Annotated in this window: 51 protein-coding genes, 3 tRNA genes and 1 pseudogene (2 of these 55 cut by a window edge); 24 read left to right on the forward strand and 31 right to left on the reverse strand. The window is 68.0% G+C overall.

From position 1 onward, the window contains the following. Both ACFFJD_RS14615 and ACFFJD_RS14620 read right to left on the reverse strand, forming a co-directional pair. On the reverse strand, positions 1–373 hold the 5' portion of the coding sequence (locus ACFFJD_RS14615) for a DedA family protein (protein WP_382365427.1). The gene continues 290 nt to the left of window position 1, outside the view; 373 of the gene's 663 nt are visible here — the first part of the coding sequence; its start codon is at positions 371–373; its stop codon lies beyond the left edge, outside the window. Positions 374–395: 22 nt separating this feature from the next. Continuing rightward, positions 396–983, reverse strand: a complete 588-nt coding sequence (locus tag ACFFJD_RS14620; RefSeq protein ID WP_382365429.1) for a YqgE/AlgH family protein — start codon at positions 981–983, stop codon at positions 396–398. Positions 984–1,056: 73 nt separating this feature from the next. On the opposite strand from ACFFJD_RS14620, the gene ACFFJD_RS14625 reads away from it, so the two are divergent. Then, entirely contained in the window at positions 1,057–2,355 is a 1,299-nt protein-coding gene (locus ACFFJD_RS14625) for an MFS transporter (protein ID WP_382365431.1), read from the forward strand. A 120-nt stretch (positions 2,356–2,475) separates the two neighbouring features. On the opposite strand, the gene ACFFJD_RS14630 is transcribed toward ACFFJD_RS14625, so the two are convergent. From ACFFJD_RS14630 to ACFFJD_RS14640, 3 genes are all read right to left on the reverse strand, one after another. After that, positions 2,476–2,844: a hypothetical protein gene (locus ACFFJD_RS14630; protein WP_382365433.1), complete on the reverse strand. Its 369-nt coding sequence runs from the start codon at positions 2,842–2,844 to the stop codon at positions 2,476–2,478. 64 nt (positions 2,845–2,908) lie between these two features. Beyond that, positions 2,909–4,000, reverse strand: coding sequence for an aminotransferase class V-fold PLP-dependent enzyme (locus ACFFJD_RS14635; RefSeq protein ID WP_382365435.1), 1,092 nt, complete (start codon positions 3,998–4,000; stop codon positions 2,909–2,911). Positions 4,001–4,009: 9 nt separating this feature from the next. Next, complete coding sequence (locus ACFFJD_RS14640; protein WP_382365437.1) at positions 4,010–5,479, reverse strand: CCA tRNA nucleotidyltransferase; 1,470 nt, start codon at positions 5,477–5,479, stop codon at positions 4,010–4,012. Between the two features lie 71 nt (positions 5,480–5,550). On the opposite strand from ACFFJD_RS14640, the gene ACFFJD_RS14645 reads away from it, so the two are divergent. The 3 genes from ACFFJD_RS14645 to murJ are packed head-to-tail and all read left to right on the forward strand — an operon-like array spanning position 5,551 to position 12,627. Then, the gene (locus ACFFJD_RS14645; RefSeq protein WP_382365439.1) at positions 5,551–6,558 is read left to right on the forward strand and encodes an NUDIX hydrolase; all 1,008 of its coding nucleotides are present in this window, start codon (positions 5,551–5,553) and stop codon (positions 6,556–6,558) included. Further along, entirely contained in the window at positions 6,548–9,019 is a 2,472-nt protein-coding gene (locus tag ACFFJD_RS14650; protein ID WP_382365441.1) for a DUF6049 family protein, read from the forward strand. Before ACFFJD_RS14645 ends, ACFFJD_RS14650 begins: the two co-directional genes overlap by 11 nt. Next, positions 9,016–12,627, forward strand: coding sequence for a murein biosynthesis integral membrane protein MurJ (gene murJ / locus ACFFJD_RS14655; protein ID WP_382365443.1), 3,612 nt, complete (start codon positions 9,016–9,018; stop codon positions 12,625–12,627). Before ACFFJD_RS14650 ends, murJ begins: the two co-directional genes overlap by 4 nt. Here murJ and ACFFJD_RS14660 read toward each other — a convergent pair. Further along, positions 12,614–13,498, reverse strand: a complete 885-nt coding sequence (locus ACFFJD_RS14660) for a sterol desaturase family protein (protein ID WP_382365445.1) — start codon at positions 13,496–13,498, stop codon at positions 12,614–12,616. The two genes, murJ and ACFFJD_RS14660, sit on opposite strands and share 14 nt — an antisense overlap. Positions 13,499–13,603: 105 nt before the next feature. Here ACFFJD_RS14660 and ACFFJD_RS14665 point away from each other — a divergent pair, with 105 nt between their 5' ends. Further along, positions 13,604–14,332 (forward strand): TetR/AcrR family transcriptional regulator, encoded by a 729-nt coding sequence (locus ACFFJD_RS14665; protein ID WP_382365447.1) that lies wholly within the window; start codon positions 13,604–13,606, stop codon positions 14,330–14,332. A 67-nt stretch (positions 14,333–14,399) separates the two neighbouring features. Here the strand turns inward: ACFFJD_RS14665 and ACFFJD_RS14670 are convergent, their stop codons facing one another. After that, positions 14,400–14,720, reverse strand: coding sequence for a hypothetical protein (locus tag ACFFJD_RS14670; RefSeq protein WP_382365449.1), 321 nt, complete (start codon positions 14,718–14,720; stop codon positions 14,400–14,402). Positions 14,721–14,834: 114 nt separating this feature from the next. On the opposite strand from ACFFJD_RS14670, the gene trxB reads away from it, so the two are divergent. The 3 genes from trxB (at position 14,835) to ACFFJD_RS14685 (ending at position 17,381) form a co-directional block, all read left to right on the forward strand. Continuing rightward, the gene (gene trxB / locus ACFFJD_RS14675; protein ID WP_382365451.1) at positions 14,835–15,776 is read left to right on the forward strand and encodes a thioredoxin-disulfide reductase; all 942 of its coding nucleotides are present in this window, start codon (positions 14,835–14,837) and stop codon (positions 15,774–15,776) included. Positions 15,777–15,803: 27 nt separating this feature from the next. Continuing rightward, positions 15,804–16,139, forward strand: coding sequence for a thioredoxin (trxA, locus tag ACFFJD_RS14680; protein WP_382365453.1), 336 nt, complete (start codon positions 15,804–15,806; stop codon positions 16,137–16,139). Between the two features lie 126 nt (positions 16,140–16,265). After that, a complete protein-coding gene (locus ACFFJD_RS14685) occupies positions 16,266–17,381 on the forward strand; it encodes an N-acetylmuramoyl-L-alanine amidase (protein ID WP_382365455.1) in 1,116 nt (371 codons plus the stop codon). A 27-nt stretch (positions 17,382–17,408) separates the two neighbouring features. Here the strand turns inward: ACFFJD_RS14685 and ACFFJD_RS14690 are convergent, their stop codons facing one another. The 9 genes and pseudogenes from ACFFJD_RS14690 to rpmH form a co-directional block, all read right to left on the reverse strand. Beyond that, the gene (locus ACFFJD_RS14690; protein WP_382365457.1) at positions 17,409–18,107 is read right to left on the reverse strand and encodes a hypothetical protein; all 699 of its coding nucleotides are present in this window, start codon (positions 18,105–18,107) and stop codon (positions 17,409–17,411) included. Positions 18,108–18,212: 105 nt separating this feature from the next. After that, positions 18,213–19,337 (reverse strand): ParB/RepB/Spo0J family partition protein, encoded by a 1,125-nt coding sequence (locus tag ACFFJD_RS14695; RefSeq protein ID WP_382365459.1) that lies wholly within the window; start codon positions 19,335–19,337, stop codon positions 18,213–18,215. Further along, a complete protein-coding gene (locus ACFFJD_RS14700) occupies positions 19,334–20,236 on the reverse strand; it encodes a ParA family protein (RefSeq protein ID WP_382365461.1) in 903 nt (300 codons plus the stop codon). The genes ACFFJD_RS14695 and ACFFJD_RS14700 overlap by 4 nt, the downstream gene beginning before the upstream one ends. A 114-nt stretch (positions 20,237–20,350) precedes the next feature. Beyond that, complete coding sequence (gene rsmG, locus ACFFJD_RS14705) at positions 20,351–21,058, reverse strand: 16S rRNA (guanine(527)-N(7))-methyltransferase RsmG (RefSeq protein WP_382365463.1); 708 nt, start codon at positions 21,056–21,058, stop codon at positions 20,351–20,353. Positions 21,059–21,591: 533 nt separating this feature from the next. Beyond that, the gene (locus ACFFJD_RS14710; protein WP_382365465.1) at positions 21,592–22,137 is read right to left on the reverse strand and encodes a Jag family protein; all 546 of its coding nucleotides are present in this window, start codon (positions 22,135–22,137) and stop codon (positions 21,592–21,594) included. Between the two features lie 1,100 nt (positions 22,138–23,237). Next, a pseudogene (gene yidC / locus ACFFJD_RS14715) lies at positions 23,238–24,152 on the reverse strand (membrane protein insertase YidC); the annotation flags it as partial. 3 nt (positions 24,153–24,155) lie between these two features. Then, entirely contained in the window at positions 24,156–24,494 is a 339-nt protein-coding gene (gene yidD / locus ACFFJD_RS14720) for a membrane protein insertion efficiency factor YidD (protein ID WP_382365467.1), read from the reverse strand. Then, on the reverse strand, positions 24,491–24,907 hold the full coding sequence (rnpA, locus tag ACFFJD_RS14725) for a ribonuclease P protein component (RefSeq protein WP_382365469.1): 417 nt from the start codon (positions 24,905–24,907) through the stop codon (positions 24,491–24,493). Before rnpA ends, yidD begins: the two co-directional genes overlap by 4 nt. A 28-nt stretch (positions 24,908–24,935) precedes the next feature. Continuing rightward, the gene (gene rpmH / locus ACFFJD_RS14730) at positions 24,936–25,079 is read right to left on the reverse strand and encodes a 50S ribosomal protein L34 (RefSeq protein WP_246993135.1); all 144 of its coding nucleotides are present in this window, start codon (positions 25,077–25,079) and stop codon (positions 24,936–24,938) included. A gap of 388 nt (positions 25,080–25,467) precedes the next feature. Here rpmH and dnaA point away from each other — a divergent pair, with 388 nt between their 5' ends. From dnaA to ACFFJD_RS14775, 9 genes are all read left to right on the forward strand, one after another. After that, the gene (gene dnaA / locus ACFFJD_RS14735) at positions 25,468–26,955 is read left to right on the forward strand and encodes a chromosomal replication initiator protein DnaA (protein WP_382365472.1); all 1,488 of its coding nucleotides are present in this window, start codon (positions 25,468–25,470) and stop codon (positions 26,953–26,955) included. Between the two features lie 514 nt (positions 26,956–27,469). Continuing rightward, entirely contained in the window at positions 27,470–28,672 is a 1,203-nt protein-coding gene (gene dnaN, locus ACFFJD_RS14740) for a DNA polymerase III subunit beta (RefSeq protein ID WP_382365474.1), read from the forward strand. A gap of 10 nt (positions 28,673–28,682) precedes the next feature. Next, complete coding sequence (recF, locus tag ACFFJD_RS14745; RefSeq protein WP_382365476.1) at positions 28,683–29,879, forward strand: DNA replication/repair protein RecF; 1,197 nt, start codon at positions 28,683–28,685, stop codon at positions 29,877–29,879. Continuing rightward, complete coding sequence (locus ACFFJD_RS14750) at positions 29,876–30,418, forward strand: DUF721 family protein (protein ID WP_382365478.1); 543 nt, start codon at positions 29,876–29,878, stop codon at positions 30,416–30,418. Before recF ends, ACFFJD_RS14750 begins: the two co-directional genes overlap by 4 nt. Positions 30,419–30,592: 174 nt before the next feature. After that, positions 30,593–32,629 carry a DNA topoisomerase (ATP-hydrolyzing) subunit B gene (gyrB, locus tag ACFFJD_RS14755; protein WP_382365480.1) on the forward strand — a complete coding sequence of 679 codons (2,037 nt, stop codon included), beginning with the start codon at positions 30,593–30,595 and terminating at the stop codon, positions 32,627–32,629. A 102-nt stretch (positions 32,630–32,731) separates the two neighbouring features. Then, the gene (gyrA, locus tag ACFFJD_RS14760) at positions 32,732–35,236 is read left to right on the forward strand and encodes a DNA gyrase subunit A (RefSeq protein WP_382365482.1); all 2,505 of its coding nucleotides are present in this window, start codon (positions 32,732–32,734) and stop codon (positions 35,234–35,236) included. A gap of 51 nt (positions 35,237–35,287) precedes the next feature. Beyond that, positions 35,288–36,205, forward strand: coding sequence for a DUF3566 domain-containing protein (locus tag ACFFJD_RS14765; protein ID WP_382365484.1), 918 nt, complete (start codon positions 35,288–35,290; stop codon positions 36,203–36,205). 84 nt (positions 36,206–36,289) lie between these two features. Next, a tRNA-Ile gene (locus ACFFJD_RS14770) sits at positions 36,290–36,366 on the forward strand. A 26-nt stretch (positions 36,367–36,392) separates the two neighbouring features. Further along, positions 36,393–36,465 (forward strand) — tRNA-Ala (locus ACFFJD_RS14775). A 144-nt stretch (positions 36,466–36,609) separates the two neighbouring features. On the opposite strand, the gene ACFFJD_RS14780 is transcribed toward ACFFJD_RS14775, so the two are convergent. Beyond that, positions 36,610–38,382: an amidohydrolase gene (locus tag ACFFJD_RS14780; protein WP_382365486.1), complete on the reverse strand. Its 1,773-nt coding sequence runs from the start codon at positions 38,380–38,382 to the stop codon at positions 36,610–36,612. A gap of 149 nt (positions 38,383–38,531) precedes the next feature. Between ACFFJD_RS14780 and ACFFJD_RS14785 the strand changes: the two genes are divergently transcribed. Beyond that, positions 38,532–39,575 carry a response regulator transcription factor gene (locus ACFFJD_RS14785; protein ID WP_382365488.1) on the forward strand — a complete coding sequence of 348 codons (1,044 nt, stop codon included), beginning with the start codon at positions 38,532–38,534 and terminating at the stop codon, positions 39,573–39,575. Positions 39,576–39,588: 13 nt separating this feature from the next. Here ACFFJD_RS14785 and ACFFJD_RS14790 read toward each other — a convergent pair whose 3' ends face one another. From ACFFJD_RS14790 to ACFFJD_RS14800, 3 genes are all read right to left on the reverse strand, one after another. After that, positions 39,589–40,734: an alpha/beta hydrolase gene (locus ACFFJD_RS14790; protein WP_382365490.1), complete on the reverse strand. Its 1,146-nt coding sequence runs from the start codon at positions 40,732–40,734 to the stop codon at positions 39,589–39,591. A gap of 70 nt (positions 40,735–40,804) precedes the next feature. Beyond that, a complete protein-coding gene (locus ACFFJD_RS14795; protein ID WP_382365492.1) occupies positions 40,805–41,521 on the reverse strand; it encodes a cutinase family protein in 717 nt (238 codons plus the stop codon). Between the two features lie 54 nt (positions 41,522–41,575). Continuing rightward, entirely contained in the window at positions 41,576–41,788 is a 213-nt protein-coding gene (locus ACFFJD_RS14800) for a DUF4190 domain-containing protein (RefSeq protein WP_382365494.1), read from the reverse strand. Between the two features lie 31 nt (positions 41,789–41,819). Between ACFFJD_RS14800 and ACFFJD_RS14805 the strand changes: the two genes are divergently transcribed. Then, entirely contained in the window at positions 41,820–41,963 is a 144-nt protein-coding gene (locus tag ACFFJD_RS14805) for a hypothetical protein (RefSeq protein WP_382365496.1), read from the forward strand. 580 nt (positions 41,964–42,543) lie between these two features. On the opposite strand, the gene ACFFJD_RS14810 is transcribed toward ACFFJD_RS14805, so the two are convergent. Continuing rightward, positions 42,544–42,681, reverse strand: a complete 138-nt coding sequence (locus tag ACFFJD_RS14810) for a hypothetical protein (protein ID WP_382365498.1) — start codon at positions 42,679–42,681, stop codon at positions 42,544–42,546. 49 nt (positions 42,682–42,730) lie between these two features. On the opposite strand from ACFFJD_RS14810, the gene ACFFJD_RS14815 reads away from it, so the two are divergent. Together ACFFJD_RS14815 and ACFFJD_RS14820 are read left to right on the forward strand one after the other, a co-directional pair. Then, positions 42,731–43,261: a peptidylprolyl isomerase gene (locus ACFFJD_RS14815; protein ID WP_382365500.1), complete on the forward strand. Its 531-nt coding sequence runs from the start codon at positions 42,731–42,733 to the stop codon at positions 43,259–43,261. A 101-nt stretch (positions 43,262–43,362) separates the two neighbouring features. After that, positions 43,363–44,130, forward strand: a complete 768-nt coding sequence (locus ACFFJD_RS14820) for a rhomboid family intramembrane serine protease (RefSeq protein ID WP_382365502.1) — start codon at positions 43,363–43,365, stop codon at positions 44,128–44,130. Between the two features lie 5 nt (positions 44,131–44,135). Here ACFFJD_RS14820 and ACFFJD_RS14825 read toward each other — a convergent pair whose 3' ends face one another. Further along, entirely contained in the window at positions 44,136–44,594 is a 459-nt protein-coding gene (locus ACFFJD_RS14825; RefSeq protein WP_382365504.1) for a PH domain-containing protein, read from the reverse strand. Between the two features lie 114 nt (positions 44,595–44,708). Further along, positions 44,709–45,005, reverse strand: a complete 297-nt coding sequence (gene crgA / locus ACFFJD_RS14830) for a cell division protein CrgA (protein WP_382365506.1) — start codon at positions 45,003–45,005, stop codon at positions 44,709–44,711. A 54-nt stretch (positions 45,006–45,059) separates the two neighbouring features. On the opposite strand from crgA, the gene ACFFJD_RS14835 reads away from it, so the two are divergent. Next, positions 45,060–45,704, forward strand: coding sequence for an aminodeoxychorismate/anthranilate synthase component II (locus ACFFJD_RS14835; RefSeq protein WP_382365508.1), 645 nt, complete (start codon positions 45,060–45,062; stop codon positions 45,702–45,704). Between the two features lie 40 nt (positions 45,705–45,744). Here the strand turns inward: ACFFJD_RS14835 and pknB are convergent, their stop codons facing one another. The 7 genes from pknB to ACFFJD_RS14870 form a co-directional block, all read right to left on the reverse strand. Then, positions 45,745–47,655 (reverse strand): Stk1 family PASTA domain-containing Ser/Thr kinase, encoded by a 1,911-nt coding sequence (pknB, locus tag ACFFJD_RS14840; protein ID WP_382365510.1) that lies wholly within the window; start codon positions 47,653–47,655, stop codon positions 45,745–45,747. Next, positions 47,656–48,978: a protein kinase domain-containing protein gene (locus tag ACFFJD_RS14845; RefSeq protein ID WP_382365512.1), complete on the reverse strand. Its 1,323-nt coding sequence runs from the start codon at positions 48,976–48,978 to the stop codon at positions 47,656–47,658. Next, positions 48,978–50,465, reverse strand: a complete 1,488-nt coding sequence (locus ACFFJD_RS14850) for a peptidoglycan D,D-transpeptidase FtsI family protein (protein ID WP_382365514.1) — start codon at positions 50,463–50,465, stop codon at positions 48,978–48,980. The genes ACFFJD_RS14845 and ACFFJD_RS14850 overlap by 1 nt, the downstream gene beginning before the upstream one ends. Beyond that, positions 50,462–51,883: an FtsW/RodA/SpoVE family cell cycle protein gene (locus tag ACFFJD_RS14855; RefSeq protein WP_382365516.1), complete on the reverse strand. Its 1,422-nt coding sequence runs from the start codon at positions 51,881–51,883 to the stop codon at positions 50,462–50,464. The genes ACFFJD_RS14850 and ACFFJD_RS14855 overlap by 4 nt, the downstream gene beginning before the upstream one ends. Positions 51,884–51,887: 4 nt before the next feature. Next, positions 51,888–53,369, reverse strand: a complete 1,482-nt coding sequence (locus tag ACFFJD_RS14860) for a PP2C family protein-serine/threonine phosphatase (RefSeq protein ID WP_382365518.1) — start codon at positions 53,367–53,369, stop codon at positions 51,888–51,890. After that, entirely contained in the window at positions 53,366–53,824 is a 459-nt protein-coding gene (locus tag ACFFJD_RS14865) for an FHA domain-containing protein FhaB/FipA (protein WP_382365520.1), read from the reverse strand. Before ACFFJD_RS14865 ends, ACFFJD_RS14860 begins: the two co-directional genes overlap by 4 nt. Before the next feature lie 122 nt (positions 53,825–53,946). Then, the gene (locus ACFFJD_RS14870) at positions 53,947–55,371 is read right to left on the reverse strand and encodes an FHA domain-containing protein (protein WP_382365522.1); all 1,425 of its coding nucleotides are present in this window, start codon (positions 55,369–55,371) and stop codon (positions 53,947–53,949) included. Between the two features lie 257 nt (positions 55,372–55,628). On the opposite strand from ACFFJD_RS14870, the gene ACFFJD_RS14875 reads away from it, so the two are divergent. Continuing rightward, positions 55,629–55,711, forward strand: a tRNA-Leu gene (locus ACFFJD_RS14875). Between the two features lie 222 nt (positions 55,712–55,933). After that, positions 55,934–57,175: a GNAT family N-acetyltransferase gene (locus tag ACFFJD_RS14880; protein ID WP_382365524.1), complete on the forward strand. Its 1,242-nt coding sequence runs from the start codon at positions 55,934–55,936 to the stop codon at positions 57,173–57,175. Here the strand turns inward: ACFFJD_RS14880 and ACFFJD_RS14885 are convergent. After that, positions 57,172–57,671 carry the 3' end of a cutinase family protein gene (locus ACFFJD_RS14885; RefSeq protein ID WP_382365526.1) on the reverse strand. 526 nt of this gene lie beyond the right edge of the window, so the window shows 500 of its 1,026 coding nt (coding positions 527–1,026); its start codon lies off the right edge, out of view — the gene reads right to left on this strand; its stop codon occupies positions 57,172–57,174. The genes ACFFJD_RS14880 and ACFFJD_RS14885 overlap by 4 nt on opposite strands.

Here is a 57,671-nt window from a genome sequence, read left to right on the forward strand (position 1 = left end):
CCAGGGTGCGCACGTAACCGATCCAGCGACCCACCGGCACCGTGACGTAACTGTTGTTGCGCACCCGTTCCTCGGCGCGTTCCCATTGCGCGTCGCCGAACTTGCGGCCGGCCCACGAATGCTGGATCCGCGGCCCGGAGAAATGGCCCAGGGCATAGCCGGTCATGTCGCCGCACAACGCGGCCAAACACGCGCAGGCGATCACGATGTAGATGTTGGGCTGGCCGATCGCGGCGGCGACGCCCGCGGCGATCAGCACCGCTTCACTGGGCAGGATCAGCCCGAGGATCAGGACCGAGGTCTCCAGGTACACCACGCAGAGGACGACGAGGTAGACCGCCCACGGGGGAGCCATGTCGACGACAGAGGTCAACCATTCGGAAATTTCGTGCATATCAGTTGGTCAGCGGATCCGCCGGGTACGTGGCCAACAGGGGCAGTGGCCAGTCCTGACGCCGCAGCACCGCCTGCCAGACGTCGACGTCGGCCGGTGCCAGCAGATCCGACGGCAGGCCGGGTGCGATCCACCAACTGCCTTCGGCGAGCTCGTCGTCCAACTGGCCCGCATCCCAGCCGGCGTAACCGGCGAAGATCCGCAGGCCGGTCAGCACCGGTTGCAGGTCGTCGGGGTCGGCGTCGAGATCGACCATGCAGACCGGGCCGCGCACCTGGTGCAGCTTCGGCTGGGTGGCCAAGTCGATTCCGGTCTTGACCACGGCCAGGCACACCGCGGACTCGGCCTGCACCGGTCCGCCGATGAACACCGCACGCGGCGAGGCCGCCAGTTCCGACCAGTCGGGGAGGACGTTGTAGACCGCGGCCTGGCTCATGCGATTGAGCACCACGCCGAGCGTGCCGTGCTCGTCGTGCTCGATGACATAGATCACCGTCCGCGCAAAAGTGGGACCGGTCAGGGACGTCGACGCGATCAATACCGAACCCGGTCCGACCTGCGCCGGGTCACGGAAGTCGTCGGCAGTCACCCGTCAATCATGGCACAGCCGCCGCACGTCGTCTCCGCCGTCGGTGCGACCCCGAGATCGGTAGGCTCGATCAGTGGGCTTCCTCCGATCGCTTGGGCATTCACCCGGACTGTGGCGACTGCTGCTGGTCCGGCTGACCAGCCAGCTCAGCGACGGGGCGTTCCAGGCCGCATTGGCCTTCTCGATCCTGTTCAACCCGGATCGGCACACCGACCCGATGGCCGTCGCGCTGGGCTTCGCGGTGCTCTTGCTGCCGTATTCGCTGATCGGACCGTTCGCCGGCGCGCTGCTGGATCACTGGGACCGGCGTCGGGTTCTCGTCTGGGTCAATGTGCTGCGGGCCGTCGCCGTCGCCCTGGTGGCGGTGGTGATGGCCACCAGTGCGCCCGATGCGGTGGTGCTGATCTCCGCGCTCCTGGTGACCGGCTGCAGCCGGTTCGTCGCCGCCGGACTCTCCGCCTCGCTGCCCCATGTGGCATCCCGCGACGTGTTGATCGAGATGAACGCCTTCTTCACCACCCTGGGTGCCGGCCTGCTGGCCGCGGGCACCCTGGTCTCGGTGGGCCTGCGGGCCATCTTCGGCGCCGACAACGCCGGATCGGCGGCCACCCTGCTGGCCGGCGCCGGGATCGTGCTGATCTCCGCGGCCCTGGCCGCGGGTTTCTCCCACCGCTTCCTCGGGCCCGACGTCCCCGACGACGCCGGACGCAGTGCCGTCTACGCGATGGCCCACGGGCTGGGGCACGGCCTGCGCGCGGCCGCGACCACGCGGACCGTGGCCGTGGTGCTGTCGGCCATCGGTGTGCACCGGTTCGTGTTCGGCATCAACACCCTGATGCTCCTGCTCATCGTGCGGTCGATGGATCTGGGTCCCATCCGCGGCCACGACGTGGGAGCCCTCGCCCTGATCGGTGCGGGGGTCGCGGTCGGCGCCCTGCTGGCCGCCTTCACCACGCCGGTCGCCGTGCATCGGCTCGGGCGGCGATGGACCATTGTGGCCTCGCTCGCCGTGGCGGTGGTGGCCGAGCTGATGCTCACCCACATCACCTGGGTCACCGTGATCGTCAGCGCCGTCCTGCTGGGCCTGGTGGGGCAGACCATCAAGCTGTGCGGCGATCTGGCGATGCAGGCCGACATCGCCGACACCTACCGGGGCCAGGTCTTCGCCGTGCAGGACGGCCTGTTCAACACCGCCTTCGTGCTGGCCATGATCCTGGCCGCCACCGCGCTTCCGGCCGACGGCATCGACCCGAAGCTGGTGGTCCTGGCCGCCGGCCTCTACCTCTTCGGCGCGATCGGCGTCGGGCTCCTCCACCCGCGCCACGTGCCCACCCGAATCGAAACCCCGGTCGACCTCCACCCCGCCCACTGACCCGCTCGGCTCGTTCGCGCCGGCCGGACACGTTCGCGTCGACCGCGACTGCCGCGAACGCGATGCAGCGGCGCGAATGCGGCTGAGCGACGCGAACGGGGGAGGGAGAAGCGGGGCGGCTCAGGGCAGCGGGGTCGCGCGATCGGCGTTGCCGTCGCCGTCGGTGTCCTCCAGGACCGTGTCGGGAACGCCGTCGCCGTCGTCGTCGACGATGAGCCGACCGACCTGCGCGGGCAGCTCCCACAGCCCCTCGCCGCCGTCGGCGAACACCGCCTCGCCGGTGCCGTCGTCGTCCAGGTCGAGCACCGCACGATCGGCCACGCCGTCACCGTCGCTGTCCCACATCGCGTCGTCGCGCAGGCCGTCGCCGTCGAAGTCGAGGGCGACCGCATCGCCGATGCCGTCGTGGTCGAGATCCAGATCCGCCGGACTGTGCCACGTGGACAGCGATCCGTCGCCGGTGCCGAAGAAGTACTCGAGGCCGTCCATACCGGTTAGACGCGCCGCGGCCCGCCCCGGTTCCGTGACACGCCGGAGGGGACACGCCCGCGGGTTAGTACCCCATCGTGCGGATCGCGGAGGCGAGGGCGTCCAGCTGCGAGCGCCGCACATCCAGGTGCGGCGAGATGCGCAGCAACGACTGCTCGCCGGCCAGCGGGGCCCGCCAGGATTCGGCGGCCGTGACCAGAATGCCGGTCTCCCGGAGCGCCACCTGCGCCGTCGCGACGTCGCTGGCCTGCCAACCGGGGGGAGGGGCCAGCGTCACCAGCGCCGACGGCTCGTCGATCGGCTCCAGCACCTCCCAGGAACCGATGCCATCCAGCCGTTCCCGGGTGATCTGACCGATCCGTGCCAACTCGCGGTAGACGCGCTGCTGACCGATCTCCTTCACTTCCGCCACGGCCTGGCCCAGACCCAGACTGCCCGCGACGTAGGCCTCCGACGATTCGACCTGCACCGGGCGCAGGGCGTCGCTGCGGACGGCCAGGAAGCCGACGCCGCGCGGGCCGGTCAGCCACTTGCGCGAGGTGCCGTAGACGATGTCCGCGCCGGTCACCGTGGGGATGTGGCCGACGGCCTGGGCCATGTCGACCACCACCGACACCCCGGCGTGGTGCGCCACCTCCACGATCTGCGCGACCGGCTGCACCACCCCGCTGGCCGAACCGATCTGGCACACGTGAAGGAAGTCTGGCTGCTCGAACTGCAGCATGTTCTCCAGGGCATCGACGTCGACGTGCCCGAACCGGTCGGCCGACGGCATCGTCCGCACCGCGATGCCGCGACGCTCGAACTCGTCGAGGTTGGGGCCGAACTCGTTGACCGCCACCCACACGGTCGCCGCCAGCGGGAGATTCCAGTTGTTGAGCAGCGCGCGCAGGCAGGCGCGGGCGCTGTCCCGGAACGACAGCTCCTCGGGGCGATGTCCGATCAGCGCGGCCAGGTCCCGACGACCCCGCACCAGCATCTCGGCCTGCTCCTCGGCCGCGACGTAGGCGCCGCGTTCGGCCTCCCGCCACAGATGCCCGGTGATGGCGTCGATACTCGCGCGCGACGCGCGACCCGCCGACGCCGCGTCCAAGTGATCGATCGACGGTTCAATTCGTGCGGTATGCCACTGTTCGCCCAGGTCGCTGCAGTACATGCCTCAAATCTACCGGTGCGACCACCATTGGCGTAATGCCGCCTCGGCCTCCTCGCGGGACAGCGGTCCCGCGTCCAGTCGCAACTCCTTCAAAAAGCGCCACGCCTGCCCCACTTCCGGGCCGGGAGGCAGATCGAGGATCTCCATGATGGCGTTGCCGTCGAGGTCCGGGCGCACCCGATTCAGGTCCTCGGCCTCCTGCAATACGGCGATGCGGCGCTCGAGGTCGTCGTAGGTCTCCTGCAGACGCCGCGCGCGGCGGCGGTTGCGCGTGGTGCAGTCGGCGCGCACCAACTTGTGCAGTCGTTCCAGCAGCGGACCGGCGTCGGTCACGTAGCGCCGGACCGCCGAATCGGTCCACTTGCCCTCGCCGTAGCCGTGGAATCGCAGGTGCAGGAACACCAGCTGGGCGATGTCGTCGACGGTCGCCTTGGGGTACTTGAGCGCGCGCAGCCGCTTGCGCACCATCTTGGCGCCCACCACCTCGTGGTGATGGAAGCTCACCCCACCGGCGTCCTCGTGCTTGCGGGTGGCGGGCTTGCCGATGTCGTGCAGCAGCGCCGCCCAGCGCAGGATGGGGTCCGGCCCCGCGTCCTCGAGTTCGATCGCCTGCCGCAGCACCGTCAACGAATGCTGATAGACGTCCTTGTGCTGGTGGTGCTCGTCGATGGTGAGCTGCATGCCGGGGATCTCCGGCAGGATCCGGTCCGCCAGCCCCGTCTGCACCAGCAGCTCGATCGCCTCGATCGGATGCTCACCGCAGATCATCTTGTCCAGCTCCACCGCGATCCGCTCGACGGTGATGCGATCGATCTCGCCGGCCAGCTGCTCGATCGCGGCCAGGGTCCGCGGAGTCAGAGCGAAACCGAGCTGGGAGACGAAGCGGAGCCCGCGGAGCATGCGCAGGGGATCGTCGTTGAACGAGTCCTCCGGCGCCGCCGGCGTGTCGATGACGCCGGCCAGCAGGTCGTCGATGCCGCCCAGCGGATCGACGAACTCCTGGTTGCCGTCGGCGTCGATCCGCACGGCCATGGCGTTGATCCGGAAGTCGCGGCGGATCAGGTCGCCGTCCAGGGTGTCGCCGAAGGTGACCGTGGGATTCCGGCTCACCCGGTCGTAGACGTCGGCGCGGTAGGTGGTGATCTCGATGGTGTGGTCACCCTTGGCGCCGCTGACGGTGCCGAAGTCGATACCGGTCTTCCAGGTCACGTCGGCCCACGCGTCGAGGATCTCCACGATCACCTCGGGGCGCGCGTCGGTGGTGAAGTCGAGGTCCTCGCCCAGCCGTCCGAGGACCGCATCGCGGACACTGCCGCCCACCAGATACAACTCGTGGCCACGCGCGGCGAACCGCTGCGCGAGGGGCGTGAGCACGTCGCTCAGGTCGCGCAGGGTGATCGCGGCGGCCGCGAGCAACCGGGCCCGTCGCTCCGCCCGGGCCGCGATCACCGCGGCATCCGCGGGGGCACTTTCGGTCATGACATGCCAGCCTACCGAGCCTGCAGGGTTGCTTGAGCTAACGGTGGGTAACGAGCGGATAGAGTCGTGGTGTGTCTGCTGAGTCGTCGGTGAGCCGACCGGACGTCGTGAACGACGGTCCGGCCGCAGCCGACGGACAATCCCCGCGGCCCAAGTCCAAGCGGCGGGGCCGACGCCGTGGCCGTCGTCGCGGTAAAGGCAATGGTCAACAGGCCGCGGCGACCCCCGCAGCGACCACCGCTGCCGGCGGGGACAAGGCCGCGGCCGCCCCGCCGAACACCCACGGCGAGGAGCCGTCCGCTCCGCCCGCCGGACCCAAGCCCTCGGATCTGGCCGCGATGCCGCGAACCCGGCGTCGACCCAGCACCGCGCCGCGGCCGGTCGCCAAGACCGCGAGTCGTAACCAGCGTGGACAGACCCCGGCCGGCGCCGGGCAGTCCGGCCAGTCCGGGCAGCGCCTGCGCACCGTCCGGGAGACCTCCGCCGGCGGCCTGGTCCTGTCGAACATCGACGAATCCTTCGACCAGGTCAAGGCGGTACTGATCGGCCGCATCGATCGGCGCGGTCGAATGATGTGGTCGCTGCCCAAGGGGCACATCGAGACCGGGGAGACCGCCGAGACCACGGCCATCCGGGAGATCGCCGAAGAGACCGGTGTCAACGGCACCATCGTGGCGACCCTGGGCAAGATCGACTACTGGTTCGTCAGCGAAGGCCGCCGCATCCACAAGACCGTGCACCACTACCTGCTGCGGTACACGGGGGGCGAACTGTGCGACGGCGACTACGAGGTCAGCGCCGTGGCCTGGGTGCCGCTGCGCGAGTTGCCCCGACGGCTCACGTATTCTGACGAACGACGGCTCGCTCGAACCGCCGAGACGGTCATCGCCGAACTCCGGGACGATCCGGCCCGGTTGGCGCAGTCCGAAGCCGAGGCCAACCGCACCGAGCCGAACGACTATGAGAAAGCCGCCGCAGCCCGCAACCAGCGCCGCAACGAGCCGCCGGCCAAGCCCCGGCGGCGACGCCGTCGACCGCGACGCGGGGGAGCCGGGAATCGTACCGACGGTGCCGGCTGACCGCGTGCGGTGCTTCGCCGCCCTCCTCGCGAGCACGTTGCTGATCCTCGGTCTGTCGGTCGCCCCCTTCGCCGCGGCGCCCGCCCACGCCGTCGACCCGCGATATGCGACGCTGACCATCACCGAAATCACCCCGTCGACCGTGACCAGCGTCGGCGAGGACGAGGTGCGCGTCCGCGGCCGCCTCACCAACACCTTCGACCGACCCATCAGCAACCTGCAGATCCGCCTGCAACGCGGCGCGCGGGTCGCCACGGCCGTCGCGTTGCGCACGTCGCTGATGGCGCCGTCGACGAACTACTCCGTGCTCAGCGCACCGCTGACGCTCGAGGACACCCTGGCGCCCGGGCAGAGCACCGAGTTCGAACTCAGTGCCCCGCTGAGCGCCCCGAACGGCCTGCAGATCGACACCACCGGCGTCTATCCGCTGCAGCTCAGCGCCTCGGGGGTACCCGAATCCGGGGGAACGGTGCAGGTGGCCCAGTCGCGCACCCAGCTGCCCGTGGTGTCCCTGCCCGCGAACGCCCGCCGCGCCGCCGCCTTCACCGGTGCCGTCGGCGATGGCGACTCGCGGCTGGGGCGCGACGGTTCGGTGGCCCCGGACACCTCCGCCCCCGCGGCCCTCACCCTCATCTGGCCGTTGGCCGCACCCCCGCAACTGGCGCCGGGGATCCTCGGCGGCGGCACCGAGCCGGTGCGACTGATCAGCGATCAGCTCGCCGGTTCCCTGGCCCCCGAGGGTCGTCTCGGCGCCCAGTTGGAGGCCCTGGAGAAGGCCGCCGACGGACTCGACCCCCGGGTGGCGGCCGGCCTGTGCGTCGCCGTCGACCCCGACCTGCTGGTCACCGTGCACGGAATGACGTTGGGCTACGAGGTCAGCAGCGATCCGGCCAATCCCACCTCGAGCACCAAGCCGGGCACCGGCCGGGAGGCCGCGGAGGCCTGGATGGCCAAACTGCGGACCCTCGCCGAGGAGTTGTGCATCACCGCACTGCCCTTCGCCCAGGCCGGTCTGGATTCGCTGGCGACGATCGGCGACGAACACCTGGCGACCACGGCCGTCACCGGCGCCTCCGACATCGTCGACGCCCTCCTGGGGGTCGAATCGCTGCGCGGTGTCACCATCCCCGCGGTCGGCACCCTGTCCGCCTCCGGCCGCGACGTGCTGGCCGCCCACAACCAGCAGGCGGCGGTCGCGTCGTCGGCGGTGGAGCCCGAACGCCTCACCGCGTCCGGCCGCTACCGCTCCGGACCGGTCGCCCTGCAGACCTACGACCTCCCCATCACCGCCGCGCTCGGCGCCGTCGGCACGCAGCCGGTCGTGCCGTCGATCCTGCCGAGCTGGCAGCAGCCCACCCTCGACGACGAATCGCCGGTGAGCCGCCGCCAGGCGGCGGTCGCGGCACTGGCGTTCCCCATGCTCGCGGTCCCCGACACGCCCACCGACGACGCGGCCGATTCGGTGACCGGTCGCAGTGCCTTCGTGATGCCGCCCACGTATTGGTCGCCGACCGTCGACGACGCTCTGGGCCTGCTCAACGCCGCCGACCTGCTGCTGGCCTCCGGGACCGCCGAGCCGCTGGGTCTGCGCGAGCTGACCGCGCAGCTGCCCGCCGCGTCGACCGACACCCGGCTGGTGACGCCCGGCGACGTCGAACCCCTGGTGGCCCAGGGCTTCCCGATCAGTGCCGCCGATGCGGCGGCGGTCCGCGAGAATCTCACACTCAGCGGCGCACTCGAGGGTTCCCTGGTGAAGTCGCCGAACCTCGTCGCCACCCCGCAGTCGTACCTGGCGCCGCTGCGCGAGGACGCGCTCCGCGCCGTCGCCACGCCGCAATCGCAGACCCTGGCGCAGACGCGCGCGTTGCGCTCCCTGCGAATCAACGCGGTCACCGCCACACTGGACCGTATGAAGCAGTCCGTGGCGCTGCTGGACCCCGGAGGCCGGTACACCCTGGCCTCCGAGCGCAGCCCGCTGCTGTTGATCGTGCGGAACGATCTGGCCCTGCCGGTCCGCGTGCGGATGGACATCCAGGCGCCCGACGCGCTCAACGTCGGCGACGTGGGCGTCCAGGAGATTCCGCCGATGGGCACCCGCCAGATCCAGATCCCCACCCGGGCCTCCACCTCGGAACGGGCGACCGTCGAGATCTCGATGCTCACCTCCACCGGCGTCCCGCTCAGTGAGCCGATCTCGCTGTCGATCTACTCCAACGCCTACGGCAAGCCGCTGTTCTGGATCACCATCGTCGCCGGCGTCCTGCTCGTCCTGCTCACCGCCCGACGCCTCTGGCATCGGTTCCGCGGCAAGCCGGATCCGGCCGACGAGGACCGGCCGGAGCCGGACGCCGACTCGCTCCGGCTCGCCTCGGCGCCCTACGCCGAGCGCGTCGAGCGCGCCCGCGAGAATCCCGAGGCGCCACCGCAACCACCCGCCGGCGACCGGGAGAACGACGTATGAGTTCCGATCGCGACCCCCAGCCGCGGCCCCAGGCCCAGTCGGCCGAACCGCACGCCCTCGCGAGCACCGAGATGCTCGCCGAGAACGCCGTCGCCCAGCGACAGGCGGACGACTCCGACGCCTCGGTGATGCGCACCGGCGGTTCCATCGCCGTGGCGACGCTGGTCAGCCGCATCACCGGTTTCATCCGCACCGTCCTGGTCCTGGCCCTGCTCGGCGGCGCGCTGTCGTCGGCCTTCCAGGCCGCGTACGTGCTGCCGAACATGATCGCCGAGGTGGTCCTGGGCGCGGTGTTGACCGCCATCGTGATCCCCGTGCTGGTGCGCGCGGAGATGGAGGACGACGACGGCGGCGCGGGCTTCATCAACCGGATCTACACGCTCACCGTGGTGATCCTCGGTGCGGCGACGGTGATCGCCGTCGTCGCGGCTCCGCTGTTGACCTACCTGAACGTCGGCGACGGCAAGGTCGACAGGCCGCTGACCACGGCATTGGCCTATCTGCTGCTTCCGGCCATCCTGTTCTACGGGCTGTCGGCCCTGTTCATGGCGATCTTGAACATGAAGAACGTGTTCAAGCCGGGCGCCTGGGCCCCGGTGTTGAACAACATCGTCCAGATCGCCACCCTCGTGCTGTTCTTCGTGATGCCCGGTGAGATCAGCCTCAACCCGGTGCGGATGAGCGATCCGAAGCTGCTGGTGCTCGGCGTCGGCACCACCGTCGGCGTGGTGCTGCAGGCCGGCATCCTGCTGCCCTACCTCAAGCGCGCCGGCATCCAGCTCCGCCTGCAGTGGGGGATCGACGCCCGGCTGCGGCGCTTCGGCGGGATGGCCGTCGCGATCATCGCCTACGTCCTGATCCTGCAGGTCGGACTGGTGATCACCTACCGCTTGGCGGCCGCGGCCACCGACTCCGGCATCTCCGTCTACGCCACCCACTGGCAGCTGCTGCAGCTGCCCTACGGCGTCCTGGGCGTCACCATTCTGACCGCGATCATGCCGCGGCTCTCGCGCAACGCCGCGGCCGACGACACCGGCGCGGTGATCGACGACATGTCGTTGGCCACCCGGCTCACCATGCTCGCGCTGGTCCCGACCGTGGTCTACATGACCTTCTTCGGCCCCGCCCTCGGCGTGGCCATCTTCAACTTCGGTCGCTTCGACGAGGGCCAGGCCGCCCAGCTCGGCTCGGTCCTCGCGTGGGGCGCCTTCACCCTCATCCCGTATGCGATGACGCTGGTGCAGCTGCGCGTGTTCTACGCCCGCGAGGACGCCTGGACTCCGACGCTGATGGTGCTGGGCATCACGATCGTCAAGGTGGCGGCGTCGTTCCTCGGGCCCGTGCTGTTCTCCGATCCCGAGCTGGTGGTGCGCTGGCTGGCCTTCTCCAACGGCCTGGGCTACCTGGTCGGCGCCCTCGTCGGCCACTACCTGCTGTACCGGAGGCTGGGCAACGCCAAGATGCGGCACGTGGCCCGGACCACGGCGCTCACCTTCGCCGTGTCGCTGGTGGTGACCGGAGCGGTCTGGGCGGTCGCGCACCTGACGCGTTTCTCGGAGATGGCCACGCAGACCGGCAAGATCGGCTCGATCGCCTACCTCGCCATCACCGGCGTCGTGGTGCTGGCGGTCACCTACCTGTTCCTGGTGGCCCTGCGCATCCCGGACATGGTGACCATCAGCGACACCGTGATGCGGCTCGTCGGCCGGTTCGTTCCGGCGCTGGCACCGTCGGCTCCGTCGGACACCGACGGGACCGAACCGCGCGAATCCACCACGATGACCGTGCAGTTCCCGCGCATCAATCCCGACGAAGCTCTCCCGTACTCTGGTCAAGTAGAGGTTCGGCGACGGTTCGATCGCGGCTCGGCCAGCTGGCAGGAGTACGCGGTGACCAGCGGTGGTGCCGCCGGGGAGACCACCGTCCTGCCGCGCATCGGCGCCGATCCCAGCCAGCCCTTGCCGTCGCAGATGACGACGCGCACCACCTTCCGCAAGCCTCCGGCTGCGCCTGCACGAGGACGACCCCCGATGACCCACACGCCTCCGGCAGCCCCGCAGCCGCGCGGCCCGCGCCTGGTTCCGGGTGCGGCGGTCGCTGGCGGACGGTACCGACTCCTCGAACACCAGGGCGGCACCCGCGGCCTGCAGTTCTGGCATGCGCAAGACAGCCAGCTCGACCGCGAGGTGGGTCTGACCTTCGTCGACCCCGATCAGATCGCACCGCCGTATCGTCCGGAGGATCGCGACACCCAACCCGACGGGCCGCAGGCCATCCTGAACCGCACCCGCCGCCTGGGCCAACTGCACACCGCCGGGGTGGCCCGCGTGCTCGACGTGGTCCGGGGTGCCTCCGGCGGCATCGTGGTGACCGAGTGGATCCCGGGGTCGACGCTGGCGGAGGCCGCGCAGGCCGCACCGTCGGCCACCGGCGCCGCCCGCGCCGTGCGCAGTCTGGCCGCCGGCGCCGAGGCCGCGCACCGGGCCGGGGCCGCGCTGTCCATCGATCACCCGGACCGCATCCGCATCAGCGTCGACGGCGACGCCGTGCTCGCCTTCCCGGCCGTCCTGTCCGACGACGACCGGGCCTCCGACGTGCGGGGACTGGGTGCGGTCCTGTACGCGCTCCTGCTGAATCGGTGGCCGCTGGACGGCGACACCGGCCGCACCGTCATCACCACCGCGCACGACAGCGGGCCTGTCGGCGGCCTCGCGGCGGCCGACCCGGACCCCGCAGGCGACGCCGACCGTCCGGTTCCCCCGGTGCGGGTGCGCCCGGAGATCCCGTTCGAGATCTCCGCGGTGGCCACGCGCGCACTGGAGGGCGGCGCCGGTATCCGGACCGCGGGCACCGTCCAGCACATCCTCGATCAGGCGACGGTGGTGGACCTGGCCACCGACGTGATTCCGCGCATCCCCGACGACCGCACACCGGTGTCGGTGGCGCCGTTGAGCCGGTCCCGCAAGGAACGGTTGCTCGGCGAGGGCGAAGCGGGCAAGCGCAACGGCGCGCTGCTGATCGGCGCCGGGCTGTTCGTGCTGTTCGTCGTGGTCGCCCTGGTGCTGTGGCTCACCAATGCGTTCAGCGGCGACGACCCCAACGACCTCGAGGCGTTCCTGCCGGACAACACCAACAGCGCGCCCGCCACCACCGGCGAAGCCGCTGCGGTGACGCCGCGCGGGGTCACCGTTTTCGATCCCGAGGGCGAAGCGGATACGACGGCGGCCGCGAACGTTAGCCACGTGTTGACCGGGGCCGCACCGCCGTGGAAGACCTCCCAGTACCGCGGCGTCGCCCAGTACGGCGGGCTGAAGAAGGGCCTCGGGCTGATGTTCCGGTTGCCGCAGGGCGCCACCGTCTCCCAGCTCACCGTGGCCACCCCGACCCCCGGATTCACCGTGGAGATCCGGACCTCCGACAAGGCGAAACCGTCGTTGAACGCCACCTCCGTGGTCGGGAGCGGCACCGTCGGCAAGTCGCGCACCACGTTGACGCTGGACGCCCCCGCGAAGGCCGGTTACCTGCTGATCTGGATCACCTCGCTGGCCGAGAACGACGACGGGCTGTATCAGGCGATCATCGAGAAGGTCTCGTTCACCGGTCCGTGAGGGTGCGCGGCGCCCACCCGGGCGGACCGAACACGTAGCCCAGCTTGTCGCGCAGACGATCGGCGCCGGCCACGTCGCGCGCCAGGCTGAGGTATTCGTGCGTCTGCAGCGTGACGATGTTGTAGGTGCCGACCGGCGTGGTGAGGCCGTACGTCGGCCGGAAGCTCTCGCGCGCGAAGCTGCCGAACATCCGATCCCAGAGGATGAAGACTCCGCCGTAGTTGCGGTCCAGGTACTCCGGGTCGCTGCCGTGATGGACCCGATGGTGCGAGGGCGTGTTAAGGACGAACTCCACGGGCCGCCACAGTCGATCCACCCGTTCGGTGTGCACACCGAATTGGTAGATCAGATTGAGCGAGTAGACCGCGAAGACCACGGCCGGCGGAATCCCGAGCAGGGGGAGCGGCAGCCACATGATCATGCTCATCGAGTTGTTCCACTTCTGCCGCAGCGCCGTCGCGAAGTTGTAGTACTCGCTGGAGTGGTGCGCCTGATGCGTGGCCCACACCAGGCGCACCCGGTGCGCGATGCGGTGTTGCCAGTAGAAGAGGAAGTCCAGGGCGACGAAACCGATCACCCACGTGTACCAGGCGTAGATCGGCAGCTCCCACGGTGCGAGGTAGGCGAAGATCGCCGTGTAGCCCAGCAACGCGATCACCTTGGTCACCGCCGACGTGCCGATGGACACCACGCCCATCAGCAGCGAAGCCTGCGTGTCACGTCGGGAATACGAGCCCTTCGGCGGCCGAGACTCCTCGTCGAGGTGCTCCAGTTTGGCGGCCGCCCACAGCTCCAGGCCGAGCATGAGGGCGAAGAAGGGGATCGCCAACACGGTCGGTTCCCGCATCGCCTCGGGGAGAAAGTCGAGCATTCAGTCCTCCGTAACGACGAATTGTCAGCTGATTCTGACATCACCTGCGTTCAGAAGTGAGTGACCTCGGTTTTGGCGTAGGAAAAGTCGATAGTATGTACGCCGATGACGAATGACAGTGAACGGGTCTACCGGGGCGTCAGCGCCGACCAACGCCGCAAGCAGCGCCGTGCTGCCCTCATCGAGGCCGGCCTGCAGCTCTTCGGCACCGAGGGCTACCCGAATGTGCCGGTGAAATTGATCTGCGACGAGGCCGGACTCACCCAGCGCTACTTCTACGAGTCCTTCAGCGAGCGCGAAGCCCTGCTCGATGCCGTCTACCGCTATTGCGTCGACGAGGCCCGGACCGGGATCACCACCGCGGCCCTGGCCTATCTCGCGGAGATCCCCGAGGTGATGGCTGGCGAGCCGATTCCCGACGAGGCCATGCCCGGACTGGCCGATGTGACCTTCGGATCGTTCCTGCATCAGCTGACCTTCGATCCGCGCCGGGCGCGCATCATCTTCATCGAGGTGGTGGGCGTGAGCCCGGCGCTCGAACGACTCCGCATCGGCGCCATCCACGACTGGGCCGATCTGATCCTCAGTTTCACCGCCCCGAACGACCGACAGTCGCCCGAACGCCGCCTGGCCGCCATCGGACTGGTCGGGGCCATCACCCAGCTGCTGGTCGATTGGCAGATGGCCAAGGTGGACCCGATCACCCCGGAATCGGGACCCGAGCTGTTCTCCACGGAAGCCATTCACCGGGTCATCACCTCGATGCTGGTCGCCACCTACGACCACATCCTCCGCGCCGGCCCGACAGATCCGGCACCGGACGCGGCCGTCTAGCGCTGCTGCGACTGTTCCGGCGGCGACTGTTCCTTCGGGGATTGTTTTCCGGGCTTGTTTCTGGGGCCTATTTCGGGGGCAGGGCCTCGGTGAGCGCCGCCACCACCTCGGGAAGATCGTCGACGACGAACTCCCACTGCGAACCGTCGCCGAGGGTGATGCACAGGCGCTCGATTCGCCGGGCGAACCGCCCGCCCTGCCCCGGCGCGGTCCCGATCGCCGCCACATGCTTGGTGGCCACCGAGAAACGCAAGCCGTCCACGCGGGCGGCGAGCCCCTTGGGCTCGAAGGTGATGTGGGTCCGGGTCAGGATCAGTTGACCGCCGGCGAGGCCACGCCCCACCGGGCGACGAGCCTTCCAGGCCCGCAGCGGCGCATCGTCGTTCATGCCACGAATCTACCGTTGCCCGCCCGGACTCACCTCGTTCGCCGTCGCGGGAACACCACCACCTAGGCTGGTGTTGAGCTAAACGACCCATCCACCCCGCAGCACGGAGGACCAATGACCGAGACCGACAACACGATCCACGACCTGATCATCGTCGGATCCGGGCCGGCCGGTTATACCGCCGCGATCTACGCGGCACGCGCGGAACTCAAGCCTCTTGTCTTCGAAGGCATTTCGTACGGTGGCGCGCTGATGACCACCACCGATGTGGAGAACTTCCCGGGTTTCCGCGAAGGCATCCAGGGGCCGGACCTGATGGAGCAGATGCGCGAGCAGGCACAGCGGTTCGGCGCCGATCTGCGGACCGAGGACGTCGACGCCCTGCGCCTGGAAGACGAGATCAAGGAGGTCGAGGTCGCCGGTGACGTGTACCGGGCGCGCGCGGTCGTGCTCGCCATGGGCGCAGCCGCCCGCTACCTCGACGTGGTGGGCGAGCAGGACTTCCTCGGCCGCGGTGTGTCGTCCTGCGCTACCTGTGACGGCTTCTTCTTCCGCGACCAGGACATCGTCGTGGTCGGCGGCGGCGACTCGGCGATGGAAGAGGCCACCTTCCTCACCAAATTCGCCCGCAAGGTGACCCTGGTGCACCGCCGCGACGAGTTCCGCGCCTCCAAGATCATGCTCGAGCGGGCACGCGCCAACGAGAAGATCGAGTTCCTGACCAACGCCACCGTCTCTGAGGTCAAGGGCGGCAACGGTGTGGAGGAGCTCGTGATCACCGACACCCGCACCGGCGAGACCAGCACCCTGCCCGCCACCGGCATGTTCGTCGCGATCGGCCACGACCCGCGCAGCGAACTCGTCCGCGGCCAGGTGGAGCTCGACGAGGACGGCTACGTCCAGGTGGACGGCCGCTCCACGCGGACCGCACTGCCGGGCGTCTTCGCCTGCGGCGACCTCGTGGACCACACCTACCGTCAGGCGATCACCGCGGCCGGCAGCGGCTGCAGCGCGGCGATCGACGCAGAACGCTGGCTCGCCGCCCGCGAGTCCTGAATCACTCGACCTCCGAAGGAGAACCCCATGGGCGCCCACACGATCGACGTCACCGATGCCACCTTCCAGAGCACGGTGCTCGAATCCGACAAACCTGTCCTGGTGGATTTCTGGGCCACCTGGTGCGGCCCGTGCAAGATGCTCTCGCCCGTGGTCGAGGAGATCGCACGCGACCACGGCGACGCTCTGACCGTCGCCAAGATCGACGTCGACGCCAATCCGATCACCGCTCGTGACCTGCAGATCATGGCGGTGCCGAGCCTCATCCTGTTCCAGGGCGGCAAGGCGGTGACCACGATGCGCGGCGTCAAGTCCAAGGCCGCGATCCTCCGCGAGCTGGCGCCGGTGCTCGGCACCGACTAGCCCCGGACGGCATTCGGCCGGATCATTTGTCGGGGCCGTCGGGAACCTGAGAGAATGAGCGGTGTCCTGGACGCTGTGGACTGAGGTCCCGGTGTTCGGAGATCAAATGAGGGAAGCGGGTTTTGTATGGCGACGTTGCGGCCGGGGGACAGGGGCTCGGGGGTGGCCGAGATCCGTGCCATTCTCGTCGGACAAGGTCTGCTTGCCGCATCGGATCCCGCGGGGGACCTGTTCGACGCGGCCTGCGAACGAGCGGTACGCGCCTTTCAGCAGCAACGGGGCCTCATGGCCGACGGCATCGTCGGACGTTCCACCTACGCCGCGCTTCGGGAAGCCTCCTACCGTCTCGGCAGTCGTGTGCTCACCTACCGCCTGTCCGCACCGATGTCCGGCGACGACGTGGCCACCCTGCAGGGACGACTGCAGAACCTCGGCTACTACCACGGTCTGGTGGACGGCATCTTCGCCGAGACCACCCACGACGCCGTCCGGCTGTACCAGGCCGAGTACGGCCTCACCTCCGACGGCATCTGCGGTCCGGCCACGCTGCTGTCCCTCAACCGCCTCGGTTCACGCGTGACCGGCGGCTCGCCGCATGCGATCCGTCAGGAGGAGCTGGTCCGCGATTCCGGGCCGCAGCTGACCGGCAAACGCATTCTGATCGACCCGTACGGTGTGGAGGCCGGGGAGACGGAGAAGATCATTCTCTGGGACCTGGCGGCCCGTCTGGAGGGCCGTATGGCCGCCGCCGGGATGACCACGTCGCTCTCGCACGACCGCACGGCCTCACCGACCGACGACGACAAGGCGCGCATCGCCAACGTCATCGACGCGGACCTGATGATCTCGCTCCGGCTGGGCCGCTACCGCAACGATCAGGCGCACGGCACCGCGAGCTTCTACTTCGGCAACCACCACGGCTCCTATTCGACGATCGGCCGCCACCTCGCCGGCTACATCCAGCGCGAAGTGGTCGCACGGACGCAGCTGCGCGACTGCCGGGTGCATGAGCGCACCTGGAATCTATTGCGGCTCACCAGGATGCCGACGGTGATGCTGGACGTCGGTTACATCACCAATCCCTCCGACGCGGCGCTCCTGAGCTCACCGGAGTTCCGAGACACCATCGCCGAGGCGATCCTCGTCGCGGTCAAGCGGCTCTACCTCCAGGGCCAGAACGACCGCCCCACGGGGACGTACACATTCGCCGATCTGCTTGCGGCAGAACGTCTTTCGTACTGATCTGCGCCGCAAGGCGGTGCGCTGAGTTCAGTGCACCGCCTGCAGCGAGATGCTCTCGGAGATCACCAGCTTCGACAGGGCCTGTTCCACCTGGCTCTTCCAGCCCAGACCTTCGTGAAGGTCTAGTCGCAGCCGCGGCAGATACTGATCCTCGGCCACCACGTCGAAGCCCGAGGCCATCAGGAAGTCGGTCGACATCAGACACTCGTCGCATACGTTGCCGGACACCCCGCCGCCGAGCAGCAGAGTGACCAAGTCCTTCGCCAGCTCCGCGTCGGACGCCGAGTAGCCGAACGCTTCGATCGCCCGCACCCCGCGGCCGACCACATCGGCCACCACCGCGTCCAGCAGCAGGGGAGCGGCCTCGTCGAAGCCGGGTTCCGTGGTGATCTTGGTGAGCAAGACCGCGTCCGCACTCACCGGCGCCGTGGGGAATCGCTTCCCGCGGGGCACCCGGCCGGGCGGTGCGTAGAACGCGGTGCCGACCACCCGACCGGTGGTCGACTCGGTCGCGATCTGACAGCACGTGCCCCATTCGAGGAGCACACCCGACACCCAGGCTTCCTTGTCGAACTCGCTCTCGAACCCGCCCAGCGAACCGGTGAAGGCGTCGTCGAGCGTATCGGTCACCCCGTCCGGGTCGACCTCCCAGAAGACGCAGCGGCGCGTGTGGAGCGGGAGCCGATCGAACCCCTCCAGCTCCATCGGCGTGACGGAGACCCCCATCGCGTCCGTCTCCTCTCGGTCTCAGTTTCGCAGGGCGAAAACGGTTTCTGTCACAGTGACGTTGGCCGCGGGTGGTTGCCGTATCGGTGTTCCGCGGCACCAAAATTACTGCTGTTGCTCGGCGATCACTCCCACGATCCGCTCCAGGTCGTCCACCGAGCCGAACTCGATGACCACCTTGCCCTTCCGCTTCGAGAGGCTCACCGTCACCTTGGTGTCGAGACGATCGGCCAGACGATCGGCCACGTCCTTCAGGCCCGGCATCTGCATCGGCGGCCGACGCTTGGTCGGGGTGGGGGAGTCCGGCACACCGTCGTGATTGGCGATCGTCACCGCCTCCTCGGTGGCCCGGACCGACAGCCCCTCGGCCACGATGCGGGCCGCCAACGCCTCCTGCGCCTCCGCGCCGGCATCGAGCGCCAGCAGTGCACGCGCATGCCCCGCGGACAGGACGCCGGCTGCGACCCGGCGCTGGACCGGAATCGGGAGCTTGAGCAACCGGATCATGTTGGTGATGACCGGTCGCGAACGCCCCAGTCTGTTCGCCAACTCCTCGTGCGTCACCTCGAATTCGTCGAGCAACTGTTGGTAGGCGGCGGCCTCTTCCAACGGATTCAGCTGTGCGCGATGGATGTTCTCCAGCAACGCATCCCGCAGCATGTCGCTGTCACTGGTCTCCCGCACGATGGCCGGGATGCGTTCGAGGCCGACGTTGGTGCTCGCGCGCCAACGTCGCTCGCCCATGATCAGCTGGTATCGGATTCCCTCGGCCGTGACCTCCGGAAGCTCCCGCACCACGATCGGCTGCATGAGTCCGAACTCGCGAATCGAGTGTTCCAGTTCGGCCAGGGCCTCCTCGTCGAACACCGTTCGCGGCTGCTCCGGGTTGGGCTCGATCTCCCCGGGCGGGATCTCCCGGTACACCGCACCCACCTCGTCGACCGTCGGAGCGGGCTCAAGGAGCACTCCACCGCCGAGCAGGACGTCCGCGGCGGCACTGCCCATCCGAGTGGTGTTGATCCCTTGGCGCTTGGCCTTGGGGCCCGCGCTCTTGGGGACGCTGGTGTGCGGGGCCGCTGAAGTCTGGGCGCCTGGAGTCTGGGCCATCGCTGTGGTGCCGCGGTCGTCCGTCTCCGGTGCCGCCGGACCGGTGTCGACCGGTCCCGTGGGGATCAGGGCCGCCAGGCCTCGCCCGAGCCCGCCTCGCCGCTGATTGTCCCGCTGCGTCACTGTGCCTTCTCCTTCAGAACCTGCATGGCCAACTCCCGCGAGGCGTCCAGATAGCTCATGGCGCCACGTGAACCCGGGTCGTAGTCGATGATCGTCATGCCGAAGCCGGGGGCCTCCGAGATCTTCACGCTCCGCGGAATGATCGTCTGCAGCACCTTGCCGCCGAAGTGCGACCGCACCTCGGCGGCCACCTGATCTGCCAGCTTGGTCCGGCCGTCGTACATGGTCAGCAGAATCGTGGATACGTGCAGCTCGCGATTCAGATGCGCCTGAATCAGTTCGATGTTGCGGAGCAGCTGGCCCACACCTTCCAGGGCGTAGTACTCACACTGAATCGGGATCAGCACCTCCCGGGCCGCCACCATCGCATTGACGGTGAGCAGGCCCAGGGACGGCGGGCAGTCGATGAGAACATAGTCGATACCCAGCTCGTCGAGCACGGCGTCGTCCAACGCGTTGCGCAGTCGGCTCTCACGAGCGACCACCGAAACCAGCTCGATCTCGGCTCCCGCCAGGTCGAGCGTCGACGGCACACAGAACAACCGCGGGTTCGACGGCGACTGCTGGATCGCCTCCCGCAGCGACACATCGTCGAGAAGCATCTCGTACACCGACGCAATACCCGGCTTGCGATGATCGATGCCCAGCGCGGTGCTCGCGTTGCCCTGCGGATCCAGGTCGATCACCAGCACGCCCAGCCCGTGCAGAGCCAGTCCCGCCGCCAGGTTCACCGCCGAGGTGGTCTTGCCGACGCCACCCTTCTGGTTCGCGACGGTCATGATTCGCCGCGTGGCCGGCCGGGGGAGGGTACCGGTTCCGCCGGGCGTCAGGATCTGACTGGCTCGCTCCGCGGCGGCGGCGATGGGAGTGTCGCCCAGTGCCGCGGCATCCTTCGACAACTGTGTTCCACGTGAAACCGCCCCCTGCGACTCGCTCCTGCTGTGGTTCGCCACGTCGACACCCCTCTGGTCGTTGTCTCTATTCTGCGTCTTACGCCGGAAGGAAACCAACCGTCAGCCCCTTCTCTTCTGACGACGCTCCGCACGCCGCTGCGCCCGCCGATCGCCGGCGGTCTCCACGCGCGAAGCGATCAGCACGGTGGTCGGCTCGCTCAGCCGCGCTCCCACCTCGCGCGTGGTGAGCTCCTTGAGCCCGACGCGCGCCGCAGCCTCCCGATGCTCGACGATCTCCTCACCGGCGGTGCGTCCCTTCAGCGCCACCAATTGACCACCGACCCGGATCAGGGGAGCGGACCACCGCGCCAATCGATCCAGGGGAGCCACCGCGCGCGAGGTGACGACGTCCCCGGAAACCACGACGTCGATCACCGCCTGCTCCTCGGCCCGACCCCGGACCACGGTGACATTGTCGAGACCGAGCGCCTCCACGACCTCGTCGAGGAAGGTGGTGCGCCGCAGCAATGGATCGATCAGCACCACGTCGAGATCCGGTCGAGCAATGGCAAGGGGGATACCCGGGAATCCGGCACCGCTGCCGATGTCGATCACTCGGAGGTCGGGTCCGATCGCCTCGGCGACCGCCGCACTGTTCAGCACGTGCCGCGTCCACAGCCGGGCCGGCTCGCTCGGGCCGATCAACCCGCGCAGAACACCTTCCTCGCTGAGGATCTGGACGTACTGATCCGCCAACCCCACTCGGTCGCCGAAGACCTCCACGGCGACCTCGGGGCGCGGTTCACAACCTTCGGTTGTCTGATTCACGCCACCACTCCTTTTGTCTGCCTCCACTGTTTCACGTTGAACCGACACCCACCTAGTCGAGTCACGTATCTCCCCGTTTCGCGGGGCAGACCGGCGGGGGAGGGGAGCGTTTCACGTGAAACTCACCGGCCGAACGTGTGGCCGCGAGTTGCGGGCGCGGAGCCTGTTGGCCATTCCCGGCAGCCCGAAATCGCGAGGACGACGATCAGGAAGTCGTCCGTCACAGTGACGCATCGAGCCCCTTGCCCCGACCCACACCCTTTCCACGTGAAACTCGACCCCCATCGCCCTCGCCGCCTCCGCCGTCCGCGCGCACCCAACGGCGACCGCTCCATCCGGAAGTGGGGCGCAAGCACCAGCGCGGCGGTTCCACGTGAAACACCCAGCCCCGGCGCAGCCCCTACGTTCCACGTGAAACGCCTCGAACTACATCGATGTCATTCCCAGACCCGAGTGAACACCCGCGTCCTTCCACCGGGATGCGAAAGGCCCCGGCCGAAGCCGGGGCCTGTCACGCTGGATGGCGACTGGGGTCAGCCCTTCAGGACCACCACGCGCCGCTTGGGCTCAGCGCCCTCGCTCTCGCTGTAGACGCCGTCCACTGCGGCCACCGCATCGTGAACGATCTTCCGCTCGAACGGGGTCATCGGATCGAGCTGCTCACGCTCACCCGAGTCCCGAACCCGCTCGGCCACCTCGGTGCCGAGAGCGGCGAGCCGCTCCCGACGCGTCGCCCGCCAGCGGGCGATGTCCAGCATCAGGCGGCTGCGGTCGCCCGTCGCCTGCTGCACCGCCAGGCGCGTGAGCTCCTGGAGCGCATCCAGGATCTCGCCCTTGCGGCCGACCAGCTGATCCAGATCCTCGCCGCCGTCGATGCTGACGATCGCACGGTCGCCGTCCACATCCAGATCGATGTCGCCGTCGAAGTCGAGCACGTCGAGCAGCTGCTCGAGGTAGTCGCCGGCGATCTCGCCTTCTTCGACCAGACGGTCCTCATCGTCGTCGGCGGGGGAGTCGACGAGGTTCGTGTCCTCGACGGCCTCGTCCTCGATCTGATCGGGTGTTGCTTGCTCTGTCATTTCCGATACCTCACTTGATTCACGAGAAGTTCACTGGGGCCGGGCTAGCGTCCGCCGCGGCGGTTCTTCTTGCCCTTGCGCGGCTGTCCGGGCCGGTGCCCCTTGACGCCCTGCTGCTTGGTCGTCTGCGGGGCCGGGGTCGCGTCCTTGGCCACTGCCGTCTCCGGCACGCGTCGCTCGGCCTCGGTCCGCGACTGCGGTCCGGTATGCGCTCCGGGGCTCAGCACCGAGTCGCTCAGCGCTGCTGCCGACTCCTGCACGGCGGCGGAAGCACCGACCTTCTTGCCGTGCGCGAGCACGGCGGCCTCGTGCCACCCCTGCGCGGCGGCGACGTGATCCGGGTCGACACCCGAGGCCTCGCCCAGGAGCGAGACGCCTTCGCGGCCTTCCAACTCACGCGCCGTCTTCTCCGCGGCCGGCACCGACGACAGCTTCCAGCCGCCGTCCGACGGGGCAGCGGCGATCAGCTTCACCTGAGCCAGTTCGAACTTGTAGCCGTTCACATCGACGCCGGCCTCGGAACCCGCCGCTTCGGCCTGCTCGAGGATGCGGTTGTAAATCTGCGCGGCCTGGCGCGCGTAGATGCGGGCCTCGTCGTACTTGCCGGCACGGAACATCGCGGTGGCCACCATGCGGGCCCAGTCCGCCCGGCGGTCGTGGCCCACCTCGGGCACCGCTGCGTCCGGGTTGGCTTCGTCCCAGGCCTCTTCGTAGGCCGTCAGAATGCCGTTGTCCTCACGCATCACGGTGTTCAGGCGGGCATCGTGGCCGTCCCGGAGCCAGGCGAGGAGCTGCTGACGACGCAGGGTGAGGTAGGCGTCCAGAGCGCCCATCTCGGCGTCCTCGGCGGTCGCCTCGGTGCGCGCGGCATCGGTCCACTGGAACGCCAGGGAGGCACGCAGCTCGGCGTCGTCGGACAGACGGATCAGCTCGTCGGCGGCCTGCACCAGACCGTTGCGATCCTTGTAGACCCATTCGGCGTTGCGCTGCCCGAACCGGGTCACCTTGCGGAACTCGCCCACGGCGTCGCCCACGCGGCCCTCGGCGAGGGCGATGTATCCGCGGTCCATGGCCTTGCCCGGAGCGAAGTTGCCCGGCAGCGGACGCTCGCCCGGTCGGGGAGCGGAGGCACGACGCTTCTCGTCCCGGATCGCCTTCTCGTGATCCTCTTCCTTGGCGATACGACCGAAGACGATGTGCTGCTGCACGTAGGTCCAACCGTTATTCGAGACCCAGTACAGAAGGATCGCGACGGGGAAGAACGGTCCGGTGACCAGAATGCCGAGCGGGAAGACCCACAGGGACAGGCGGTTCATGATGCGGGTCTGCGGGTTCTCCAGGGCTTCCGGATTCTGCCGGGACACCGAAGCGCGCGAGTTCATGTGCGTGGCGAACGAGGCCACGATCATCAGCGGGACCACCACCGCGGCGATACCCAGGCGGGTGAAGTCGATCTCCGCGCCCTTCTCGACGAAGGCCTGGAACTCGGTGACCGGTTCGGTCACGTACGACGACAGCGGAACGCCGAAGAGTCGGGCGTCCAGAAAGTTCTGCACCTGGTCCGCGCTGAACGCGTAGTTGCCCATCGAACGAGTCTCTTCGGCACTCATGCCGAGCTGACCCATGCCGGTACCCATCCGGTTGAACGACCGGAGGACGTGGAACAGACCGATGAACACCGGAATCTGCAGCAGCATCGGGAGGCAACCGAGGAGCGGATTGAATCCGTGGTCCTTCTGGAGCTTCTGCATCTCCTCGGTCATCTTCACGCGATCGTTCTTGTACTTCTTGCGGATCGCCTGCATCTGAGGATTGATTTCCTGCATCTTCTTCGTCGTGCGAATCTGCTTGACGAAGGGCTTGTACAGAATGGCGCGCAGCGTGAAGACCAGGAAGACCACCGAGAGGGCCCACGCGATGCCCGACCAGCCGGGGCTGTCCGGGGTGAGCTTGTCGAACACCCAGTGCCAGACCCACATGATCCAGGACACCGGGTAGTAGATGAAGTTGAGCACGGCTCACTGACCCCTATCTGACATAGCTTGTCCACCGTCTCCGGTGGCGCCATTGGTATGGGAAGTCTGGGTATCCCGGTCGCGGCGACGCGGACGCCGCTCGGGGACCGGGTCGTAACCGGGCTTGTGCCACGGTCCACATTTGAGAAGACGCCAGATCGACAGCAGAGACCCGTACACGAAACCGCGCTTGGCCAATGCTTCGACGGCGTAGGTACTGCAGGTGGGCTCGAACCGGCAGGTCGGCATCCGCATCGGTGAGACCCACGTCCGGTACAGCTCGATCACGAAGATGAGGGCCCGTCGCGGGAACGCGTACAGCGTGGCTCCGAGCGAAGTCATCGGGGCACCGGTTCAGCGGCCGCGAAAGCAGCGGTCACCTTGCGATGCTCGAATCCGCGACGGAGCTGCCGTTCGAACTCGCGGGACGAGCAGTGCGCAGCACTCGGACGGGCGCGGACCACCACGAAGACGTCCGACGTCGCCAGAGCGGTCCGACTCTCGGCGAAGGCATGGCGCAGCCGTCGCGCCACCGCGTGTCGCGTCACGGCGTTGCCGACCTTCTTGGAGACGATCAACCCGAGGCGCGGTCCCCCGAAGGCGGCCACGTCACTGCGGGCGCCGCTGGGGTCGGGCCAACGAGCCGGAATCGGCAGCACGTTGATCGTCAGATCACGCGCCGAAACCCGCACGCCCTGATCGAGTGTGCGGGTGAATTCGGAACTGCGCTGCAGTCGCGTTGAGTCAGCGGACACCGGTGGGGCCGACCCGACTCTCAGCAGCTCAGGCGGTGAGCTTGGCGCGGCCCTTGCGACGACGACCGGTCACGATGGCACGGCCGGCACGCGTCCGCATACGCAGACGGAAGCCGTGCACGCGGGCACGACGGCGGTTATTGGGCTGGAAAGTGCGCTTCCCCTTAGCCATGGGAACTCCTCGTTCTCGTTACAACTGTGGTCTACGGCCCGCATGGATCCAGCGGCGCAGACCGCGTTGGATCCAGACAAGCCGGATCCACCTCAGCCATGCTCGGGCGACCTGTCGAGACTACTCAGCCAGCGTGTCCAAATCAAACGAGCGGTCTCGCATCCGCTAATGTGCTCCGATTCCACGGCGCCGACCGTCCCCGTTGGAGCCTCCTGTGGAAACCCACGGCCACGAGTTCCACAAGTGTGGATAACATTGTGGACAGATTGGCGGCAGGTGCAGGTTCGTGGCCCGGCGGCCGTCGGCACGTTGTGGATGTCCGCTGTGGAACTCGCGGGACGAACACGGCGAAGCAGCGGAAGAACAACAGGAAACGGGGAGTGAATCTGTGGCCGAGGAACATGGCTCATTCAGTGCGATCTGGGGTCGCGTGGTCGACGAGTTGCACAACGACCTCGCGCCGGACACGCAACCGCTGACCCGCATGCAGAAGGCCTGGCTGTCCAACGTCCAGCCGTTGACCATCACCTCCGGGTTCGCGCTGCTCACCGCGCCGAACGCCCTCATCCAGGAGCAGATCGAGCGGAATCTGCGCGACACCATCAGCAGCGCGTTGAGCCGCCAGCTCGGCGAACCGGTCGAAGTCGCCATCCGCATCGCCGAGCACCAGGAGGAACCGGCCCCCGCCCCGACACCACCACCGGCACCGGCCGCGGCAGCGCCCGTCGAGCCGGGCGCCGGGCCGTCGGAGGCCCCGCGGGCCGTTCCCGAGACCGATACCGGCGGCACACGCGATTGGTCGGCCTACTTCGAGCATCGCGAGACCACGGCGCCGGCCGACAGCACGCTGACGCTGCACCCCAAGTACACGTTCGACACCTTCGTCATCGGGGCGTCGAACCGATTCGCGCACGCCTCGGCGGTGGCTGTGGCCGAAGCACCGGCGCGCGCGTACAACCCGCTGTTCATCTGGGGGGAGTCGGGGCTGGGCAAGACCCACCTGCTGCACGCCGCGGGGCACTACGCCCAGCGCCTGTTCCCCGGCATGCGGGTCAAGTACGTCTCCACCGAGGAATTCACCAACGACTTCATCAACTCCCTGCGTGACGACCGGCAGCGCGCCTTCAAGGCCCGCTACCGCGAAGTCGACATGCTGCTGGTGGACGACATCCAGTTCCTGGAGGGCCGCGAGGGCATCCAGGAGGAGTTCTTCCACACGTTCAACACGCTGCATAACTCGAACAAGCAGATCGTCATCTCCTCGGACCGCCCGCCGAGCAAGCTCGCCACCTTGGAGGATCGCCTGCGCACCCGCTTCGAGTGGGGCCTGATCACCGACGTCCAGCCGCCCGATCTGGAGACGCGCATCGCGATTCTCCGGAAGAAGGCGCTCAGCGATCAGCTCGCGGTGCCGGACGAGGTCCTCGAGCTGATCGCCTCCCGCGTCGAACGCAACATCCGCGAGCTCGAGGGCGCCCTCATCCGGGTGACCGCCTTCTCGTCGCTGCAGAACACCGAACTGGACCTGTCGCTGGCCGAGGTGGTGCTCAAGCAGTTCATTCCGGAGTCCGGTGTCACCGACATCAGCGCGGCCGGGATCATCGCGATCGCCGCCGACTACTACGGCATCACGGTCGACGACCTGCTCAGCACCAGCAAGAGCCGACCCCTGGTGGGCTACCGGCACATCTCCATGTACCTGTGCCGCGAATTGACCGACCTGTCGCTGCCGCAGATCGGCGAGGCCTTCAACCGCGACCACTCCACGATCATTCATGCCGATCGCAAGATCCGGAACACGATCGGCTCCGACCAGGACGTTTACAACGACGTCCAGCAGCTCACGGCGCGGATCAAACAGCAGGCTCGACACTGAGTCTCAACCACTCATACAGACTTGTGCTGAGCCGTCGACCCGACCGAAACCTCGGCGTCGATGGCTCGGGTCCGTCGACGAAATGCCAGGTCAGCAGGCACCGGCACCCTGTGGAATGCCTATCGACAACTACCCCCGAACCTGTGGACAGCATCTGGACAGTTGGGGATACACAGCTTTATCCACAGGGTGTCGAAGTTGTCCACCGCCGGCGTCCACCAGTCGTCCACACCTCGAAAGTGGACCCGACCAGCATCGACAAGCGATTTCCACAGATTCCACAGGACTTATTACTACTAGTATTTTCTCTTTAAAGATCTTCTTTTAAAAACAGGCTTGGGGATACACCGGTCGCGCGCCGCTCGGCGCACGACACGCCGGGCCGGGAGCTCGGACATCGGATCTGAGTCACAAGATCTCGGCCCGGCGCTCTACAGTGGGATTCGGCGACCACCCCGTCGCCCGACCGGAGTCCGCTTCCGAGTCGGTACGTCGAGAAGGGCAATCACAGCAGATGAAGTTCCGTGTCGTGCGCGACGAGTTCGCCGAGGCCGTCACCTGGGTTGCCCGCAGCCTGCCGTCCCGTCCGCCGGTCCCGGTCCTGGGTTGCGTGGTGCTGACCGCGAACAGCGAGGGTTTGCTGGTCTCCGGATTCGACTACGAGGTCTCCGCTGCCGAAACGATCTCCGCCGAGGTCGTCGACACCGGAACCGTGCTGGTCTCCGGCCGTCTGCTCGCCGAGATCACCAAGGCGCTGCCGAACAAGCCGGTCGACGTGACCATCGACGGCGCCCGGGTCGCGATCGCCTGCGGAAGCTCCAAGTTCTCGCTGCCGACCATGCCGGTGGAGGACTACCCCGACCTGCCCGACGTGCCCGAAGAGACCGGCACCGTCTCGGGTGATCTGTTCGCTGAGGCCGTGGCGCAGGTCGCCGTGGCCGCCGGCCGCGACGACACCCTGCCGATGCTGACCGGTGTGCGCATGGAGATCGACGGCGATCGCATCGTGCTGGCCGCGACCGACCGCTTCCGTCTCGCCGTCCGCGAACTGGCCTGGATGCCGCGTGACGCCGGCGCCAACGGCGCCGCCCTGGTGCCTGCCAAGACGCTCTCCGACGCCGCCAAGTCGGCGGGCGCCGACCATGCCGGTTCGGTCGCCCTGGCGTTCGGATCCAGCACCGCGATCGGCGCCGAGGGCATCCTGGGCATCACGAGCAATGCCAAGAAGACCACCACCCGGCTGCTCGACGCCGAGTTCCCCAAGTTCCGCCAGCTGTTCCCGGCCAGCCACACCTCGGTGGCCGCGATCGAGAGCGCGGCGCTGATCGAAGCCATCAAGCGAGTCTCGCTGGTGGCCGAGCGCGGCGCGCAGATCCGGATGGACTTCTCGGACGACTCGGTGCTGCTGACCGCAGGCGGCGACGAGGCCGGAAAGGCCGAGGAGTCGCTGGACGTGCAGTTCTACGGTGACCCGATCCTGATCGCCTTCAACCCGACTTACCTGCTCGACGGCCTGGCAGCGATCGGCGCCAAGACGGTCCAGTTCGGTTTCACCAACCCGGAGCCCGACGGCTCGGGCGAGCGCCGCGCGGCGATCCGCCCGGCGGTGCTGCGTCCCGGTTCGGACGACGAGCCGGTCGCCGACGAGAGCGGTGCCTACCTCGCACCGGCGAGCGACTTCAGCTACCTGCTGATGCCGGTGCGCCTGCCGGGCTGATCGGCGACCATTGTTCGTTCGCGAACTGTCGCTGACCGACTACCGGTCGTGGGACAGCGTTCAGCTCGAGTTGCGTCCCGAGCCCACGATTCTGGTGGGGCGCAACGGGTTCGGAAAGACGAACCTGCTCGAGTCGCTGTTCTACATCGCCACCCTGCGCTCGCATCGGGTGTCCTCCGATGCTCCCTTGGTCCGCACGGGTGCGTCGTCGGCACGGATTCGCACGACGGTGGAGAACGAGGGTCGGGAACTGACCGTCGAACTGACCATCCCGACGAAGGGCGCCAACAAGGCGACCCTCAACACGGCCCCGGTGCGGCGCACCCGAGACGTCCTCGGCGTGCTGCGCACGGTGCTGTTCGCGCCGGAAGATCTCGCGCTGGTGCGGGGCGAGCCGGGAGAGCGTCGTCGATTCCTCGACGAGATCACGGTGCAGCTGCGGCCGATCGCGGCCGGCGCCCGTGCCGATTACGAGCGGGTCCTGCGCCAACGGTCGGCGCTGCTGAAGACCGCGGGCGCCGCGATGCGGCGTTCGTCGGCCGACGCCGACTCGGTGATGAGCACCCTCGACGTCTGGGACGACCAGTTGGCGCAGTTCGGCGCGGAGGTCACCGCCGACCGACTGGCCGTCGTCTGGCAACTGAATCCGCTGGTGGAGCAGGCGTATTCGTCGATCGCGCCGCATTCGCGGCGTGCGGGCATCGCCTACCGCTCGGCCGCCGGGCCCGAGCTGGACGAGGTGGCCGGCGGCGCGGAGTCGGTGGCCGATATCCGCGACATCCTCGGGCAGCGACTCCGGGACGTGCGCGCCAAGGAGATCGATCGAGGCATGTGCCTGGTCGGGCCGCACCGGGACGACCTGTACCTGCACTTGGGGGAGGAACCGGCGAAGGGCTTCGCCAGCCACGGCGAGTCGTGGTCGATGGCACTGGCGCTGCGGCTGGCCTGCGTCGAGATCCTGCGGGCCGACGGAGTGGAGCCGGTCATCATGCTCGACGACGTCTTCGCCGAGCTCGACGTGGCGCGTCGGGAGAAGTTGGCCGAGTTCACCGCCGACGCCGAACAACTGTTGATCACCGCCGCCGTGGGTGCCGACATTCCCGAGGTCCTCGCCGGTCGCCGCATTTCTGTCGGTGTGGTGGAGGACGATAAGGGTCGACGCTCACAGATCATCGGCGATGAGCGACCGGCGGAGGAGGCGGGATGACCGACGAAAGCAGCGACCACTCGGCGGGGTACGAAGTGGCACGCCGCGCGCTGGAGCAGGCGCGCGCCGAGGCCAAGGCCGCGGGCAAGCAGGTGGGCCACGGGCGCAGTGGACCGATTCGCTCGTCGGCCGGCGGCGGTCGGGACCGCAAGCGTCGTCGCTGGTCGGGGTCGGGACCGGACAGTCGGGACCCGCAGCCGCTCGGCCGGCTCACCGGCGCGGTGGCCCAGTCGCGGGGCTGGTCGTCGAAGATCAGCGAGGGAACGGTGTTCGCGTCGTGGACCACCGTGGTCGGCGCGGACATCGCGGCACACGCGGAGCCGACGTCGTTGGCCGACGGCGTGCTCTACGTACAGGCCGAGTCCACCGCGTGGGCCACCCAGCTGCGATACATGCAGTCGCAGATCTTGGCCAGAATCGCCGACGCGGTGGGCAACGGGGTGGTGCGGAGTCTGCGCATCACCGGGCCGTCCGCGCCGTCCTGGCGGAAGGGGCCGTTGCACGTCTCCGGGCGCGGACCCCGCGACACGTACGGATAATCGCTCGCTGAACGCGCCGAGACGCGATCGAAGCCGGTTGAACACAATCGGACCCATGTTGAGAGAAGTTCGCCGATCTGCGGCGCTGTCAGGCCGTGGCGAAGCAACCTTCTGGACGACTACGAAGTACACTTGGCTCCAAGTGTTCTCAATGAGAAGGAGCGGACGCGTCCCGTGGCCGACACCAGCAAATCCGAGTCGAAGAAGACTGGCAAGAACAATCCCGGCGATTACGGCGCCGACTCCATCAGCATTCTGGAGGGTCTGGAAGCCGTCCGTAAGCGCCCCGGTATGTACATCGGTTCCACCGGTGAGCGGGGCCTGCACCACCTGATCTGGGAAGTCGTCGACAACTCGGTGGACGAGGCGATGGCCGGGCACGCCACGCGCGTGGACGTGACGCTCACCGCCGACGGCGGCGTCGAGGTGATCGACGACGGTCGCGGTATGCCGGTCGGGATGCACGCCACCGGTGTGCCCGCAGTCGAGGTCATCATGACCCAGCTGCACGCCGGCGGTAAGTTCGACTCCGACTCGTACGCGGTGTCCGGTGGTCTGCACGGCGTCGGTATCTCCGTGGTCAACGCGCTCTCCACCAAGGTGGAACTGGAGATCGCGCGCAACGGCGGCCTCTGGCAGCAGACCTACGACTACGCCACGCCGGGTCCGCTCACCGAGGTCGGCGCCAGCTCGGCGACCGGCACGACCGTCCGGTTCTGGCCGGACCCGCAGATCTTCGAGACCACGGTGTTCAACGCCGAGACCGTCGCGCGGCGCCTCCAGGAGATGGCCTTCCTCAACAAGGGCCTGACGATCACCCTCACCGATGATCGCGTCACCGAGGCCGACGCCGAGGCCGAGGAGGACGACGCCAGCATCAAGTCGTCGGAGGAGAAGGCCTCGGCGATCGCCAAGGTCAAGTCCCGGGTGTACCACTACCCGGACGGCCTGGTCGACTACATCCGGCACCTCAACCGCACCAAGACCGGTATCCACAGCACCATCGTCGGCTTCGGCGCCAAGGGCGAGGGCCACGAGGTGGAGATCGCCATGCAGTGGAATGCGGGCTACTCCGAGTCGGTCCACACCTTTGCCAACACGATCAACACGATCGAGGGCGGCACCCACGAAGAGGGCTTCCGTGCCGCGCTGACCAGCACGGTCAACAAGTACGCGCTCGACAAGAAGCTGATCAAGGAGAAGGACGGCAAGCTCACCGGCGACGACATCCGCGAGGGTCTGGCCGCGGTGATCTCGGTGAAGGTGGCCGATCCGCAGTTCGAGGGTCAGACCAAGACCAAGCTGGGCAACACCGAGGTCAAGGGCTTCGTGCAGAAGGCCTGCAACGAGCATCTCGGGCACTGGTTCGAGGCCAATCCGGCCGAAGCCAAGATCATCATCCGCAAGGCCGCTGACTCGGCGCAGGCCCGGATGGCGGCGCGCCGCGCTCGCGAACTGGTGCGTCGCAAGACCGCCACCGACATCGGCGGCCTGCCCGGCAAGCTCGCCGACTGCCGCAGCAACGATCCCACCAAGTGCGAGGTCTACATCGTGGAGGGCGACTCGGCCGGCGGTAGCGCCAAGTCGGGCCGAGACTCCATGTACCAGGCGATCCTCCCGCTGCGCGGCAAGATCATCAACGTCGAGAAGGCACGCATCGATCGGGTGCTGAAGAACGCCGAAGTGCAGTCGATCATCACCGCCTTCGGCACCGGCATTCACGACGAGTTCGACATCAGCAAGCTGCGCTACCACAAGATCGTGCTGATGGCCGACGCCGACGTCGACGGCCAGCACATCGCTACGCTGCTGCTCACGCTGCTGTTCCGCTTCATGCGACCGCTGATCGAGCACGGCCACGTCTTCCTGGCACAGCCGCCGCTGTACAAGCTCAAGTGGCAGAAGGGTTCGGCGCCGGACTTCGCCTACAGCGACCGCGAGCGGGATGCACTGCTCGAGGCCGGTAAGGCCGCGGGCAAGCGGATCAACATGGACGACGGCATCCAGCGCTACAAGGGTCTGGGCGAGATGAACGCCAGCGAGCTGTGGGAGACCACCATGGATCCCGACGTGCGCGTGCTCAAGCAGGTCACGCTCGACGACGCGGCCGCTGCCGATGAGCTGTTCTCCATCCTGATGGGAGAGGACGTCGCGGCCCGTCGCGGCTTCATCGCCCGCAACGCCAAGGACGTCCGGTTCCTGGACGTCTGACGCGTCCGCGAATCCTTCCGCAACTTCGCGCCGGTCCAGACCACAGGTTGAGGTCCACCTCAGACCCGCAGGTCGAAGCCGTCGAAACCAGAAAGTGAACTCATGAGCGACGACACCAACGTTCCGGATGATTCCGCGGCGGTGACACACGACCGCATCGAGCCCGTCGATCTCGGGCAGGAGATGCAGAACAGCTACATCGACTACGCGATGAGCGTGATCGTGGGCCGCGCGCTGCCCGAGGTGCGCGACGGCCTCAAGCCGGTGCATCGTCGGCTGTTGTACGCCTCCTTCGACGCCGGATTCCGTCCGGAGCGCGGCTATGTGAAGTCGGCGCGCCCGGTCTCGGAGACGATGGGTAACTACCACCCGCACGGCGACAGCTCGATCTACGACGCGCTGGTGCGTCTGGCCCAGCCGTGGTCGATGCGCTATCCGCTGATCGACGGCCAGGGCAACTTCGGTTCCCGCGGCAACGACGGTGCCGCAGCCATGCGTTACACCGAGGCCCGGCTCACGCCGTTGGCGATGGAGATGCTGCGCGACATCACCGAGGAGACCGTCGATTTCACGCCGAACTACGACGGCAAGACCGAAGAGCCGACGGTGCTGCCGTCGCGCATTCCGAACCTGCTGATCAACGGTTCCGGCGGTATCGCCGTCGGTATGGCCACCAACATTCCGCCGCACAACCTCAACGAGGTCGCCGACGCGGTGTTCTGGGCGCTGGAGAACCCGGAAGTGGACGAGGAAGCCACCCTCGAGGCCTGCATGGCTGCGGTCAAGGGCCCCGATTTCCCCACCGCGGGACTCATCGTGGGTGGTCAGGGCATCAAGGATGCCTACACCACCGGGCGCGGCAGCGTGCGCATGCGCAGCGTCGTCGACATCGAAGAGGTCAAGGGCACCACCACCCTGGTGGTCACCGAACTGCCGTACCAGGTGAACCCGGACAACCTGATCGCCTCGATCGCCGAGCAGGTGAACGACGGAAAGCTCAAGGGCATCAGCAAGATCGAGGATCAGTCCTCCGACCGCGCCGGCCTGCGGATCGTCGTCACGCTGCGTCGTGACGCGGTCGCCAAGGTGGTGCTGAACAACCTGTACAAGCACAGCCAGTTGCAGACCAACTTCGGCGTGCACATGCTCTCGATCGTCGACGGCGTCCCGCGCACCCTGCGTCTGGATCAGATGATCCGGCTGTACGTGGCGCACCAGATCGAGGTCATCGTGCGTCGGACCCGCTACCGGCTGCGCAAGGCCGAGGAGCGGGCCCACATTCTGCGCGGTCTGGTCAAGGCGCTCGACGCCCTCGACGAGGTCATCGCGCTGATCCGTGCGTCGGCGAACACCGATGCGGCGCGTTCCGGCCTGATGGACCTGCTCGACATCGACGAGATTCAGGCGGACGCGATCCTCGCGATGCAGCTGCGTCGCCTGTCGGCGTTGGAGCGCCAGAAGATCGTCGACGAGCTCGCCGAGATCGAGCGCGAGATCGCCGATCTGAAGGACATCCTGGATCGTCCGGAGCGGCAGCGTGCCATCGTGCGCGACGAGCTCAAGGAGGTTGTCGACAAGTACGGCGACGATCGTCGTACCAGGATCATCGCGGCCGAGGGCGACATGTCCGACGAGGACCTCATCGCTCGCGAGGACGTGGTGGTCACCATCACCGAGACCGGGTACGCCAAGCGCACCAAGACCGACCTCTACCGCAGCCAGAAGCGCGGCGGCAAGGGCGTGCAGGGCGCCGGCCTGAAGCAGGACGACATCGTCGCTCACTTCTTCGTCACCAGCACCCACGACTGGCTGCTCTTCTTCACCACCAAGGGCCGGGTGTACCGGGCCAAGGCGTACGAGCTGCCCGAGGCCAACCGCACCGCGCGCGGTCAGCACGTGGCGAACCTGCTGGCCTTCCAGCCGGAGGAGCGCATCGCGCAGGTGATCCGCATCAGCGGCTACACCGACGCCCCGTACCTGGTGTTGGCCACGCGCAACGGCCTGGTCAAGAAGTCGGCGCTGGAAGCCTTCGATTCCAACCGTGCTGGCGGCATCGCGGCCATCAACCTCCGCGGCGACGACGAGCTCGTGGGCGCGCAGCTGTGCGCCGCCGAGGACGACCTGCTGCTGGTGTCCAAGAAGGGCCAGTCGATCCGCTTCCACGCCGACGACGAGACGCTGCGGCCTATGGGCCGGCAGACCTCCGGCGTGCAGGGCATGCGCTTCAACGACGATGACGAACTGCTGTCGCTGAACGTGGTGCAGGACGACACCTTCCTGCTGGTGGCCACCTCGGGCGGCTACGCCAAGCGCACCGAGATCGCCGAGTACACCGCGCAGGGTCGCGGTGGCAAGGGCGTGCTGACCATCCAGTACGACCCCAAGCGCGGCGAACTGGTCGGCGCGATCATCGTCGACCTCGACAGCGAGGTCTACGCGATCACCTCGGGCGGCGGCGTCATCCGCACGATGGCCAAGCAGGTCCGCAAGGCCGGACGTCAGACCAAGGGCGTGCGCCTGATGAATCTGGGCGACGGCGACAGCCTGCTGGCGATTGCGCGCAATGCCGACGAGCCGGACGACGAGCCCGCGGCGGAACCGCAGTAAGCACTCGATGAGTCGTAGGGTTGTGAGCAACCCAGCAGTGAGGACAGGTTAGTGACCAAAGGCAACCAGCCCGAGGACTCCGTATCCGAGCGCGGCGCCGTTCCGCCGCCCTGGAAGCGCGGGGAGACCACGACGGCGACCGGGCTGACGTCGGGCGACGTGGCCAAGGCCGCCGCCGCGTCGACCGATCAGCCGCCGGCCCCGCTCGGCCCGACCGCAGGTACGCCGTCGGGTGCTCCGACGCGGGCCGTCCCGGCCATGGGTCCGGACGCGCCGCAGCGCCGGCAGCCCGAGGGGCCGCGGCCGTCGTCGAACGCTCCCGGTCCTCAGGGGCCGCCGGCCTCCGGCGGTCCGGCCGGTCCGGCGCCTGCGGGCAAGGCTCCGGCTCCGAGTAACCCGGCAGCAGGTAACGCGGGCCCGAACACCGCGCCGCCTACCTCTCCGGGACCCAGCACCGGACCCAGCGCTCCGGTCGCCGGTCCACCGGCACCGAAGGACACCCCCGCACCGGCGGCCGCGGACGCAGCCAAGACCGAGTCCGCCGAGCGGGCACCCGCCGAGCGCGTGGCGGCTCGTCGCATCCCGGCGGCGGCCACCATCGGGACTCCGATGCGCGCCGCGGTGCAAGTGCGGCGCGTGGATCCCTGGTCGATCTTCAAGGTGACCGGCGTGCTGGCTGTGGCGGGCTTCTTGATCTGGATGATCGCCATCGCCGTCCTGTACGGCGTGCTGGCGGGCATGGGGGTCTGGGACCAGATCAACGGCTCGTTCGGCACCTTGGTGAGCGCCGACGGCACCAGCGACAACGCGAGTTTGATCTCGTCGGGGCAGGTCTTCGGATTCTCCGCGCTGTTCGGGGTGTTCGCCGCGATCGTGATGACCGCGTTGGCCACCATCCTGGCGTACATCTACAACGTGTGCGCCGACGTCGTGGGCGGTTTCGAGATCACTCTGGCCGATCTCGACTGATCGAGTTCCGGGATGGCGATTGCCCCGCTGACCAGCCGTTTTGGTGGTTGCAGATCTGTCGGGTAATGTTCCATTTCGGTTCAAGGGCCTATAGCTCAGGCGGTTAGAGCGCTTCGCTGATAACGAAGAGGTCGGAGGTTCAAGTCCTCCTAGGCCCACCAGTACGACCCTCCGGCACAGCCGGTACGGGGCCTTAGCTCAGTTGGTAGAGCGCTGCCTTTGCAAGGCAGATGTCAGGAGTTCGAATCTCCTAGGCTCCACAGAAGAAGGCCGATTTAAGAAGTAGCGGCAGCGTGGATACGTCAAAGCCCCAGGCAAGAAGATGCCTGGGGCTTTTCCGTGCTGGAATCGTCGGCGGACAGGTGATGGTCCGGGTCGACGACGCCGTGCAGTCGTCCTCGGTGTCAGCAGCAGTCGGGTTTGAGCGGGGTATAGATCTCGGTCAGTGCCTGCTCGAATGCGTGCTCAGCCTGAATCGCTTCCGGTGTGCGCTGGTAAATTGTCCGGCCGGCGCGGATGGTCTCCAGCACCCGAGTGTCCTTGATGCGATATCGATTCTCGGTGAACACGTCACGGTCGACGACCATTAGGTCGGCGGCCTTACCGGGTTCGATCGACCCGTGTGTCGACTCCATCCGCAATTGGTAAGCGGCACCGCGGGTGTAGCCGCGGACCAGATCGGTCAGCTCGAGTCGTTCGGCCGGGTCACCGAGAACCGGCGCGTTCGGTCCGCCGTCCGCTGCCTGCCGGTTATGCGAGACCTGCATCGAATAGAACGGATCCGAGAAGTCGATCCACCCCAGGCTGACGGTGTCAGAACAGAAGGCGAGAACCGCACCGGACTCGATGAGCGGGCGAATCCGGAATACGCGACCAGTGCGCTCGGGGCCGTACGATTCCTCGAAGAATTCGGTGGGCACATCACCGTTCCATGCCGGGGTGAAGCTTGCGATCACGCCCAGTTCCGCGAATCGTGGGATGTCCTCCTCAGCGAGCAGCGGTAGGTGTGTGAGAGTCAGACGAACTGCGAGATCGTTGCCGACCTGCCGGCGGGCGCGGTCGTAGGCGTTCAGCATGGTGCGCGCCGACTGATCTCCCCAGCAGTGAACGTGCAGGTCCAACTCCTCCTCATGGAGTTCTACGATGAAGTCGACCATCCTGTCCTCACTGACCAACGTCGCTCCGCGCGTGTGCGGCGCGTTACTGTACGGCTCCAGCAGCGCGCCGGTCTTAGCGGTGTGGAGGCCGTCGAAGTGCACCTTGACGGTGCGGAATCCGATGTTCGGACCGGTGTACGTCGCCTGCAGACGACGGAGTTCGCTCACCGCGGTGTCCAGCTGTGTCGGTAGGTAGACATGGTGACAGCCTTCGTAGCGCAGCGGTAGGGTCCCAGCCGCGTCGAGCTCGGACAGAGTCTGATAGATCATGTCGAAGAAGCCGAGATTTCCGGCGTCGAAGAGGGTTGTGACGCCGTGTGCGACCAGGTAGTCGAGGTAGGTCTGCAGTATTTCCCGCACCTCGTCGGTGGGGCCGAGGATACGTGCGACCGCCGACAACGCTGTCCATCCGGCACCCTCGATGCCCCAGCCGGTGAGGTCACCGTTCTCATCGCGCTGGAAGCCGGTCAGATCGGCCACGATGTCGCGGGGATCCTGATTCTCGGCGTCGACCAGTTCCAGTGCCTTGCTGTTGAGCCAGCAGCCGTGCGCCCAACGTTCGAGCAGAACGACGGGACGTTCGCTCTCGATCGCATCGAGGTCGTGCTTATCGGGTCCGTCGGAGCCGAAGTCCTCCTGCCGCCAGGCTGCGCCCCAGATGCACGGCGCTTCCGGGTTTGCTTTGACGTAGTCATCCAGCCCTGCGAGCAGGGTCTCCTTGGTAGCGAACGGCAGTGGCTTCACGTCGGTGAAGGGCAGTGGTGCGGCGCTGCCACCGAGCGCCACCAGACCAGGATGGGTATGACTGTCGATGAACGCGGGGAAAACGAGGTTTCCGTCGAGGTCTTGAATCTCGGTTTCGGAGCCTGTCCACGCGGAGGCTTCTGCGGTGCTGCCGGCGAACGTGATCGTGCCGTCTGTGATGGCAACGGCTTCGACCCACGGGTGGTCGTCGTTGACGGTGTAGAACCTGCCGTTCACGAGAACTCGGTCGGCGGGACGGGGACTCGGGGTATTCATGTGCTTCCTCCTGGATGACGGGTCATGCAGAAGGGACGTTAGGGCCCTCTCGGCCCTCACCGATATTGGTCGAATGTCCAATACCTGCGGACGCATTCGGTCGGTACGATCGGAACTTGCTCTTCGGTTGATCTCGCGGGAGGAGGCGAATGGGCAAGCTCGACGCAGAGTTTTCCGGGCTGAGCGGCCAGGAGGTCTCAGTCCTTTTGGATATCGCCGAGATCGCGGGCGCCGGGCTGCCGGTGAGCGATTCGTTCGCCGCTGTCTTCGAGTCCATCGAACGTCTCGTACCGCTGGCCGCGGGTGCCCTGTGTGTTCCCGACCCGAGGACCGGCTACACCCGAACCGTCGCCTCGCGCGGCTATTCGACCGACCTCCTCGACTTTGTGAATGACGGGTATCGACGTCACGACCCCGCATACGAGTGGATGCGGCGCACCGGTGCGGAGTTCGCGAACTGGCGCAGCCCGGACTTCGACTATTCGCGCAGCGCCTCCGTGCACGACTGGTTCCGCCCGGCCGGGTTCTCCGGTGGCTCCACCAGCCGTCTACGGGTGCGTGGCCGCGGTATCGGCGAACTGCACCTGAGTACGGACGATCCCAGGTGGCCGCCACCGCGGACGCTGGCCGTGATCGGCCGAATGGCGCCGTTGGTGGCGGCAATACTCGGCGATCTGATCGTTCCCCAGCGGCTACTGGACAGTGAGCCTCCGGGTACCTGCGGCACCATCGTGATCGGTGATGGGACGGTGGCGTTGCCTGGGCGTCGACCGTGCGAAGTGTTGAAGAAACGAAAGGACGTCGTAGAGAGTCTGCGACGAATAGCGGCTCGGGAAGTCGGATCCATGGGCAGTCGGTACCGGTGGTTCGACGGTGCCGACTGGCAGGTGGTGATTGCGGTGCCGCTGGCCAGCGGATTGCTGGTGATGCACCGCGCCGAACTCTTGCCCCTGGGCTTGACCGCTCGTCAACTCGAGGTGATGACGCTGGTCGCCGGCGGAGCGACCAACCAGCGCGCGGCCAAGCGGCTAGGGGTGACCCCGGCCACGGTCAGTCGACATCTTGAGCACATCATGGACAAGCTCGGTGTGGACAATCGCGTCGCGTTGAGCCGCATCGTCCACGAAGAGGGTCTGCGACTGTTGCTGCCGGACGATCCGGGCCGGGACGAACTACCGTCGTTCCTGCGCTGAGTAGCGCAGCCGGTCAGTCACGCGTGTCGGCGGTCGCGACCAGCTCGTCGTCCGGCTGGGGTCGATTCGCGTAGTGGTGCGTGAGGCCCTCGGCCTTGGCCAGGTCGGTGATAGCGCGGAACACGTCCTTTGACGCCTCGGCCCACGGCATCAGGATCGGGAAGACGTGGAACATGCCGGGCTGCTCCATGGCACGCAGGCGGACGCCACCGTCGCGGAGTTTGTCGCAGAACTCGCGGATTCCGTCTCGGAACATCTCCTGGTCGCCCCAGCAGACGAAGGTGGGTGGGAACCACTCCGGCTCGGGCTGGCTGTAGACCACCGAGACGCGCCCGTCGTTGGGCTGGATACCGCGCAGGTACGCGGTCACCGGGATGTTCCACGGGAGAACGTCGGTCGGAGCGTTGTCGACCACCGACGCGTGATTCAGGTCCAGGTCCACCTCGGGGGAGAACAGCGCCAAGCCGGCGGGCTTGGCCATGCGCTCCTCGTGCAGGTAGACGATGAGCGACGTCGCGAGTCCGCCGCCACCGGAATCGCCGGCCACGATGAGGTTGTCGGCTGCGATTCCGAGGTCGAGCAGTCCGCGGTAGGCGTCGGCGGCGTCGTGCAGCGCGGCGGGGAAGGGGAACTCGGGCGACATCCGGTAGTCGGGGATGAAGATCTGGCAGCCGGACAGCCGCACCAGGGCCGCGGCGAACATCGTGTACATCGACGGGGTCGTGCCGAAGTAGCCGCCGCCGTGCAGATACAGGATGGTCTTGTCGTGCGCCTTGGGCGGATCGTCGTGAGCGGCGACGGCGGGCTTCTCGCGGCACCACAGCCCCTGCTGGCCGCCGACGACGCCCTCTTCGATCTCGACACCGCCGAAGGTGCCGACGATCGGCGGCAGGATGGCGGCGCAGATGGTGTCGAGGATCTTCTCCATCGACCGAAACTCTTCGATCGGCAGGCTCACCGAGTACCCCAGGAACGATCGGATCGTCTGCCGGGTCACCGCCTGCCCGATGTTGTCGAGAATCCCACTCGGTCCCTTGAGTGGATTCTGGAACGGAACACGGGCCAGGCCGTTGAGCATCGTGTCGGCCAGACCGAGCACGGTCAGTGCCTCAATCGGCTTGGATGCAGTCCTAACGCCTTCACGATCAGCCATAACCATGGCGTTTACTCTAGGCGAAACTCAGCGGGGCGGGGTGCGGGCCGATACGGCGACCGCGGGTGACGGCGACTCAGCGTAGACGACGCGCCACGAAGTCGGCCGCGCGGATCGTGTCACCGTTCACCGAGTAGAGCACGTGCTGTGGGGTGGGTCCGCCCACCCTGCTGCCGTCGCAGACGTTGTCACCGGCGATGCAGTAGCGCACGGTCTTACCGCGGTAGGCGGCGCCGACCTTCATGCTGGGCGCACCCACCTGGCGAATCCAATGCGGCGAGGGTGTGCCGAACAGCACGACCGCCGTGATGTGCTTGGCGAACTCCGGGGCGAGCGGCTTGGGGGCGTAGGCCCGGTAGCGCAGGTATTTGGCCGGGATGTCGATGCGGTCGGCCACGGCGTAGGTGGCCACCACCGCACCCTGGGAGTATCCACCGAGGACGATGTCGGTGCGGGGGCAGCGGCGGGCGATGGACCTGATCTGCCGCTGTGCATCGTTGATGCCGTCGACGACGTTGTGTGCGATGCCGAGCCGGTCGGAGAAGTTGCTGCTCGCCGGATAGTTCACCGCCGAGGTACGGACGGACTTGCCGCGCACCCGATCGTCGAGGGCCTGAGTGAACGAGAGCCCGGTGATCCCGACGGGCGGTGCCAGTTCCGCGGTACCGCGGGCGAACACCACCTGGACGTCCGCACAACCGGGAGCGGCGGTCGCTGGAGCGCCGGTGCCGGCGATCACGCCGGTCACCGCCAATACGGCCGTCGCGATGATCGTCAGTGCGCGTCTGAGCATGTGACCGATCGTACGGGACTTAAGTCCCGGATCGCAGCGCTGTTTCGCGGAGCGTCAGAGCAGAATCCACAGATAGCTGAGCAGAGCGAGCAGCCAGAACACCACCCACAGCCACCCGAGGATGATCGCCCACTTGGCGAACGGCTGACCTTCGAGCTGGTCGGTGGCGGTCTCGCTGCGTCCGCGATAGCCCAGCCAGAGGCCGAAGGGCACGGTGATCAGGAGGAAACCCAGCCCGGACAGCACGAAGCCGACGATCGCCGACACGCTGAGCTTCCTGGACTGGGGAGCGTCGGACGTGGTGCTCGCGGTGTTCCGCGAAGGTGCGGCGGGTGGAGGCGTCACTGGCGTGCTCCGCTCGGGGGTGTCGGTGGGCTCACTCGCCGGTGCGCTGGAACGATCCGCCGAGAAGTTCTTGGTCTTCTCCGACACCGCCGAGTAGGCGAGCGGGGCCTGTGCTGGTGGGGTGTGCGGGTGCGGTGCCGGTGCTTGCGGGGCTGGGGCTTGCGATGCCGGTGCTGGGGCGTGGGGTGTCGGGGCCTGGGGGGACGGCTGCTGGGCGGCCTGGTGCTGCGGTGCGTGTCCCGGCGCGCCCTGCGGGGCCGGGGGTCGACCGGACATCGGTGCCGGCGCACCGGGTCGCGGTCCGGGGCCGCCCGCGGGCGAAGGCTGCGGCGGACGCGGAGCCTGGCCCGGACCGGGGCCGGCGTTCATCGCCTGCGGCGGCGCAGCGGGACCGGGTGTCGCGGAGTGGCCGGGTGCGGAGTGGCCAGGTGCGGGGTGACTCGGTGCGCCGTGGCCGGGTGCGGAGTGAGTCGGCGCGGCCGGACCGGACGGGGCCGGACCGGACGGGGCAGGACCCGACGGGGCAGGATCTGGCGCAGACGCACCGGGGGCAGGCGGGAAGCCGGCCGGACCGGGCGCGCTGGGCGTCGGACCTGCCGCGGAATCGCGAGACTCTTCGGGTGCCACGAACCTAAACTACCCGTTCGCCGCGCTCGACCACACTTTCGCGCCGACGATCAGCGCACATCCTCGATCCGCGGCGGCGCCGCGGCGACGGGCGGATGCACCGTGCGAGCGCGGCGTGCGGCCAGCACGATCACGGCGAGGAGGGTGGCAACGGCGGACGCGGTAATGCCTGCGGCTTTGATCGACATGCTTCCAGCGTGCCAGGTGACCCGACCATGAGCCACTTGACGTGGTTGTATGGGAAGGGTGAGTGAAGAGAAGAAGACCGCGACCCTGCACACCAATCGCGGCGACATCATCATCGAACTGTTCCCGAACCATGCGCCCAAGACGGTCGCCAACTTCGTCGGCCTGGCCGACGGCTCGCGCGACTACTCGACGGCGAACGCCAAGGGCGGCGACAGCGGACCGTTCTACGACGGCAGCATCTTCCACCGCGTGATCGACGGCTTCATGCTGCAGGGCGGCGACCCGACCGGCACCGGTCGTGGCGGCCCCGGCTACCAGTTCGCCGACGAGTTCCATCCCGACCTGCAGTTCGATCGCCCGTACCTGCTGGCCATGGCCAACGCCGGCCCGGGCACCAACGGCTCGCAGTTCTTCATCACCGTGGCGCCGACCCCGCACCTGAACCGTCGCCACACCATCTTCGGTGAGGTCACCGACGCCGCCTCGCGCGCCGTCGTCGACGCCATCGGCTCCACCGCGACCGATCGCGCCGATCGTCCGGTGGACGAAGTGGTGATCGAGAGCATCGAACTCAGCTGACGGTGCAGCACACCTGCTACCGGCACCCCGACCGCCCCACCGCACTTTCTTGTACGCGGTGCGGGCGGTCGGCCTGTCCGGAGTGTCTACGGCCCGCCCCGGTGGGCCAGCACTGCCTCGACTGCCTCGCGCAAGAGGCGGGTTCGGCCCGCGTCGGCACCACCGTCCCGGTGGAGGCCGAGGATCGCAGCACGGCGACGCCGTACGTGACCTACGGGCTCATCGGCGTGAACCTGGTGCTGTTCCTGGCCTGCCTGGTGCAGGCCGGCGGCACCGACCTGATTCAGTCGTCGGTTATGCGGGCGGGTCTGCTGCCCACCGGCTATTACCTGGACTTCGAGTACTGGCGCCTGTTCACGTCGGGGTTCCTGCACTGGTCGGTGACGCACATCCTGGTGAACATGGTGTCGCTGTACATCATCGGCCGTGATCTGGAACGACTGTTCGGGCCGGCGCGGTATCTGATGATCTATGTGACCAGCCTGCTCGGCGGCAGCGCCGCGGTGCTGGCCCTGCAGAGCGGTCTGTCGTTGACCGCCGGGGCCTCGGGCGCGATCTACGGCCTGATGGGTGCGCTGCTGGTGGTCGTCGTGCGACTCAAGCTGCCGACGACCTCGCTCTTGGTCGTGATCGGTTTCAACATCATCATCTCGTGGAGCATCCCGGGAATCTCCCTGTGGGGGCACCTGGGCGGCCTGCTGTTCGGTGCCCTCGGCGCACTCGCCGTGCTGTGGCTGCCGATCGTGGTGGTGCCCGCCGCACAGCGCACGGCGGCCAAGGTCACCAGGGTCGGCTGGTTCGCGCTCGGCGGCCTCTTCGTCGTCGCGCTGGGTGCCGGCCTCGGCCTGGTGAGCGCGCTCAGCCTGTAGCCGGGTCAGTCCGACAAGTCATCGTCGCCGCGGGTTCGATCGTTCAACACGAAACCCGCGGCGACGAGTCGTTCGGCCACCGCTTGGGGATTGGCGCCCAGATCCCACTGTCCGAAGACCGCGAGGCGATGCTCGGTGGTCTCGATCATCAACTGCCGTGCGCGGAACGCCAGGCGACGCGTCTCGAGCATCTCGATCGACTCGACGTCGGCCGGCGTCAAGTGGAACCGTCCGCGCAGGGTCCCCACCGTCAGCACCGGTCCGGGTGCCAAGGACAGTCGGGGCCGACGCAGCAAGGCCACCGCCCCGGAGGCGATCACCACCGCGGCGGCGATCGCGAAGAAGATCATCGCCGGCGGTTCGGTGTACGACGCGGCCGCGGCGACCGCGAAGGCTGCGCCCACACCGACGAGCGCGATGCCCGCGGGGATCGGCGTCGCCCACTGTTCCACAGCATCATTCACAGAGTTATCCACAGGAGTTACCCACATGGGGAGAAGTTACGCACATGTGATTTCCACACTGTGGATGAATTACACACATGTCATTCACTCCGTTGTGGGCAACATCGATGCAGGTCAGCGCCATCCCATGGTCATCAACAGGCCCACGACGCCCAGACCGAAGCCGATCAGCAGGTTCCACGACCCGAGTTCGTACATCCAGTTGAGGATCTGGCCTTCCTTGCCGAGCGCACTGGTGGCGCTGGAAGCGGCCAAGTAGTACACAAGCAGCCACGCGAGTCCCGCGAGCATGAATCCGAACATGACGGTCTGGTACACGACACCCGAGGGGCCGGCCTTGACCTTCACCGGCGTGCGGCTCGCCGTGTTGATCGTGTAATCGGTCTTCTTCCGCACCTTTGACTTAGGCATGCTCCTACGGTATCCCAGCGGCACCGACCGGCGGGAGACCGCTAACCTTGCAACGTGCGCATTCTCGTCATCGACAACTACGACAGCTTCGTCTACAACCTGGTGCAGTACCTCGGCCAGCTTGGGGTGGATGCCGACGTGTGGCGCAACGACGACTCGCGATTGACCGATGTCGACCAGGTGGTCGCCGACTACGACGGCATCCTGCTGTCCCCGGGACCGGGCACCCCGCAGCGCGCCGGGGCGACGATGTCGATCATTCCGGTGGCGGCGGCCGCGGGAACTCCGCTGCTGGGCGTCTGCCTCGGCCACCAGGCGATCGGTGCGGCCTTCGGCGCCACCGTCGATCGTGCCCCCGAACTGCTGCACGGCAAGACGTCGCTGGTGCGGCACAACGGCGAAGGGGTGCTGGCCGGTCTCGCCGATCCGTTCGTGGCCACCCGCTACCACTCGCTCACCGTCCTGCCGGAGACCATTCCGGATGAGCTCATCGTGACCGGACGCACCGAGAACGGCATCGTGATGGCCATGCGCCATCGTGACCTGCCGATTCACGGCGTCCAGTTCCATCCGGAGAGCGTGCTCACCGAGGGCGGCCACCGGATGCTGGCCAATTGGCTGCGGCTGTGCGGCCTCGACGTCCCCGAAGCGCGGGTGGCTGCGCTGGAGGCCGAGGTCGCGAGCGCGCTCACGCCCTAACGGCACCCGTCCGGGACGAGCCCGGGTCTCGCCGGCTGGATCAGCCCGGCAGCAGGCTGGAGCGTCCGATCACCACGGACACGGCCTCGTCCTTCTTCATCGGAGTGCCGGCGGCCGGCGTCTGCGCGATCACCTTGCCGTCGTTACCCGATCCCAGGCCGACGGGCCGCTGCGTCGTGGTCAGGGTGCTGTCCTTCCACCCCGCCGCGGTCAGGGCGCTCTTGGCCTGCTCGAGGGTCTTGCCGCGCAGGTCCGGAACCACGAACTGGTTGCCGCGGGAGATGGTCACCTGCACCACGCTGCCGACCTTGATGGTCTGGCCGGCGTTCGGGGAGCTGGAGACCACCTGTCCGGCGGGACGCTCGGAGTCGCCGGCGACGGCGACCATCTCCAGTCCCATCTGCTCGAGCGTGGTGCGGGCCTGCGCTTCGGTCTGACCGACCAGGTCGGGGACCGACACTTCCTTGGGGCCGGTGCCGACGAAGACCACGACGGTGGCGTTCACCGCCACCTCGCTGCCGGTGGCGGGCGTGGTGCGCACCACCTTGTCCTTGAGCGCGGCCGACGAATCGGTCTCCTGGGTCTTCACCTCGGTGAAGCCCAGTTTGTGCAGGGTGTCGGTCGCATCCTTGACGCTCTTGCGCCGCAGGTCGGGAATCGCACGGCGTTCCGGCCCGGACGAGATGTACAGCGTCACCTCCGAACCCTTGCGGGTGGGCACGGAGTTGGCGGGCGCGGTGCGGGTGGCCTTGCCCTCCTCCACATCCAGGCTGGCTTCCTTCAGGGTCTTCACCCGGAAACCGGCCTGTTCGAGGTTGTCCTTGGCGGCGTCGGCGGCCAGCCCGGTGACCCCCGGGACCGCGATCTGTTCTCCGGAACTGTTCCACGGTGACCACGCGAACATGCCGATGCCCAGCACGAGCACCAGCAGCACCGCGATCGCGGCCTTGGCGCCCCGGCGTCGGTGCAGGGGCAGCGCGGGGTCGTACTCGGTGGCGCGGGAATGCCGGCCGTCGGCGCGTCGTCGGCCGCTGACCGGGGCGACGGTCCGGCCGGGCGTCTCCAGCAGCTCGTCGTCGGATTCGTCGAGCAGCATCGGTGCCAGCGGCTTGCCGCCGGCGAGCACCCGGATCAGGTCCGACCGGAAATCGGCCGACGTCTGGTAGCGGTTGGCCGGATTCTTGCTCATGGCCTTCATGACCACCGAGTCGAGCTCCGGCGCGATGTCCGGGTTCACCTGCGACGGGCGCCGCGGATCCTCGTGGACGTGCTGGTGGGCGACGGCGATCGGCGAGTCGCCAGTGAACGGAGGCTCACCGGTGATCAGCTCGAACAGCACGCAGCCCATCGAGTAGATGTCGCTGCGCGGGTCCACCTTGATGCCGCGGGCCTGCTCGGGCGAGAGGTACTGGGCCGTGCCCATCACCGCGGAGGTCTGCGTCATGGTGGCCGAGGTGTCGTCCATCGCGCGGGCGATACCGAAGTCCATCACCTTCACGGCGCCGTGATGATCGATCATCACGTTGGCCGGCTTCATGTCGCGATGCACGATCCCGGCGCGATGGGAGAAGTCCATGGCCGCGGCCACGTCGGCCATCCAGGTCATCGCCTGGCGCGGGGCGATAGGCCCGTTGCTGCGCAGCACGTCACGCAGCGTTTCGCCGTCGACGTACTCCATGACAATGAACGGCAGCGGGCCCTCGGGGGTGTCGGCCTCCCCGGTGTCGAAGACCTGCACGATCGTCGGATGGTTCAGCTTGGCCGCGTTCTGCGCCTCCCGGCGGAAGCGCAGGTAGAACATCGGATCGCGGGCCAGGTCGGGCCGCAGGATCTTGATGGCGACATCGCGATGCAGCAGCAGATCACGAGCGAACTGGACCTCGGACATGCCGCCGAAGCCCAGCGTCTCGCCGAGCTGGTAGCGGTCGGAGAGCAGTTCGTCCGGATCCATCTATCGACCGCCCAGACCGGGGATCTGCGGGATCCAATCGGGAATCGGATTCACCGGCGACGGTGAACTGGTCGTCGGCTCCGGCTCCGGCTCGGGCGCTTCGCTGGAGCTGGGTTCGCTGCTCTCCGTGGTCTCCGAACTGGTCGATTCGGAGGTCTGCGGGGTGCTACGCGGCGTCGAGGTGGGCCGCTCCGGGACGACGGTGCGGATCTCGGTGGACACCGAGGGCGTGGTGTTCTCGCGGTTCGACGACATCGACGGATCGAACAGCCAGTAGCCGATCAGGGCGATCGCGGCCAGCAGCAGGAAACCGGCGATACCGGCCAGCACCTTGTGCCCGGTGCTCCAGCTGTCGTCGATGATCGGCGGCGGAGGCGGCGCCGATGCGGCCGCGGGGGTGGGTGCCGGTGCGGCGACCGGGGCGGTCGCCACGCGCGTCTGCGGTCGGTTGCCCGCGGCGGCACCGCCGCGCGGGACCGGCGGCCGTTGCCCGTTGCGCACCACGGCCACCGCTTCGGCGAACTCGCCGCCGGTGGCGTAGCGCTGCTGCGGGTCCTTGGCCAGCGTGATCGCGATCAGTTCGCGGACCGGGGCCGGCAACGAGTCCGGCAGCGGCGGCGGCGGATCCTGGATGTGCTTCATCGCGACGGTGAGCGGGCCGTCGCCGACGAACGGGCGCTGCCCGGTCAGCGCCTCGTAACCCACCACGCCGAGCGAGTAGACGTCCGAGGCAGCGGTGGCCTCGCCGCCGGTGGCCTGCTCGGGCGAGATGTACTGGGCGGTGCCCATCACCATGCCGGTCTGGGTGACCGGCGCGGCGTCGACCGCCTTGGCGATACCGAAGTCGGTGATCTTGACCTGACCGGTCGGGGTGATCAGGATGTTGCCCGGCTTCACGTCCCGGTGCACCAGCCCCTGAATGTGCGCGGCCTGCAGCGCCCAGCCGGTCTGCTCCAGCATGTCCAGGGTGTGCGCCAGCGACAGGCTGCCCATGCGGCTGATCACCGAGTTGAGCGGTTCGCCGTCAACCAGTTCCATCACCAGGTAGGCGAGCGGGTCGCCGCCGTTACGGTCGGGCGTCTCGCCGTAGTCGAAGACGTTGGCGATGCCCGGATCGTTGAGCCGGGCGGTGGTCTGCGCCTCGGTGCGGAACCGGGCCAGGAAGGTCGGGTCGTTGGAGTACTCGGCCTTGAGGACCTTGACGGCCACGTGCCGACCGAGCCGGGTGTCGAGTGCTTCCCACACCTGGCCCATTCCGCCGGTGGCGATCAGTCGGACCAATCGGTACCGGTCGGCGATGATGGTGCCGTTCTGCAGGCTCATCAGTTACCTCCCGTATAAGCATTCAACACTGCGCGTCCAATCGGGGCGGCAATCACGCCACCATAGGATTCGGCTCCCTGATTTCCGTTCTCCACCACTACGGCGACGGCGATCCGGGAGTTCGAGCTCGGGGCGAAGGCGATGTACCAGGCGTACGCGCTTCCGCTTCTGTTCGGATCGGTGGTACCGGTCTTCGAGGCGATCCCCGATTGTGAACGGTAAGTCTGTTGTTCTGATCGCACCATCATCTCCGCGAGGGAATCGGCCTCCTCCGCGCTGATCGGTCGATTCACCGACGATGGCGTCGTGGTGGACACGGTGCGCAGATCCGCGGTCTGCAGCTTGTCCACCAGGTAGGGGCGCATCCGGATCCCGCCGTTGGCGACGGTCGCGGCGATCACCGCGTTCTGCAGCGCGGTGACCCGGACGCTGCGCTCACCGATGGACGACTGCGCGAGGGCGGCCTTGTCGTCGTCGAGATCGCCGACGGTCGACTTGGCGACGTGCATCGGGATTCCCGGCGGGTTCTCGCCGACCCCGAACTTCTTGGCGGTGCCGGTGAAGGCGTCGAACGGATTGCCGGGCAGCTTCTCGGTGACCAGCTGCGCGAATGCCGTATTGCACGAGTACTCGAAGGCCTGGGTGAGGCTCACGGTGCCGCCGGTGGAGTCCGGGCACCGTTCGGCGTTGTTGTTGGGCAGCGACGCCGACGAGTCGGGCAACGGGAACGTCGCCGCGGCGGTCAGGCGCATCGTCGGCGACAGGCCCGCGGCGAGCGCCGTCGCGGTGGTCACCACCTTGAAGGTGGAGCCCGGCGGATAGAGCTCGTCGATCGCGCGGTTGGTCATCCGCGAGGGCACGTCATCGCGGGTCAGCTCCACCCAGCTGCGTTCGGCGGCGGCCGAATCCTGCGTGGCCAGCGAGTTCGGGTCGTAGCTGGGGGTGGAGACCATCGCCAGGATCTTGCCGGTGGACGGATCGAGCGCGACGACGGCGCCGCGGCACACCCCGTCGCACTGACCGTTGCGCAGGGCCTCGAAGGCCGTCGTCTGCAGGCGCGGGTCGATGGTGGTCACCACGTTGCCGCCGCGCGGGTCGCGGCCGGAGAACATGTCCGCGAAACGCTGGGTGAACAGGCGATCGTCGCTGCCGCTGAGGAACGGCCCTTCGGCCGACTCCAAACCGCGGTCGGCGCCGTAGCGCAGCGAGTAGAAGCCGGTGACCGGGGCGAACGCGTTCGGGTTGGTCGGGTACTCCCGCTGATACTTGAACCGATTGCCGCTGGGCACCGAGCGTGCGAGCACGGTGCCGTCGGCGGCCACGATCATGCCGCGCTGGCGCGAGTACTCGTCGAACAGCACTCGGGCGTTGCGGGGATCGTTGCGCAGGGCATCGGCCCGGAACACCTGGATGTAGGTGGCGTTGCCGAGCAGGAGCACGATGATGACGATCACCGCGATCGAGACGCGCTGGATGGGTCGATTCACTTGCGCACCACCTGGGTGGGCATGGCGTTCACGGGTGCCTTGGGTCGCGGCTTGGGCACGTCGGGTTCGCGTGCCGCGTTGGAGATCCGGATGAGCAATGCCAACAGAATGTAGTTGGCCAGCAGCGACGAGCCGCCGTACGACAGGAACGGCGAGGTGAGGCCGGTCAGCGGGATCAGCTTGGAGACGCCGCCGAAGACGACGAACAGCTGCACCACGATGGTCATCGACAAGCCGGCGGCCAGCAGTTTGCCGAAGCTGTCGCGCACGGCGATCGCCGTCCGCAGGCCGCGCATCACGAAGATGAAATAGAGCATGAACAGCGCGCTGAGGCCGACGAGGCCCAGCTCCTCACCGAACGAACTCAGGATGAAGTCGGTGTTGGCGAAGGGCACGATGTTGGGGCGCCCGGAACCCAGACCGGTGCCGAACAGGCCGCCGGTGGCCAACCCGAAGAGGCTCTCGGCCACCTGATAGCCGGCGTCGTAGTACAGCGCGAACGGGTCCTGCCACACCTTGACGCGGATCTGCAGGTGCTCGAACAGCTGGTAGGCCACCACCGCGCCGACGGCGAACAGGCCGACGCCGAGCATGAGCCAGCTGACCCGTTCGGTGGCGATGTAGAGCATGGTCAGCACGGTCGCGAAGATCAGCAGCGACGTGCCCAGGTCGGTCTCGAAGGCCAGCACGCCGAGCGTGATGATCCAGGCGGCCAGCAGCGGACCCATGTCGCGGGCGCGCGGGAAGTCGATCCCGAGGAACTGCCGGCCCGCGTTGGTGAACAGGTCGCGCCGGGACACCAGGAAGGCCGCCGTGAAGATGATGATCAGGATCTTGGAGAACTCACCGGGCTGAATGTTGAACAGCGGGGTGCGGATCCAGATCTTGGAGCCGTTGATCTCCGACATCGACGCGGGCAGGATCGCCGGCAGCGCCAGGAAGATCAGACCGGCCGCACCCAGGGTGTACGCGTAGCGCGCCAGCGTGCGGTGATCGCGCAGCAGGATCAGGGTGGCGGCGAACGCGAGGATACCGATCGCCGCCCACAGCAGCTGCTGGTCGGCGTTGTAGGTGCGCTCGGTGGCGTTCATCAGCTCGTCGGTGCGAGCGGTCCCCAGATCGAGCCGGTGGATCATCACCAGACCCATGCCGTTCAGGGCCGCCACCGCGGGCAGCAGGGCGGGGTCGGCGTACGGAGCGAAGCGGCGGATCACCAGATGGGCGACGCCGAACAGTGCGGCGTAGGCACCCATGTACTTCGCGAGATCCCAGGAGACCTCCTGCGCCTGCGCGACCTCCACGATCAGCAGCGCGACCGTCACCAGCACCAGCGCACAGACCAGCAGCACCAGCTCGGTGGTGCGGCTGCGGTCGGCGGGTGCCGCGGCGGACGCGTGCGGAACGGGGGAGTCGGTCATCGGATCAGGGCTCCCGGCAGGTCTTTCGACCGTCGACATCGACGGACGGGTCGGCCGACGGCGTTTGCGTCGTGCCGCTCTGGCCGGGCTTGGTCTCGCCGGACTGGGGTGCGCCGGTTTGGGGTCCGCTGGACTGGGGTGCGCTGGACTTGGGTGCGGTGGGCTCCGGGGAGGTGTCGGTGGGGTCGGGGGCCGGTGCCTGGGTCACGCACAGCGGCAGGAACTCGAGCTCGCGCACCGAGTCGTGGATCTCGGTCTTCGACAGGTTCTTGATGCTGATCGTCTCGACGGTGGTCTGGCCGACGCCGGTCAGGTCGGCGATGCGCATCGGATCGCACGACTCGGCCTGATCGACCGGGGCGAACGTGACGTCGGGCTTGTCCTGGTCGAGGTTGGTGACGCACACCTTCTCGGCGGGCTCGTTGAAGTCGAGGAACAGGACACCGCCCGGGGTGCCGCGATGAATCACCACCGACGAGCCGTCGGCGGTGACGAAGTAGTGCGCCATGGCCTGGGCGCGGACCACGAAGAAGGCGGTGATCAGCGCGCCCACGATCAGCAGCGCGCCGATCACCAGCAGCACCGGCCGCCACGGGCGGGGTCGATGCGCGGCGGGCGGCTCGTCGTTGATGGTCGGACGCTGGGTGGGTGCGGCCGGGGGCCGCAGCGCGGCGGCCCGTCCGGCGGCGGTCGACGGGTCGGGCACGTAGCCGTCCTGATCGTCGCCACCGGCGGCGCCGCCGAGGATCGGGCGGGACTCGCCGAACTCGTTGTCGACGACGTCGGCCACCACCACGGTCACGTTGTCCGGGGCGCCGCTGCGCAGCGCGAGCTCGATCAGCCGGTCGGCGCAGGCGGCGTGATCGGTGACCGACGACAGGGTCTCGGCGAGGGTCTCCTCGCTGACCACGTCGGACAGGCCGTCGCTGCACAGCAGGTAGCGGTCACCGGCGCGGGCCTCGCGCATGGTGAGGGTCGGTTCCACCTCTTGGCCGGTGAGGGCCTTCATGATCAGCGACCGCTGCGGGTGCGTGTGCGCCTGCTCGGGGGTGATCCGGCCCTCGTCGACGAGGCTCTGCACAAAGGTGTCGTCGCGGGTGATCTGGGTGAGGACGCCCTCGCGCAGCAGGTAGCCGCGGGAGTCGCCGACGTGGCACAGGCCGATCTTGGTGCCGGCGAACAGGATGGCGGTGAGCGTGGTGCCCATGCCGTCGAGTTCGGGGTTGCGCGCCACCTGGGCGGCGATCGCCTCGTTGCCGTGGCGGGTGGCCGCGTCGAGCGCTTCCAGCAGGTTGCGCCCGGGTTCGTCGTTGTCGAGGGTGCGCAGGGCCTGGATCACCAGCTGGCTGGCGACCTCGCCGGCCGCGTGACCGCCCATGCCGTCGGCGAGCGCCAGCAGGCGCGCACCGGCGTACACCGAGTCTTCGTTGTTGGACCGGACCAGGCCGCGGTCGCTTCGCGCGATGTAGCGCAGGACGAGGGTCACGAGCGCAACTCGATCACAGTCTTGCCGATCCGGATAGGCGTGTTCAGGGGAGCTCGCACGGCGGTGGTGACCTTGCCGCGGTCGAGGAAGGTGCCGTTGGTGGAACCCAGGTCTTCGACGTACCAGTCGTCACCGCGCTTGGACAGTCGTGCGTGGCGTTCGGAGGCGTAGTCGTCGGACAGCACCAGGGTGGAGTCGTCGGCCCGGCCGATCAGCACCGGCTGGTCGCCCAGGGTGATGCGGGTGTTGGCCAGCGCGCCGGCGGTGACCACCAGGTGGCGGGCACTGCCGCGTCCCGCGGCGCGTCGTCGGTCGCGGAAGCCGCCGCCGATGGGCCGACGTGTACCGGCGGCCGCCGACAGGTCGTTGCGCATCGAGCGGATGATCGCGTAGATGAAGAGCCACAACAGGATCAGGAACCCGAAACGGGTGAATTGAAGGACGATTCCCTGCATTTCGCGTTTCACCTCCCGTGAAATCTGTGCCGTCGGCGGGTGCGGACGGCATGCATCAACGCTTCGATGCAGTGCGCGGTCGGGGCGTTCGAAGGCCCCGACCGCATTCTATGGGCTGCTGGTTACTGGAAGCGGACCGTGATGTCGGAATGGCCCAGACGGATCTGGTCGTTGTCGGCGAGATTCCAGTCGCTGACCGGGTGGCCGTTGACGGTGGTGCCGTTGGTGGAGTTCAGATCCTTCAGCATCGCGTTCTGTCCGTCCCAGCGGATCTCGACGTGGCGACGGGAGACGCCGGTGTCGGGCAGGCGGAACTGCGCGTCCTGTCCGCGGCCGATCACGTTGGAGCCCGGACGCAGGGCGTAGGTGCGGTTGCTGCCGTCCTCGAGGATCAGCGTGATGGTGGCCGGCGCCTGCGCACCGCCGGCGGCGGGCTGGCCGTAGCCGGGCTGGGCGTAGGCGGTCTGCTCGTACGCGGGCTGACCGTACTGGTCGTAGCCGGGCTGCTGATCGTACTGCGGCTGCTGGTCGTACTGGGGCTGGGCGTAGGCCTGCTGGTCGTAGCCCTGCTGCTGGCCGTAGGCGGGGTCGGCGGCCGGCTGCGCGTAGCCCTGGTCGTAGCCCTGCTGCTGGTCGTACTGGGGCTGGGCGGCGTAACCCTGCTGGTCGTAGCCCTGCTGCGGTTGCTGCGAGTAGCCCTGCTGGTCGTAGCCGGGCTGGTGTGCGTAGCCCTGGTCGTACCCCTGCTGCGGCTGACCGTATGCCTGCTGCTGTCCGTAACCCTGGTCGTAGCCCTGCTGCGGCTGGTCGTACCCGGGCTGCTGACCGTACTGCGGCTGGGCGGCGTAGCCCTGGCCCTGCTGGTCGTACTGCGGCTGGTCGTAACCGGGCTGCTGCGCGTAGCCCTGCTCGTAGCCGCCCTGCTGGCCGTAGCCCTGCTGGGGCTGGCCGTACTGGTCGTAACCCTGCTGTCCGTAGCCCTGGTCGTACTGGGGCTGCTGTCCGTAACCCTGACCCTGCTGGTCGTACTGCTGCTGGTCGTAGCCGCCCTGCTGGCCGTAGCCCGGGTGCTGGCCGTCGTTGCCGGGTGGGTTGGTCATTGCGGGAGCTCCTTGGATCGGGCTTTCGGATGGTCGGGGCGGTTCAGGCCGGGTCGGCACCGGGCGGGGCCGCACATCGGGATCGATGACCCCTCGCGTGCGGAACTGCCCGGTATGCAGTGCGTCCACTTGATCGAACTCTACGACGACGGGGCCGTAGGTCTGCCATCCATTGTCACGGATGAAGTCCTCGAGATGGCGAGAAAAGATCTTCCGGTTCAGTTCGTACTCGTCCCCGACGTGTTCCAGATCGGAGGCGCTCAACGTGACCGCATAGCTGTTGGCCACCAGCGATGCGCCGTCGCCGAGGTCTTCGGCGGAGGCTTCCGCTTCGCGCTGCAGGCTGTTCTCGATCTCCTGCGGTGCCACCTGGCCGCCGAAGACCCGGGCGAAGCCGCCGTCCACGGCGGATTCGAGTTTGCGCTCGATACGGTCGAGAAGACCCACGGGTACTCCTTCCAGGTGTTCGTTGGCGTGCCTACGTGCTCGCGTTGTGGATCAATGCTACCGGGAGCAAGCGCCAACGCGCCCTCGGCGACCCTTCATCTGCACCGCTCGTCACTTCCGTATCGCTCGATCGGTCCGCGGCCGTTCGCATCGCTGCTGGTCAGAGCCGGATGGTGATGCCGATTTTCCCTGACGCGCTTCGCCGTGTAATCTCGGTCAAGTCGTCAGCAAGGCAATGCCGAACGGGCGACAGCCACGGGCGAGTGGCGGAATGGCAGACGCGCTGGCTTCAGGTGCCAGTGTCCTTAGGGACGTGGGGGTTCAAGTCCCCCTTCGCCCACGTTGCGAAGAGCCGCGACATCGAAGAGATTCGATGTCGCGGCTCTTTCGTTTTCCGGGTCCGTCGTGGGCGGTGACGCGTGCCCACCCCGCACCCTCGCTCCCGATGTCGCGACCCGTGCCACATGTCGCCTTGGCTGCAGCCCGTCGACACGAAGGATGGGTCGCGACACGCCAGACTGGCGATATCCAGACTGGGGGTATTAGGAGGAAGGAAGAGGCGATGGTGGAGCAAGGTGGAGATCGGGTGGGGTCGGCGCGGGTGGAGGTTCCGGTGGCGGTGGTCACCGAGCCGGAGCTGGTGCGCGAGGCCTACACGGTGTTCAAGCGCGCGATGGCGGGCTTGGAGTTCGGGCCGTTCGATCCGGTCGAGGTGACCGAGCCCGGGCGCTTTCTGGCCGCATACGACGGCGCGCGCATCGTCGGCAGTGCCAACTCGTTCGCCACGCATCTCACCGTGCCCGGCGGCGCTCGGCTGCCGCACGCCGCGGTCAGTCAGGTCGGCGTGCTGCCCACCCATCGTCGACGCGGAGTGGTCACCGCGCTCATGCGGAAGCAGCTCACCGATGCCGCGGCTGCGGGTGAACCGGTGGCCACGCTGCGCGCCAGCGAGGGCGGCATCTACGGCCGCTTCGGATACGGCATCGCCAGTCATGTGCGGTCGGCGCGGATCGATCGGCGGAAGGTGCGGTTCGCCGCTCCCGGTGCCCCCGGCGGCAGTGTTCGGCTCGCCGACACCGACGGGGTCGCGGTGCTCGCGCCGATCGCGGCCCGCGCCGCCCAGAACGGAGCGGTCTCGCGGGCTGACGTGTGGTGGCGCAAGTGGGAACTGCGGTCGGCCGAACACACCGGACCCAGCTACCTGGCGGTGCACAGCACCGAGGGCGTCGACGACGGTTACGTGACCTACCGCCCGCTGGACACCGCCGGATGGTTCACCAGTGAGAACAAGACCATCGAGGTGACCGAGCTGGTCGCCCTGAATCCCGCCGCGCACCAAGGCCTGTGGCGGCACCTGCTGGAGTTGGACTTGGTCGACACCGTCTCGATCGGCACGCTCGCGCTCGACGACCCGCTCCCGCTGCTGTTCACCGACGAGCGGGCGGTGACGCTGGGCCCGGTGCGCGACGAGTCGTGGCTGCGCCTGACCGATGTGCCGGCGGCGCTGGGCGCCCGCACCTACGGTGAGGCGGCCCCGGTCCACCTGGCCGTGCACGACGCCCTGCTGCCGCAGAACGACGGCGTGTACCGCATCGGTGCCGACGGCGCGGTCCGTGCCGCCGCGGGGACGCCGGCGCAGGTCACCGTGTCGGTGTCCGATCTCGCCGCGACCTATCTCGGCGGCACGCGCTGGTGGCGGCTGGTCGCGGCGGGCCGTGTCCAGGCCGCCGAGCCGGACGCGGTGGCCCGGCTCGACCGGCTCTTCGCCGTCGACCGGGAACCGTACGCCGGGGTGTTCTTCTAGGCGTGCTCGCGCGTGCGGGGCGTCGGCAGCGGTGGCAGCACCACGTCGCCGATCTCATCCGGCACCATCGGCGCCACCACCGGCGGGACGTAGTCGCGCAGCGGGGTGGGGATGTAGCGCGTGAGCGACAGCTCGGCCGGGGGTGCGATCCCGGGGGCGACCGTCTGCACCACGTCCTGGGCGAACTCGAGGACCGGCTCCACCTGGGCCGGGTCCGGCAGCCCGGACACCTTCACCACGATCTCAATCGTCACCAGCGCGGAATGAGGTTCCACGGTCACCTCGCCGGGCGCGGGGATCCGCGTGGGCCCGGCGACGGTGTGCTCGCCGGGCTGGTCGGTCACCTCGCTCGCACGGTAGCCGTGGTCGCCGGCCGCATAGCCGAGCAGGCCGTTGATCAGCGGGAGCGGATTGCTCAGCGGGTTGCCGACGTAGCAGACGAAGTCGGCGGCGGCGCGGCAGACGGAGCTGGTCGGGATGGCACTGGCCGGCCGCG

This window comes from Gordonia phosphorivorans (assembly GCF_042432625.1).
In the GTDB taxonomy this organism is placed as follows: domain Bacteria; phylum Actinomycetota; class Actinomycetes; order Mycobacteriales; family Mycobacteriaceae; genus Gordonia; species Gordonia phosphorivorans.

Bases quoted from the DNA above. Each gene is read 5' to 3' on its own strand.
- ACFFJD_RS14780 (WP_382365486.1), bottom strand. From the start codon at position 38,382: ATGAATACCCCGAGTCCCCGTCCCGCCGACCGAGTTCTCGTGAACGGC.
- ACFFJD_RS14845 (WP_382365512.1), bottom strand. From the start codon at position 48,978: ATGAGCCTGCAGAACGGCACCATCATCGCCGACCGGTACCGATTGGTC.
- ACFFJD_RS14815 (WP_382365500.1), top strand. From the start codon at position 42,731: ATGGGAAGGGTGAGTGAAGAGAAGAAGACCGCGACCCTGCACACCAAT.
- ACFFJD_RS14880 (WP_382365524.1), top strand. From the start codon at position 55,934: ATGGTGGAGCAAGGTGGAGATCGGGTGGGGTCGGCGCGGGTGGAGGTT.
- crgA (WP_382365506.1), bottom strand. From the start codon at position 45,005: ATGCCTAAGTCAAAGGTGCGGAAGAAGACCGATTACACGATCAACACG.
- ACFFJD_RS14795 (WP_382365492.1), bottom strand. From the start codon at position 41,521: ATGCTCAGACGCGCACTGACGATCATCGCGACGGCCGTATTGGCGGTG.
- ACFFJD_RS14865 (WP_382365520.1), bottom strand. From the start codon at position 53,824: ATGCAGGGAATCGTCCTTCAATTCACCCGTTTCGGGTTCCTGATCCTG.
- ACFFJD_RS14710 (WP_382365465.1), bottom strand. From the start codon at position 22,137: ATGACAGAGCAAGCAACACCCGATCAGATCGAGGACGAGGCCGTCGAG.
- ACFFJD_RS14750 (WP_382365478.1), top strand. From the start codon at position 29,876: ATGACCGACGAAAGCAGCGACCACTCGGCGGGGTACGAAGTGGCACGC.
- murJ (WP_382365443.1), top strand. From the start codon at position 9,016: ATGAGTTCCGATCGCGACCCCCAGCCGCGGCCCCAGGCCCAGTCGGCC.
- ACFFJD_RS14630 (WP_382365433.1), bottom strand. From the start codon at position 2,844: ATGGACGGCCTCGAGTACTTCTTCGGCACCGGCGACGGATCGCTGTCC.
- ACFFJD_RS14785 (WP_382365488.1), top strand. From the start codon at position 38,532: ATGGGCAAGCTCGACGCAGAGTTTTCCGGGCTGAGCGGCCAGGAGGTC.
- ACFFJD_RS14640 (WP_382365437.1), bottom strand. From the start codon at position 5,479: ATGACCGAAAGTGCCCCCGCGGATGCCGCGGTGATCGCGGCCCGGGCG.
- ACFFJD_RS14685 (WP_382365455.1), top strand. From the start codon at position 16,266: ATGGCGACGTTGCGGCCGGGGGACAGGGGCTCGGGGGTGGCCGAGATC.
- ACFFJD_RS14855 (WP_382365516.1), bottom strand. From the start codon at position 51,883: ATGACCGACTCCCCCGTTCCGCACGCGTCCGCCGCGGCACCCGCCGAC.
- ACFFJD_RS14660 (WP_382365445.1), bottom strand. From the start codon at position 13,498: ATGCTCGACTTTCTCCCCGAGGCGATGCGGGAACCGACCGTGTTGGCG.
- rpmH (WP_246993135.1), bottom strand. From the start codon at position 25,079: ATGGCTAAGGGGAAGCGCACTTTCCAGCCCAATAACCGCCGTCGTGCC.
- gyrA (WP_382365482.1), top strand. From the start codon at position 32,732: ATGAGCGACGACACCAACGTTCCGGATGATTCCGCGGCGGTGACACAC.
- pknB (WP_382365510.1), bottom strand. From the start codon at position 47,655: ATGGATCCGGACGAACTGCTCTCCGACCGCTACCAGCTCGGCGAGACG.
- ACFFJD_RS14690 (WP_382365457.1), bottom strand. From the start codon at position 18,107: ATGGGGGTCTCCGTCACGCCGATGGAGCTGGAGGGGTTCGATCGGCTC.
- ACFFJD_RS14665 (WP_382365447.1), top strand. From the start codon at position 13,604: ATGACGAATGACAGTGAACGGGTCTACCGGGGCGTCAGCGCCGACCAA.
- trxA (WP_382365453.1), top strand. From the start codon at position 15,804: ATGGGCGCCCACACGATCGACGTCACCGATGCCACCTTCCAGAGCACG.
- yidD (WP_382365467.1), bottom strand. From the start codon at position 24,494: ATGACTTCGCTCGGAGCCACGCTGTACGCGTTCCCGCGACGGGCCCTC.
- trxB (WP_382365451.1), top strand. From the start codon at position 14,835: ATGACCGAGACCGACAACACGATCCACGACCTGATCATCGTCGGATCC.
- ACFFJD_RS14635 (WP_382365435.1), bottom strand. From the start codon at position 4,000: ATGTACTGCAGCGACCTGGGCGAACAGTGGCATACCGCACGAATTGAA.
- ACFFJD_RS14810 (WP_382365498.1), bottom strand. From the start codon at position 42,681: ATGTCGATCAAAGCCGCAGGCATTACCGCGTCCGCCGTTGCCACCCTC.
- dnaN (WP_382365474.1), top strand. From the start codon at position 27,470: ATGAAGTTCCGTGTCGTGCGCGACGAGTTCGCCGAGGCCGTCACCTGG.
- ACFFJD_RS14670 (WP_382365449.1), bottom strand. From the start codon at position 14,720: ATGAACGACGATGCGCCGCTGCGGGCCTGGAAGGCTCGTCGCCCGGTG.
- ACFFJD_RS14790 (WP_382365490.1), bottom strand. From the start codon at position 40,734: ATGGTTATGGCTGATCGTGAAGGCGTTAGGACTGCATCCAAGCCGATT.